Consider the following 56,831-nt stretch of genomic DNA (forward strand, 5'->3'; position numbering starts at 1 on the left):
CTTGGCCGCGTCGAGATCGCTGGCGAAGACCCTGGCGCCCTCTTCGGCGAAACGGTCGGCGATCGCCTTGCCGATGCCCTGTCCTGCCGCCGTGACGACGGCGATCTTTCCCTCAAGCCTGCTGGGCATGAATGTCGCTCCTGATCTCCTCGAGCCGGCGCTTCTGACCGCCGTCGGCGTCGAAGTTTGCCGGATCGAGCCAGCGTTCCATCGCTTGTTTGGCCGCCGGCCATTCCCTGTCCAGCATGGAATACCATGCCGTGTCGCGATTGCCGTAGGGCTTGACCTCGTGCTGGCGGAACACGCCCTCGAAGGTGAAGCCGAACCGCCGCGCGGCGCGGTGCGAGGCCGCGTTGGCATTGTTGAGTTTCCACTCATAACGCCGGTAGCCCAGATCGTCGAAGACGCGGCGCGCCATCAGGTAATGCGCTTCGGTCGCTGCCGGCGAGCGCGCCATCGGCGTGCCGTGGGCGACGGCGCCCACCTCGCAGACGCCGTTCTTCTCGTCGATGCGCATATAGCTCGCCATGCCCATCACATCTTGGGTCTGCCGCTGCGTGAAGACGCAGGTGACGAAGCCGCCATGGTCGTTCAGCGCTTGGATGGTTGCGCCCAGATCGGCGGCGCTCTCCATGCGCGGCCAGCCGAAATGATAGAGCAGATCGTTGGTCGTCATGCCACCGAAGGCGGTCCAGAGCCTGTCCTGATGGGCGGCGCGGTCGAACGCAACGATCTCGACATGGCGGCCGGCCATCGGCCTGTTCGTCGGCCGTTCGCGCGGGGTCCAGTCCGTCAGGTCGGTGATCATGGGCGGCGTGTCCGGGCTTGCTTGACTTGCAATGCGCGGCACCTCATGCCGGGCGCTGGAGGAAGCCATGCACGACATCAATCCCTTCTTCAACCGGATGGGCGAGGAAAACGCCTTTGCCGTTCTGGCGCGGGCGACACAGCTTGCCGCCGAGGGCCGCGACATCATCAATCTGGGCATCGGCCAGCCCGATTTCGCGACGCCGGCGCACATTGTCGAGGCGGCGGTCAAGGCGCTGCGCGACGGCGCGCACGGCTATACGCCGGCCAACGGCCTGCTTGCGACGCGCGAGGCGGTGAGCCGGCGCATCCACGCGCTGACCGGCGCCGACGTGTCGCCGGAAAGCATCATGATCACGCCGGGCGGCAAGCCGGCCATGTTCGCCGCCATCCTGATGTTCGGCGCGCCGGGCGCCGAGATCCTCTATCCCGATCCGGGCTTTCCGATCTATCGCTCGATGATCGAGGCGACCGGCGCGACGCCGGTGCCGGTGCCGATGCGCGCCGAGAACGGGTTCGCTGTCAGTGCCGACGAAGTGGCATCGCTGATCACGGATCGAACGCGGCTTTTGATCGTCAATTCGCCGGGCAACCCGACCGGCGGGGTGACGCCGCCCGCCGAGATCGAAAAGCTCGCCGCGCTGCTGGACCGGCACCCGGACATCGCGATCCTGTCGGACGAAATCTACGATGTGATGACCTATGATGGCGAAGCGCACACATCGCTGCTGGAATTTGACGGCCTGCGCGACCGGCTCATCGTGCTCAATGGCTGGTCGAAGACCTGGGCGATGACCGGCTGGCGGCTGGGCTGGTCGGTCTGGCCCGAACCGCTCTACAACGCGGTGCGCAAGCTGGCGGTCAATTGCTGGTCCTGCGTCAACGCGGCGGCGCAGCATGCCGGGATCGCGGCGATCGACGGGCCGCAGGACGATGTGGCGGCGATGATGGCCGCCTTCGACGCGCGGCGGCGTTTCGTGGTCGAGCGGCTGAACGCGATGGAGGGCGTCACCTGTGCGACGCCCAAGGGCGCGTTCTACGCCTTCCCGGACATTTCGGCGACCGGCTGGCAGGCCAAACAGCTTGCCAGCGGGCTTCTGGAGGAGGCGGGCGTCGCGCTGATCGGCGGGCCGGATTTCGGCATCCTCGGCGAGGGGTTCGTGCGCGTCTCCTACGCCAATTCGCTGGCCAACATCGAAGCCGCGCTCGACCGGATGGAGGCGTTTCTCAGCCGATGAAGGCAGGGCCGAGCGCGAAGGCGGGCACGGCGTGAACGGCGCGGCCGGCGGCGATGTGGGCGACGCGCGGCGCGAACGGGCTTGCCAGAAGGGTCAGTCAGCCGGGAATCGCCGGGTTTGATGCGGTGGAAAAGAGCGTGTCGAGCGGGATGGATGGCCCTTTCTTGCCAATGTCAAGATGGAGGGCGGCACGCATATTGCCGGCTTCAAGACAACGTTTTGACACTGTCCAGATCGTCGCCTAGACTAGGGTCAGGACCCATTAATGTGATTGAAATGGCGGTCGAGATGGCAAGCAATACAAGAAAAAGCACGAAGAGCGGGGTCCGTCCCCCGGTCGAGAGCTTTGACGCGGTAGGGCGCGGCCATATCGACCGTCCTTCGGATCGGGCGGATTTGCACGGCCTGCCGTGTCGCAAGCCCTTGAAAGTCGGAAGACTTCCTGCGGCCTTGCTCCGTGCATCCGCACAAATTCGCCACGACCAATTCAACCAGATTAATGGGTCCTGNCGCTGCTGGCCGCGGCCGAAATGGAGTTGACCGAGAAGGGCGAGGACGGGTTCTCGCTGCGCTCGACGGCCAAGCGCGCGGGCGTCAGCCATGCCGCGCCGGCGCACCATTTCAAGGATGTCACGGCGTTGCTGCAGGGCCTGGCGCAGCGCGGCTTCGAACGGCTGACGGCGACGATGAAGGAAGAGCAGGCCGAGGCGGGCGACGATCCCGAAGCGCTCTATGTGGCGGCGGGTGTCGGCTATATCCGCTTTGCGGCCGAAAACCCGGCCCTGTTCCAGCTCATGTTCGGCGGGCGGTCACACCATGGCGTGCCGACGGAATTCGCCAAGGCGGCCGATGCGAGCTTCTCGGTGCTGGTCAACGCGGTCGCACGTCTGCGCGGCGCGGACGCTCTGAAGGCCGAGGAAGGCTGGCGCGATGTCGCGGCGGCCTGGATGATGCTGCACGGCTATGCGCATCTGGCGATCGGGGGCAAGCTGGGCTGGCTGACCGGCCAGCCCTTCGACCGGCAACGGCCGGTGATCGCGGACCTGGCGCGGCGGGCGCTGCGGCTTTGACCGGAGGGATTGGGATCAAAAAAGCGGGCGACGGATCCTCTTGGATCGATCGCCCGTTTTCCGCAGGGCCGGGGTGGGAGGAGGAACCCGACCTGCTTTATGCCCATGTATCATGATGGACCCGATGCGTTAACGAATGGTTAACGCGTGCAGCGGCCCGGTTTGCACGCAATGCGACAGAAGGCTGGCATGGCCCGTCCGGCCATGCAGCACGATGGGATTGTGCCCGCTACGCGGTCGCGCCGGCGATCGTCGCCTCGATGTGATCGACCAGCGGATCCGGCAGCTGCAGGCGGCCCGCGAGCATGTCCAGATAGCCGCGCTCGGCGCGGGTCCTGGGTTCGATGGCGAGCCTTGAAGCGGTGTAGAGTTCGACGCGCTGCGCCTCGGTCCGGGCGGCTCCGACGATCGAATCGAGATCGACGGGCTTGGCGAGTTCGGCGCGCACGAAGCTCTGCTCGTCATCGTCGATGCCGCTGACCGCCAGCTTGTCGATGATGCGGGCGCGTTCTTCATCGTCGATATGGCCGTCGGCGCGGGCGGCGGCGATCATGGCGCGCACCAGGGCGAGCGGGAACTCGCCGTCCTGGCTGTCGGCCTCGATGTCGAATTCCGAGCCCTGGGGCGGCGGCAGCACCTCGGGCTCGGCGGAGCCGGCCTGTTCGACGGCGCGGCCTTCCTTGTAGTTCTTCCAGGCGGTGTAGGCGAGACCGCCGACGGCGGCCGCCGCGCCCAGCTTGACCGCCGAGCCGGTCAGCTCCCGCCCGACGCCGGTGCCCAGAAGGACCGCCGCGATGGCGCCGGTCGCCAGCGGATTGTCTTTCGCCATCTGCCCGGCCTGCCCCGCCCGCTCACGCACGGTTCCGCCGGCGCCGGGTATCCGGCTTCCCAGAAAATCGTTGAGCAGCTTTTTGGGGTCGAGCATGGGTTCCTCCTTTGGCCGGACCGGGTCGTCGTGCAGGTGGGTATTGGGGAGCGATATGGCAAGGCGATGACGGCCGCGGAAGCGCCGCTGGCAGGACGGACAGGCGGGTGACGGGCCGGAAAAACTCTGAAATCATGGCCCGTGCCTTCGGGAGGCTGGCGGCGCGGTGGCCGCCGGAAAGGCAGGGCAGGGAGAAACCCATGGGTTGGATGAAGGACGAGACCGGGCTGGAAAAGCGGCCGGCCAATTTCGTGCCGCTGACGCCATTGTCGCATCTGAGGCGCGCGGCCACGGTGCATGCGAAACGCGAGGCGATCGTCTATGGCGATTTCCGCACCAGCTATGCGGAGTATCATGTGCGCGTGTCGAAGCTCGCCTCGGCGCTGGCGCGGCTCGGCATCGCGCCGGGCGATGTGGTGGCGACGGTCCTGCCCAACATTCCGGCCCATGTGGAGGCGCATTTCGGGGTGCCGGCCTGCGGCGGCGTTCTCAACGCCATCAACATCCGGCTCGACCAGCACACGATCAGCTACATTTTCGACCATGGCGAAGCGCGGGTGGTGCTCGTCGACACGCAGTTTCTCGGCGTCGTCGAGGCGGCGATCGCCGAGATGGAAAACGAGGCGCAGCCAACGATCATCGAGGTGCCGGACGAGCAGGCCGGGTTCCACGCATCGGGCCGGCACCTGACCTATGAGGCGCTGATCGCCGAGGGCGACCCGGACTTCGACTGGGTGATGCCCGCCGATGAATGGGAGAGCATCGCGCTCAACTATACGTCGGGCACGACGGGCCGGCCCAAGGGCGTGGTCTATCATCATCGCGGCGCCTATCTGATCACGCTGGGAACGCCCATCGCCTGGCGGATGACGCTCTATCCGCGCTATCTGACGATCGTTCCGCTGTTTCACTGCAACAATTGGTGCCATGTCTGGACGATGCCGGCGGTCGGCGGCACCACCGTGTGCTGCCGCGATATCACCGCCAGGGCGATCTACGACGCGATCGCCGACGAGGGGGTGACGCATTTCGGCGGCGCGCCGATCGTCCTGAACATGATCGTCAACGCCAGGGACGAGGAGCGGCGCAGCTTCGACCAGACGGTGAATGTGTTCACCGCCGGCGCCCCGCCGGCGGCGGCGACGCTGGCGGCGATCGAGCCGATGGGCTTCAACATCACCCAGGTCTACGGGCTGACCGAGGTCTATGGTCCTGCCACCGAATGCGTCTGGAAGGACGATGAATGGGCAGAACTCGCCCCCGACGAACGGGCGACAATCAAGGCGCGGCAGGGCGTCGCGTTCCCCAACATGGATCATGTGACGGTGGTCGACCCCGAGACCATGCGCCAGACGCCGATGGACGGCGCGGCGACGGGCGAGATCGTGATGCGCGGCAACGCGACGATGAAGGGCTACTACAAGAACCCGCGCGCAACCAACGAGGCGTTTCGCGGCGGCTATTTCCACAGCGGCGACATCGCCGTGCAGCATCCGGACGGCTACATCCAGATCACCGATCGGGCCAAGGACATCATCATATCGGGCGGCGAGAACATCTCTTCGGTCGAGGTGGAAAGCGCGCTGATGCACCATGCGTCGGTGCTTCTGTGCGCGGTGGTCGCCAAGCCCGACGAAAAATGGGGCGAGGTGCCGTGCGCCTTTGTCGAACTGAAGGACGACGGGTCGGCGACCGAGGAGGAGCTGATCGCCTTTGCGCGCCAGAGGCTGGCCGGCTTCAAGGCTCCCAAACGGATCGTGTTCGGCGAACTGCCCAAGACCTCGACCGGCAAGGTGCAGAAATACGAACTACGCGAGCGGGCGGCGGCGCTGTGATGGCGTTGCCCGTGCTGCGCTGAGGGGCGTCCGGTCGAAAAAAAGCGCCGGGGCGTGCCCCGGCGTTCCGGTTGGTGTCCAGCGCGCCTACTGGTCGGTCGGCGGCGGCGTGGCGTTCAGGTCGAGCGGTGGCAGGCCGAAGGCGGGCGCCGGCGCCTCGCTGTCGCCGCCGGAGGCCGCGCCGTCATCGCCGCCCAACGATGGCGGGCCGCCCAGCGGGGTGAGTTGAAGGCCGGGCAGGCCCGAGCCGCCCTCATTGCCGAAGTTCGGTGCCGACGGCATGCCGCTGCCGCCAATGCCGGGCAGGCCGACCGCATTGCCCTCGGCGTCCTGCCCGCCAAGCGAGGGCAGTTCGATCGTCACGTTGTCGATATCGATCACCGGTGCGTCGTCATTGTAGTGGGTGACGATGCGTGGGAAGAAGATGACCACCATGATGGCGACGAACTGGATGGCGATATAGGGGATGACGCCCCGGTAGATCTGCATCGTTTCGATGCCCTTGATCCGCTCGCCGGTGACCTCGTCGTCCCAGTCCTGCCTTGGCGCGATCGATCGCAGGTAGAAGAGCGCGAAGCCGAACGGCGGCGTCAGGAACGAGGTCTGCAGGTTGATGCCCAGAATGATGCCGAGCCAGATCAGGTCGATGCCGAGCGTTTCGGCGGGGCCGACCAGCAGGGGCACGACCACGAAGGCGATCTCGAAGAAGTCGAGGAAACAGCCCAGGATGAAGACGATCACCGTGACGACGACCAGGAAGCCGGTCTCGCCGCCGGGCAGCGACAGCAGCAGTTCCTCGACCCAGATCTTGCCGTTGATGCCGTAAAAGGTCAGCGCGAACACGCGCGCGCCGATCAGGATGAACATGACGAAGGCGGTCAGTTTGGTCGTCGAGTCGAGCGCTTCCTTGAGTGTCTTGAGGTTGAGCCGGCCCTTGAGCAGCGCAAGCACCAGCGCACCGGTGGCGCCCATCGCGCCGCCCTCGGNTGATGACCTGTTCGGTCAGCCGCGAGACGAGGCCGAGCTTGAAACGCCGGTTGATCAGCGAGACGCCGAGCGCGAAGAGGGTGGCCGTCGTTGCCGAAGACACGAAGCGGTTCTCGTAGCTCATCCCGGCGTAGAGGAAATTCATGCCGGCATAATGGATGACAACCGAGATGGCGATGATCGCAAACAGCGACAGGATGCCGCCGCCGAGCGTCCGCGTCTCGGGCGGCAGTGCCGGGACCCATTTGGGTTGAACGAGTGTCAGCACGAAGATGTAGGCGCAGTACATGCCCATGATCATCAGCGCCGGATAGAGCGCGCCGACATACATGTCGCCCACCGAGCGGCCGAGCTGGTCGGACATGACGATCAGCACGAGCGACGGCGGGACGATCTGCGCCAGCGTTCCGGCGGCGGCGATCGTGCCGGTGGCGACCGGGCGGTTGTAGCCGTAGCGCATCATGATCGGCAGCGAGATCAGGCCCATGGCGATCACCGAGGCCGCGACGACGCCGGTTGTCGCGCCCAGAAGACCGCCGACGATGATCACCGCAAAGGCGAGGCCGCCGCGCAGGGGGCCGAAAAGCTGGCCGATCGTGTCGAGAAGGTCTTCCGCCATGCGCGAGCGCTCGAGGATGAGCCCCATGAAGGTGAAGAAGGGGATCGCCAGCAACACCTCGTTGCGCATGATGTCGAAGGTGCGATTTGCATGCAGGCCTAGAAAAGTCGGTGACAGGGTGATTTCGCCGGGCGCGAAAATCGACAGTTCGACGGCAAGGAAAAAGAAGATCAGACCGCCGGCGGCAAGCGTGAAGCCGACCGGATAACCGATGAGCAGCATCGCCATGACGGTGATGAACATGACCGGCGCGAGGTTGTGGGCGATGATCTCGATCATTTGTTCTTCATCCGCTCTTCGAGGTCCGCACCGGATTCCATCTCCTCGATCATCGGCGGCAGTTCATGCTCGGCGGTGGGATCTTCGATGAGCCCCCGGATCACCGCGATGCGCTTGATGATTTCGGAGATGCCCTGGAAGCTGAGGAGCACGAAACCGGCCAGAACGAGGAACTTGGCCGGCCACAGGATGAGGCCCGACGCGTTGACCGAGATCTCCTTCGAGGCGAACGAGACCCAGAAGAAGGGCCAGGAGATCCAGACCATGATCAGGCAGAACGGCATCAGGAAGAAGATGTGTCCGAGCAGGTCGATCCAGTCGCGGGTGCGTTTGGAAAAGCCGGAGGTGGCCACGTCGATACGCACATGTTCGTTGCGCAGCAGTGTGTAGGAGGCGGCCAGCATGAAGACGGCGCCGTACAGATACCACTGCAGCTCGAGCCAGGCGTTGGACGAATTGTCGAAGATCTTGCGGATGGTCGCATTGCCGGCGCTGACCAGCACGGCGACCAGGATCAGCCACGACACCGACCGGCCGATGAACGTGTTGACGGCGTCGATGCCGGCCGAGACTCTCAATAAAGCAGCCATACTCCTCCCCTGAGCTTGCCGCGGGCCCGCGTTCATGGTTGCAAGGCCATGGCCGCCGGTCGCCGCACCTTGTTGGTCCGCGACGGGAAAATCAAGGCGCGCCTCCACCGCGACGCGAACCGGGCAGGGTCGGCAGCTAGCACCTCTTGGGGCGAATGGCAATGAATGGTAAAGATTATTAACCAGTGAAGCGTCCGATGGGTGACGCCCGGGCGCCGATTGACGTCGCTGTCCGTTTGGCGTTGATGAACCGTTGGGGCGCAGTCGAGGGCGGATCGTATATGGACATGCATGTGGCGCGCGGGGCCGGCGACCCGCTTTTTTCCGTTGAGGGAAAGGTTTGCCTGGTGACCGGGGCCTCGACCGGGCTGGGTGCGGGATTTGCGCGGCATCTGCTGGCGCGCGGGGCGCTGGTGGTCAATCTGAGCGACACCGCGCCGGACTGGGATCCGGGCGAACTGGCCAACCGTTTCGCGGACATGCGCGGCGATGTGCGCGATGATGAAGATGTGCGCGGTGCGATCGGCACGGCAACCGATGCGTTCGGCGGCTTCGATGTTCTGGTCAACAATGCCGCCGGGTTCTGCGTCGAAAAGGCGGCGCGGCAGGACGCGGGCGGGTTCGGCGCGCTCATGGATCTGAACGTGACGGCGGTGGCCAATCTGTGCCGCAGGGCGCATGAGGTCATGCGCGGCAATGGCGGCGGCGCCATCGTCAACGTCACCAGCATTCTGGGCAGGCGGCCGATGCGCGGGCTTTCGGCCTATGCAACCAGCAAGGCGGCGCTGGAACAGTTGACACGGGCGCTGGCGCTGGAATGGGCGGCCGACGGGGTGCGGGTCAACGCGCTGGCACCGGGCTGGTATCCCACCGCCATGACGCGCGGCCATCTCGATGCCGGGCTGGCACCCATCCTGAAGAACTCCATCCCCATGGGCCGTCTGGGCGTGCCGGACGATCTGGCGGGCGCCCTGCTGCTGCTGGCGTCCGATGCCTCGCGCTACATGACGGGCACGACGATCACGGTCGATGGCGGCTACGACGTGCGAAGCTGAGCGAGCGTAAGCGCGGACTGACCCCCAAAATATTGGGGGGCTCCGCCGCTCCCCGTGTCAGCGCCTGAATTATTTCGGTATATAGTATAAACTCGCCGATTTCCACCGTGGTTTGACCGAATTAACGAATTCTTCATGGACTATATTCTAGTTTCGCTGCGTCACCTCGGCCCGATGTCATGGGCCGCTCCGGTGAAAAGGCCCGGACGGACGGGCCATACTGTCCCGATTCAAGAGCCTTACACCGTTCATTAACGGCGTCGGTCGTATCGTCCTGCCGAAAGGGCAGGCAATGACACGACTGGATCGATCGCCGCACGGCGATGAAGCCGAGATCGACATCTATCTGAACTTTGTCGACAGCCTGTTCGCTGACCGGCGCAGCATGCTGATGGGCGTGACGCTGCAGATCGGCATTGCCTTGTGCGTCTATATCGAGAGCGGCATGACCTCGATGGGCGTGTGGCCTGGCATTTTCCTGCTGACGGCGGCCTACCGCTATTTCCACATCGTTTGCTACGGGCGTCAATCGGCTGCGGCTGCATCGATGGATCGTGAAACGCGCCTGGCCTGGGCCAAGGACTGGGAACGCCGCTACATTCTGTCGTCCGGGCTGGCCGGCCTCGCAGTCGGCATGTTCGCCTGGTTCAGCCTGGAGTTTGTCGGCACCGAGTTTGCCATCATCGCGTCGCTGTCGACGGTCTTTGCCGCCCTGCCGACGATTGTCGGGCGCCTTTACGGCTCTGTGCGCTTGGCGGCGCTGATGACCGTCAGCGTGCTGATCTGGCCGGCGCTCAGCCTGCTGATGGCGGGCAACCTTGCAAGCATGATCGCTGTGCTCTTGTTTCTGCCCTATGTCGGTTTGGTCATGTCGATGGTGCGCCGGGTGCGATCGACCGTCGTTTCGGCGGTGCGCGGGCGGCTTGAAAAGACCGAAATCGCCGAGCGATTCAACCTGGCGCTGACCAACATGTCGCACGGCGTGATCATGTTCGATCGCCACCAGCGGGTCGTCGTCATTAACCGCCGCGCCCGGCTGATCCTGCAGATTCCCCATCATGTGAACGCCGAAGGGCGCAGCTTTTCCGTCCTGATGCGCTATGCGCGCCGGTTCAACCTGGTGCCGTCCGACCACGCCGGCTCTTTCCAGGACGTGGTGTCGAGCCTTCTGGTCACCGACGGAAGGAAGGCCGAAATACGGCTGACGAACGGGGTGCATGTCGAGTTTTCCGGCACGCAAAGGCCGGAAGGCGGGTCGGTGCTGATCCTTGAGGACGTGACCGAGCGGGCGCGGGCGCAGGAGCGCATCAAGGCGATGGCACGGTTCGACAGCCTGACCGAATTGCCCAACCGGACGCATTTCGGCGAAGAGGCCGTTCGCCGCGCGGACGAAGCCGATCCGGAATCGCGGTGTCTGCTGATCGCTTTCGATGTCGATGACTTCAAGCGCGTCAACGATTCGATCGGACACGCCCAAGGCGACGCGCTGCTGCGGGCCATCGCCCGCCGGCTGCGCCGCGACTATGGCGATTGCGCGGCCATTTCCCGGCTCGGCGGCGACGAGTTCATGATGTTCGTCGACCGGCTGCCGGCCGACTTCGAGATCGACGCCTTCGCCGACGGGCTGCGTGACTGTCTGCGGCGTTCGTTCCGCATCGGACCTGAAAAGGTGTTCGTCACACAGTTGTTCGGCATCACATACGGCAAGGCCGGCGATTTCGATCTCAAGCGGGCGATGGTCGAAGCCGATCTGGCGTTGTACCATTCCAAGGCGATGGGCAAGGGCGTATGGTCACTGTTCGAGCGCGACATGAACGACCGCTATCTGCGGCGGCAACTGCTCAAGGGCGAACTGGCCAAGGCGATCGAGCTGGGCACGCTGTCGGTGCGCTACCAGCCGATCGTCGAAGCGGCGACCGGACGCATCGTCGGCTGCGAGGCGCTGTCGCGCTGGCATCATCCCGAGCATGGCAACGTCTCGCCGGCCGAATACATTCCGCTGGCCGAAGAGATGGGCATCATCACGAAGCTGACCGAAAGCGTCATTCGCACAGCGACACGGGAGTGCGCGCGCTGGCCGGATCATGTGACCGTGTCGGTCAATCTGTCATCGATCGATTTCCAGCGTGACGGCATCGGCCAGATCATCCAGAACGCACTGGAGACGGCAGGACTGCCGGCCAATCGGCTGATCGTCGAAATCACGGAGACGGCGGTGATCAGCAACGAGGCCGACATGATCGATCGCCTGACCCGCATTCGCAGAACGGGCGTCGGGATCGCGCTGGACGATTTCGGCACCGGCTATTCCTCGCTGAGCTATCTGCACCGGTTGCCGCTCGATCGCGTCAAGATCGACCGGTCGTTCGTCGCCGGCATCGAAACCGGCGACACGCCGCTGGCTCTGCTGCACGGCATCACCGATCTGTGTCATGGGCTGGGCCTGAAGATCACGGTCGAGGGTGTCGAGACCGCCAGCCAGCTTGCCATCGTGCGCGGATCGGGCAAGATCGACAAGGTACAGGGTTATCTGTTCGGCCCGGCGCTTCCGGCGACCGCGATCGCCGAGATGGCGACGCGCATGCCGGCCGAAAATGCCGCTGCGGACGCGCCCGCCGCCGTTGCGCAACCGGGAACGGCCGCTACCGGCTGACAGGCGTTCCGCCCGCTCCTCAATTCTCCGCATGTTCTGTCTGTATCAGGATAACACAAGTCTGACCGCAAATCGGCCGTTCATTAACAGTTAACCTTAACAGCCGATTACTATTTCTTGGGAATTTACGCGCATTTTCGTAAAAGATAACCTTGCGGCAGGTCAACCTACCAAGGGGACGACGCCGTGGATCGCAGCGCGACAAAAGCACCAACCCGCCAACGCAGCGACGCCGTGGCCGATCGCCTTCTGTCGGTGATGGAGGCAATCGAGTATCGCCGCATCACCACGCCGGAAGATTTTGAAGATGTGGGTGCACTGCGTCTCAAAGCGTTCAACGCCAAGGACGTCTACGAACGCAAATTCGACTCGCCGCTCGTCGAGGCGCTGGACTTCGAGCCGGACACCTATGTGTTCGGCCTTTATCATGCCGACCAGCTCGTTGCGTCGATGCGGCTGAACATGCTGTCGGCGAACACGCCGCCGACACCGGCGATGGAGCTTTTTTCCGAGACGCTTTCGCCGCTGCTGGCGCAGGGCATGGTGTTCGTCGATCCGAGCCGTTTTGCCATCGATGCCGAAGCGTCGAAAATCCAGCCCGCGTTGCCGCTTCTCACGCACCGCCTGTCGACCATGATGACGCTGCACAAGCGCGCCGACTACTGCCTTTGCGCGGTCAAGCTCGAGCATGAGGCCTATTACCGGCGCGTGTTCGGGGCGACGCGCCTTGCCGGCCCCTTCGAGCCGGAGGGTATGTGCGTCCAGGCCGTGCTGCTCGGCATTTCGCGCAACAATGTCGACTACATCATGAGCCGAAATCCGCTGTTTCACTACACCGAGACCGAAGCGCGGCTCCTGTTCGACCGGCTCGAGGATGCGCTGCCGCCGCTGTGCGTGCGGCCGACCGCCCGCTACGCGCTCAACGCCGCCTGAGCGTCGGCGGCTGCCGTCTCGCATGCGCCATTGATGTGCGGCGCAGTTTTCGCTATGCGCACGGCAGCATCCAACACGACGAGCGGAGACCGCCATGGGCGAGCAGACCGAGACCAACCACGACGCCGGCGCGGCAATGGACTATCCGGAACATGAAAAAACGTTCAACCTGTTCCTCGCGCTGACCAAGTGGGGCACGGTCGCGACCGCCGCGCTGCTGATCGCCATGGCGTTCGGCTTCTTCGCCGGCGGCGGCCTGTTAGGCGGCATCATCGTTTTCGTCCTGCTGATGATCGTTTCGCGGTTCGTGCTTTGACACGAAACGTCGCCGGGCGCATTGACATTGCGCGCGTCCGGTCCAGTTAGCTGCGGCGGGGGAGACCGGTTTTGCCACTGACATTATTCGTTGCCAAGGAATCGCAGGCCGGCGAGCCGCGCGTCGCCGCCTCGCCCGACACGGTCAAGCGGCTGGTCAAGGCCGGCCACACCGTGACCGTCGAAAAGGGCGCGGGCATTTTGTCGCGCATTCCCGATGCGGATTTCGAGGGTGCCGGCGCGTCGATCGTCACGGCCGCCGCCGGTTCCGGCAAGGCCGATGTGGTGCTCAAGGTGCGCCGTCCAACATCGCCCGAACTGAAAAAGTACAAGAAGGGCGCGGCGGTCATCGCCGTCATGGACCCCTATGATGCCGAAAAGGCGCTCGGCGAGATGGCCAAGGCCGGTCTTTCGGCGTTCGCGATGGAGCTCATGCCGCGCATCACCCGCGCGCAATCGATGGATGTTCTGTCGTCGCAGGCGAACCTGGCCGGCTATCAGGCGGTGATCGAGGCGGCGGCGGCCTATGACAGGGCCATGCCGATGATGATGACCGCGGCCGGCACGGTGCCGGCAGCCAAGGTGTTCGTGATGGGGGCGGGCGTTGCCGGCCTTCAGGCGATCGCCACTGCGCGGCGCCTCGGCGCCGTCGTCACCGCCACCGACGTGCGGCCGGCGGCCAAGGAACAGGTGGCCTCGCTCGGCGGCAAGTTCATCGCGGTCGAGGACGAGGAATTCAAGGCGGCCGAGACGGCGGGCGGCTACGCCAAGGAAATGTCCAAGGAATACCAGGCCAAGCAGGCCGAGCTGGTCGCCGAGCACATCGCCAAGCAGGACATCGTCATCACGACGGCGCTGATCCCCGGCCGGCCGGCGCCGAAGCTGGTTTCCAAAAAGATGCTCGATGCGATGAAGCCCGGCTCGGTGCTGGTCGATCTGGCCGTCGAGCGCGGCGGCAATGTCGAGGGCGCCAAAGCCAACGAGACGGTGACCACCAGGAACGACGTCAAGGTGATCGGCATTGCCAACATGCCCGGACAGGTGGCGGCGTCCGCATCGCTGCTCTACGCCAAGAACGTGCTGGCGTTTCTCGAGACGCTGGTCGACGGCGAGAGCGGGGCGCTCAACATCAATCGCGACGACGAACTGGTGGCCGCGACGCTTCTGACACATGACGGCGCGCTGGTGCATCCGCGCTTTGGCGGCGAGTCGCCGGCTGCCGCTGACAAGGGGGAAAAGGCCGATGGCTGACGACAGCGTATCCCGGGCGCTCGACGCGCTGGACAGCGCCGTTCAGGGCGTGCGCGAGGCGGTTGCCGATGCGCCACCCGCGGTGGCCGCCGCTGCCGATGCGGTGCAGACCGGCGGCGTCAGCGAGTTCGTCTTCCTGTTCTCGATCTTCGTTCTGGCGATCTTCGTCGGCTACTACGTCGTCTGGTCGGTGACGCCGGCGCTGCACACGCCTTTGATGAGCGTGACCAACGCGATCTCCTCGGTGATCGTGGTCGGCGCGCTGCTGGCTGTCGGCATTTCCGAAAGCGGGCTTGCGACGGGCTTCGGCTTCGTCGCCCTGGTGCTGGCCTCGGTCAACATCTTCGGCGGCTTCCTCGTCACCCAACGCATGCTCGCCATGTACAAGAAAAAAGACAAGTGAGGCGCTAGATGTCCGTCAATATCGCCTCCTTCCTCTATCTCGTTTCCGGGATCCTGTTCATTCTCGCGCTGCGCGGGCTGAGCCATCCGACCACCTCCCGTCAGGGCAACATGTACGGCATGATCGGCATGGCCATCGCGGTCGTGACGACGCTGCTGGTGGCCGCCCCGGGCATTGGCGGCGGGTTCATGATCCTCGCCGGCATCGCCATTGGCGGGTCGGTCGGCGCCTATGTGGCGCGCAACATCGCCATGACCGCGATGCCCCAGCTCGTTGCCGGCTTTCACTCGCTCGTCGGCCTCGCCGCCGTTCTGGTCGCCTCCGCCGCGCTCTACTCGCCGGCCTCGTTCGGCATTGGCGATGTCGGCTCGATCAAGGCCGTGGCGCTGGTCGAAATGTCGATCGGCGTCGCCATCGGCGCGATCACGTTTACCGGCTCGATCATCGCGTTCCTGAAACTGGACGGGCGCATGTCGGGCAAGCCGATCCTCCTGCCGGCCCGGCACATCATCAATGCCGGCATCGGCATCGCGATCATCGTCCTGATCGCGGTTCTGGTTGGCACGGAAAGCCACACCGTCTTCTGGCTGATCGTCATCCTGTCGCTTCTGATCGGCGTCCTGATCATCATCCCGATCGGCGGCGCGGACATGCCGGTTGTGGTCTCGATGCTCAACTCCTATTCGGGCTGGGCGGCGGCGGGCATCGGCTTCACCGTCGAGAATCTGGCGCTGATCATCACCGGTGCGCTGGTCGGCTCGTCGGGCGCGATCCTCAGCTACATCATGTGCAAGGGCATGAACCGCTCCTTCATCTCGGTGATTCTGGGCGGCTTTGGCGGCGAGGCGGTTGCCGCCGGCGGCGATGACGGCATCGACCGCACCGTCAAGCAGGGCTCGGCGGACGACGCCGCCTTCCTGATGAAGAACGCGTCGAAGGTGATCATCGTACCGGGCTACGGCATGGCCGTCGCCCAGGCCCAGCACGCGCTGCGCGAACTTGCCGACACGCTGAAGGCCGAGGGCGTCGATGTGTCCTATGCGATCCACCCGGTGGCGGGCCGTATGCCCGGCCACATGAACGTGTTGCTCGCCGAGGCCAACGTGCCCTATGACGAGGTGTTCGAGCTCGAAGACATCAATGCCGAGTTCGCCCAGGCCGATGTCGCCTACGTCATCGGCGCCAACGACGTCACCAACCCGGCGGCGCGCGACGATCCGTCCTCGCCGATCTACGGCATGCCGATCCTCGATGTCGACAAGGCCAAGACCTGCCTGTTCGTCAAACGCTCGCTCGGCTCGGGCTATGCGGGCATCGACAACACCTTGTTCTACAAGGACGGCACGATGATGCTCCTGGGCGATGCCAAGAAGATGACCGAGGACATCGTCAAGGCGATGGACGACTGACGTCAGCCAAATCCGGCGCTTTTCGAAAAACCGCGGCACTTGCCGCGGTTTTTTTGTCGGCAATGTCGATCGGACCCGTGTCCGTTCGTCACCCCATTGAGAGCGATGGTGCTCTCGGTGACGAAAGGACAATCATCATGACGCTTCTTCAAATCCTCGCAGCATCGGGCGCCGCGGTCGCCGTTCTGGCGGCATCGACCCTTTTGCTTCCGAGGCAGGTCCATGTCGAGCGGCAGGCGCTGATCGACGCCGACGCCCGGGCCGTCTTGGCGCTTGCGGCCTCCGGGGAAGGCTATCAGCGCTTCAATCCCTACAGGTCCACCGATCCCGACCTGTCGATCACGCTGTTCGGGCCGGCATCGGGTGTCGGGTCGGGCTTCCACTTCGCCGGCAAGGACGGCAAGGGCAGCCAGACCGTCGCGGCGATCACGGGCGATGCCGTGCACTACCAGATCGATCTGGGCCCGATGGGCAAGCCGCTGCAGACCATCCGCGCCGAGCCGAAAGACGGCGGCGCTCATGTCACATGGTCGATGCAGGCCGATATGGGGTTCAATCCGATCGGCCGGGTCATGGGCCTGTTCATGGACCGCATGGTCGGCCCGACCTTCGAGCGCGGCCTTGCCAATCTTCAAACCGCAGCCTAACCGCATCCAACAGGAGACACACCGATGCGCTACACCTTTCTTCTCTACTCCGACCCCGCCGACTTCGCCGACATGACCCAGGAGGACTGGGCCGCCATGCAGGAGGTCTATGGCGCCTATATCGGCGCGCTCAAGGAGGCTGGCGTCTTCGTCGACACGGACTGGCTGCAGCCGGTCGAGACCGCGACGACGCTGAGCCTTAAGACCGGCAGCAGGACGGTGCAGGACGGCCCGTTCGCCGACACCAAGGAGACGCTGGGCGGCTATTTCGTCATCGACGTGCCCGATCTGGACGTCGCCATGGCCTGGGCAGAAAAATGCCCCGCCGCCAAGGCCGGCAAGGTCGAGATCCGCGCCTCCGCCATGGGCGGCGCATGAGTGAGGCGGCCCGCGCCGCCGAAAGCGCGGCGCGGGCATCCTACGGAAAGCTGATCGCCATCCTCGCCAAGCGCAGCGGCGACATTGCCGGCGCCGAGGACGCGCTGGCCGATGCCTTCGCCAAGGCCCTGAAACGCTGGCCGGAAACCGGCGTGCCGGACAACCCCGAAGCCTGGCTTCTGACCGCGGCGCGCAACCGGATGACGGACACGCAACGACGGCGCGCGCGCTTTCCCGAAACGGACGCGATCCCCGACATGGCAGACAGCGCGACGACAGCCGAAACGATGCCCGACGAGCGGCTTTCGCTGATGATGGTCTGCGCCCATCCGGCGCTGCCGGAGGACCTGCACACGCCGCTGATGCTGCAGACCGTGCTCGGCGTCGAGGCGGCCGACATCGCCCGCGCCTTCGTCGTCACGCCGTCGGCCATGGCGCAGCGCCTGGTGCGCGCCAAGCGCAAGATCAGGGATGCGCGCATCCCCTTTCAGATGCCGGACGAAACCGATCTGCCCGAGCGGCTGGGCGCGGTGCGCGAGGCCATCTATGCCGCCCATGCGCTGGACTGGCTGGCACCGAGCGATGCGCTGGGCCAGGAGGCGCTCTATCTCGCCGACCTGTTGCGTCATCTGGCGCCGGACGACGCCGAGGCGCACGGGCTTGCCGCGCTGATCGCCTTCGGCCACGCGCGGCGCCAGGCGCGCATCAGGGACGGTATGCTGGTGCCGCTCGACGAGCAGGACGCAACGCTGTGGGACGGGCGTCTGATCGTCTACGGCCAGACGGCGCTCGCAGCGGCCCATGCACGCGCCGCGCCCGGCCGGTTCCAGATCGAGGCGGCGATTCAGGGCCTGCATCTGGACCGCGCCAAGACCGGCAGGATCGACTGGCTGGCGCTGGACAAGCTCTATTTCGGCCTTGGCCGGATCGCGCCCTCGCTCGGCGCGGCGGTCGCCCACGCCATCGTCATCGCTGAACGGCACGGGCCGCCGGCCGGGCTCGACGCATTGTCGCGGCTCGACGAAAAGGCGACGCGCGCCTTCCAGCCCTTCTGGGCCGCGCGCGGCGCGCTTCTGGCCGACCTGGGCGATATTGCCGGCGCCATCGAAGCCTATGAGAAAGCCGTTTCGCTGTCCGTCGAACCGCCGCTCAGGCGGCATCTGGACGGGAGGATCGAGAGCCTGCGGGCCGGCGGCCGGCCCGCGGCGAAAACGGGGGATGCACGACCGGAGTAGACGCGCAAGGCATGGCCGGGCGGCTCCGGCGGGGGGCGTCAGAGCAGATCCCATGCGGTGATGTTCTGGCGCATATGGCCGACCGATGTCGTGCCCGGAATGGCGATGATATTGGGCGACCTTTCGAGCAGCCATGCCAGCGCCTCGCGCGGCGCCAGTTTCGCGCCGTGCTGCATCGGGTTGGCGCCCAGCGGTCCGTAGGGGATGAAGGCGATGCTTCTTGCCGCCGTGTAGTCGACCAGGCCGTCGTCGCCCGTTTCATCCATGTTGAAGCGGTTCTGGACGCTGGCGATCGGCGCGACCGCGAGCGCCCGGTCCAGCTCGTCCCGCGTAACGTTCGACAGGCCGATATGGGCGATGCGGCCGTCTGCCCGCGCTTCCGCGAGCGCCGCGACGGAGACCTCGACGGGCGTTTCGGGATCGACCCGGTGAAGCTGGAACAGGTCGATCCGGTCGCGCCGCAGATTGACCAGCGCCTCGTCGACCTGCCGCAGCAGCGTGTCGCGCGATCCGTCGATCGTGATCCGGCCGGGTTCGGGCTTGTCGACGCCGCCCTTGGTGGCGAGCGCCACGTCGCGGTCCGCCAGCGCCTCGCCGACGATCCGGTCGGCGGTCAGCGGGCCGTAGGACCGGGCGCTGTCGAAGAAGGTCACGCCGTCATCGGCCGCTGCCCGCAGCAACGAGATGCCGCCTTCCCAGTCCTCATAAGGGCCGAAATTGCCGGGCTGGCCCGTCAGGCGCATGGCGCCAAATCCGATCCGGTTGACCTCGATGTCGCCGCCGATGCGATAGGTCCGGTTGGGTGTGTCTGTCATCTCGCTCTCCATTGTGGCGGCCAGATCCGCCAGTGCCCGCAAACCTATCGATACGCCGGCCTCGTCGGTAGACGAGTGCAAAGAGCTATTGTTATACACTTAACGTATGACTCGATCACTCGACCGCCTGACGCTTTTGGAAACCTTCGTGCGGATTGCCGAGCGCGGCTCGATCAGCGCGGCGGCCCGCGATCTGGGCCTGTCGCAAGCCTCGGCGAGCCGGCAACTGGCCGATCTCGAAGAACGCCTGGGCGCGCAACTGATCGTTCGCTCGACGCATCACCTGAGCCTGACCAAGGCCGGCGAGCGGTGCCTCGCCGATGCACGGCTGCTGCTGGCCGAATGGGAAGGGTTCGCCGAGGACTTTGCCGGCGACGCCGACCGCATCGCGGGGCCGCTGAAGATCGTCGTGCCCGTTGCGCTCGGCCAGACGGTCGCGCTCGACTGCGCCGTGGCGTTTCAGGCGGCCCATCCCGAAATCGTCCTGGACTGGATCCTCGATGACGCGCCGAACCGCTTTTCGGAGGTCGGCTGCGATCTGTGGCTGCGCGTCGGCGCCGTTCCCGATGAAACGCTGATCGTACAGCCGCTGGCAGAGGTGGAACGCATCGTCGTGGCCGCTCCGGGTTTGGTGGGGCCGGCTGACGGCGATCCACAAGCGCTGGCGAACGTGCCGTGCGCGGCGCTGCACCCGTTCGAGGGCGGGCGATGGCCGCTGACCGGACCCTTGGGAGAGACGGCCGATCTCGATGCCCGCGTGACGTTCGCCAGCAACAACATCGCGACCACGAAACGCGTCGCCGTGGCCGGCGGCGGCTATGCCATAATGCCGCGCTGGCTGGTGGCGGCGGAACTCGAAGCCGGCACGCTGGTCGAGCCGTTGCCGGGGTGGCGTGCCGCGTCGCTGACGATCAACGCCGCTTTCGCGCCGGCGCGGCGTCAGACCCGGCGGCTGCGCCTGTTCATCGATGCCATGAAGGACGGGCTGGCCGGCTTGGCATAGCCATTGCCGAGGCGCGCGCCAATCGCGATCAGCTCACCCGGCTCATCGCCGAGCGGGCGATCGAGAAATCGGGGTCGAGCTGAAGCGCCCGGCGGAAGGAGCGCTTGGCGCGCTCGCGCTCGCCGCGCTGTTCGTAGACGAGGCCCTGACTGGTCCAGCTCTCGGCGCTGCGATCGTCCAGTTCGATGGCGAAGTTGGCATCGGCGAACGCATTGTCGAGCTGGTTCAGCGCAAGGTAGGAGATGGCGCGGGCATTGTAGGGCTCGGGCGCATCGGGCTGCAGCGAGATCGCCGTCGAGAAATCGTCGATGGCGAACTGGTGCTGGCTGCGGCCCTGATAGATCAGGCCGCGCCGGTGATAGGCGCGCGGATCGGTGGTGTCGAGCTGAATGGCGCGCTCGAAATCGCGGAACGCCTCGTCCGTGCGGCCGGCGCGGCGGTAGAGTTCGCCGCGGCCGACAAAGGCCTTGTCATAGCGCGGATTGATCTGCAGCGCGGCATTGTAGTCGTTGGCCGCGCTCGTCTGGTCGCCGAGCAGGCGGTGGATCAGCGCCCGGTTGGCATAGGCCTCGAAGAAGCGCGGATTGAGGGCGATGGCCTGGTTGAAGTCCTCGAGCGCCTCGCGATAGCGGCCGCCGCGGCCGAAGGCCGAGCCGCGCACATTGTAGGCTTCGGCGTCGCGCGGATTGGCGCGGATGACTTCGGTGAGCGAGGCAATGTTCTGGGCGCTGCCCTGTTCGGCCTCGATGCGCACGGCTTCGCCCTGCAGCGCCGATGTCTGGCAGGCGCCGAGCGCCAGCCCGGTCGCGCAGACCAGCGCAAAGCGCGTCAGACGCGCCGCGCCGGCCGTGCCGCGTCTGGCTGAACCCTGATCGCCCATCGTCACTTCCCCTCTCGACCCCATGCACCTTCGCACAAAAATGGCGTGGCCATTGTCAGGTCACGCCATGCTTGCATGTCAATCTGGACAATATCGCGGCGATGCCGTCGGCACCGGCGCCGCGGGGCCTCAGCGGCCCTTGCGGCCGCCCAGAAGGCCTTCGCGCTGGGCGCGCTTGCGGGCCAGCTTGCGCGTGCGGCGCACGGCTTCGGCCTTTTCGCGGGCGCGCTTTTCGGACGGCTTTTCGTAATGGCCGCGGAGTTTCATCTCGCGGAACACGCCTTCGCGCTGCATCTTCTTCTTCAGGACGCGCAGCGCCTGGTCGACATTGTTGTCACGGACAAGTACTTGCAATTTGATCCCGTTCCTTCGGTGTTCGAGGCTGGTTTGGCCGGTTTTCGCGTCTGCGAGGCTGCCGAAACACGGAACGCAAAAATCGGTTCGCAGAGCCGCCGGCCAGACGATTGCCTGCGGCATATCAGCTTCGGCACCACAAGTCCAGTCTGCCCGATGCAGATGACAGGCCTTTGTCGGCGTTGGGAAAAGCGGTCTGTGGCAAGGCTGTGCGCGTCCTTTGCCGTCGCAATCCGGCTGGAAGTCGCCTGCGCGCTATGCTTTTGTGCCGGCCAGTTTGGCATCAACGGTGAGGGCCGATGCGCCGATTTTCCGGATTTGCCGTGGCGCGCGAGGCGATGCGCGCACACAAGGGCTGGGGCCGCCAGTGGGACAGCCCCGAACCGCGTTCGTCCTATGACGTGATCATCGTCGGGGCAGGCGGGCACGGGCTGGCGACCGCCTATTACCTGGCCAAGGAACACGGCATCACCAATGTCGCGGTTCTCGAAAAGGGCTGGCTGGGCGGCGGCAACACCGGGCGCAACACGACGATCATCCGCTCGAACTATCTCTATGACGAATCGGCCGGGCTCTACGACCATGCGGTGAAGCTGTGGGAGGGTCTGAGCCAGGATCTCAACTACAATGTCATGTACTCGCCGCGCGGCGTGATGATGCTGGCGCACAATGTGCATGACGAGCAGGTGCTCAAGCGGCACATCCATGCCAACCGGCTCAACGGCGTCGACAATGAATGGCTGACGCCCGAACAGGCGGGCGAGTATTGCCCGCCGCTGAACATCTCCAAGGGCGCGCGCTACCCGGTGACGGGCGCGGCGCTGCAGCGGCGCGGCGGCACGGCGCGGCACGACGCGGTGGCCTGGGGCTATGCGCGCGCGGCGTCGGCGCGCGGCGTGCATGTGATCGAAAATTGCGCCGTTACCGGCATTCGCCGGTCGGGCAACGGGCAGGTGACCGGCGTCGAGACGACGCGCGGCTTCATCGGCGCCAAGAAGGTGGGCGTTGTCGCCGCCGGGCACACATCGGTCTTGATGGAGATGGCCGATGTGCGCATGCCGCTCGAGAGTTTTCCCTTGCAGGCGCTGGTTTCCGAGCCGGTCAAGCCGTGCTTTCCGTGCGTGGTCATGTCCAACTCGGTGCACGCCTACATCTCCCAGTCCGACAAGGGCGAACTGGTGATCGGCGCGGGCACCGACCAGTACACCTCCTATTCGCAGACCGGCGGCCTTCACATCCTCAAGGACACGCTCGAAGCGATCTGCGAGATGTTCCCCGTCTTCACGCGCATGAAGATGCTGCGCTCGTGGGGCGGCATCGTCGATGTGACGCCCGACCGGTCGCCGATCATCGCCAGGACGCCGGTGCCTGGCCTTTACGTCAATTGCGGCTGGGGCACTGGCGGGTTCAAGGCGACGCCCGGTTCGGGCCATGTGTTCGCGCACACGATCGCCAACGACAATCCGCATCCGATCAATGAGGGCTTCACGCTCGAGCGGTTCACCACCGGCCGGCTGATCGACGAAGCGGCCGCCGCGGCGGTGGCGCACTGAGATGGTCGGCCTGGCGGCGATGACACTGGCCGCGGGCATGGCCGCCACGCCGGTCGCCGAGCCGGGCGAGCGGAACATCTTCCGCATCCCGCGCGCCGGCGATGTGCGCATGCAGACGCTGACGCGGGCGGGCGGCGAGACGGGCTGGCCCTTCACCGTCGATGAAGGGCTCTTGATGTGCGTGTTCGTGGCCGGCCGGCCGACCGTCTATTTCGCTGTCGTCGAAGAGCATGACGAATGGCACGAGGACCCGCCGGTGCGGATGGTGATCGTGTCGACCGATCCGTTCGACGCGACGCTCGCCAACATGGCCGTCAACGACCTGATCGTCGAGACCGGCGGGCCTGCGGAGCGCATGGCGCTGTTCGCGCCGTTCGAGCGAATGGGACGGCGGCTGTGCGACCAGCCGCGCGGCACCGAGATGGGCCCCGGAGAACTGTAGGAAAGCCGATGCTGTTGATCCATTGCCCCTATTGCGAGGAAGCGCGCCCGGAGATCGAGTTCCGCCATGCCGGCGAAGCCCATATCGCCCGGCCTGCCGACATCGCCTCGCTGACCGACGAGGAGTTTTCGCGCTTCTTCTTCTACCGCGACAACCCCAAGGGCATCACGTTCGAGCGCTGGCGGCACTTGCATGGCTGCGCGCGTTTCTTCAACGCCGCGCGCGACACGGTGACCGACAAGTTCCTCGTCACCTACCCGGCGGGCGAAGCGAAGCCGGACCTGGTCGAGGCGGCCAACGAGAATGCGAAGGGGGCGACATGACCGCGTCCACCGCCACACAGCCCAACCGCGTCGACGGTGCCGGGCGTCTGACGCCGGCCAATCCGGTCCGGTTCAGCTTCGACGGCGACACCTATCACGGGCTCGCCGGCGACACGCTGGCCTCGGCGCTGCTGGCCAACGACATTCACCTTGTCGGCCGGTCGTTCAAATATCACCGGCCGCGCGGCATCCTGACCGCCGGGCCCGAGGAGCCCAACGCGCTGGTCGGCATTGCGCGTGGCGCCGCCCGCCGGCAGCCCAATGTGCGCGCCACGGTGCAGGAAATCCATGACGGGCTCGACGCGACCAGCCAGAACCGCTGGCCGTCGCTGACCGCCGATGTCGGCGAAGTGAACGACTGGATGTCGCCGGTGTTCGCGGCGGGCTTTTACTACAAGACCTTCATGTGGCCGAAAAAGGCCTGGGACACGGTCTATGAGCCGATCATCCGGCGCGCGGCGGGCCTTGGCGTCGCGCCCGATCAGCCGGACCCGGACCGCTATGCGGCGCGTTACGCCCATTGCGACGTTCTGGTCTGCGGCGGCGGGGCTGCGGGGCTGAGCGCGGCGCTGGCGGCGGCCGAAAGCGGCGCTTCGGTAATCGTCTGCGACGAGCGGGCGGCGCCCGGCGGCGCGCTGGCGTTCGAGACCGATGCGCGGATCGACGGCCAGGACGGCCATCGGTGGGCGACCGAAACGGCGGCGAAGCTGGCGGCGATGGACAATGTCCGCGTGCTGCCGCGGACGACCGCGTTCGGCTATTATGCGCAGAACTTCGTCGCGCTCGCCGAACGGCTGACCGACCATCTGGACGAGCCCGCCCCCTCCATGGCGCGTGAGCGGCTTTGGCAGGTGCGGGCCAAGCGCGTGGTCATCGCTACCGGCGCCATCGAGCGGCACATGGTGTTCGCCAACAATGACCGGCCGGGCATCATGCTGGCTTCGGCGGCGCGGCATTATCTGAACCATTACGGCGTTTTGATCGGCCGGACGGTCGGCGTCTACACGGCCAACGATTCTGCCTATGCGGCGGCGTTCGATCTCAAGCGCGCCGGCGCCGACATCGCCGTGATCGCCGATATTCGCGACACGGTCGATCCGGCGCTGCTCGAAGAGGCGGGCCGGCTCGGCATCCGCGTTCTCACCCATCACGCGGTGGTCGCCGCCGGCGGTAAGCTGCGGGTCTCGTCCATCGTCGTCCGGCCGTGCCGGGGCGGCAGCCGTCAGGTAATCCCGGTCGATGCGCTGATCATGTCGGCGGGCTGGACGCCGTCGGTGCACCTGTTCTCGCAATCGCGGGGCAAGCTGCGGTTCGACGAGGACGGCCGGCGCTTTCTGCCCGGTGAATATGCGCAGGACTGCGCGTCGGCGGGGGCCTGCAACGGCGCCGCAAACCTGGCCGCAACGGTGGAAGAGGGCCTTGCGGCGGGCGAAGCGGCGGCCAAAGCCGCCCGACCCAAGGCCACGGCAAAACCACTCTCGATCAAGGCCGAGTCCGGCGGCTCGTGGGACGGGCTGATGCTCGGCGCCGGGCCGAACCCGGAAGCGGGCAAGGTGGTCAAGGCGTTCGTCGATTTCCAGAACGATGTCACCGAAAAGGACATTCGGCTGGCGGTGCGCGAGGGCTTCCATTCCATCGAGCATGTCAAGCGCTTCACCACCAACGGCATGGCGACCGACCAGGGCAAACTGTCCAACATGCACGGGCTGGCGATTGCCGCCGAGGCGCTCGACCGGCCAATACCCGAAGTGGGGCTGACGACCTTTCGCGCGCCCTATACGCCGGTGACCTTCGGCACGATCGTCGGCCACGGGCGCGGCGCGCTGTTCGATCCGACGCGCCGCACGCCGATGCATGAGAGCCACGAACGGGCGGGCGCGGTGTTCGAGGATGTCGGCCAGTGGAAGCGGCCCTGGTACTATCCGCGCGCCGGCGAGGACATGGCGGCGGCGGTCAACCGCGAATGCGTCACGGTTCGCAAAAGCGTCGGCATGTTCGATGCCTCCACGCTCGGCAAGATCGAAGTGGTCGGCCCGGACGCGGCGGCGTTCCTGCACCTGATCTACACCAACCCGTTCATGAAGCTCGGCGTCGGCCGGCTGCGCTACGGCATCATGTGCCGCGAGGACGGCTTCATCTATGACGATGGCGTGGTCGGGCGGATCGCCGAGGACCGTTTCCATGTGACGACGACGACCGGCGGCGCGCCGCGCGTCCTCAATCACATGGAGGACTATCTGCAGACCGAATTCCCGGAGATGAAGGTCTGGCTGACCTCGACATCGGAACAATGGGCGGTGATCGCGCTGCAGGGTCCGAAAGCGGCGGAAGTGCTCGCGCCGTTCGTCGGCGGCTTGGATCTGTCGAAGGAGGCGCTGCCCTTCATGAGCGTTGCCGAAGGCACGTTCGCCGGCGTGCCGATGCGTCTTTTCCGCATGTCGTTTGCCGGCGAGGACGGCTTCGAGATCAATGTGCCGGGCGATTATGGCCGGGCGGCATGGGACGCGCTGCACGACAAGGTCGCCGAGGCCGGCGGCTGCGCCTACGGCACCGAGACGATGCATGTGCTGCGCGCCGAAAAGGGCTACATCATCGTCGGGCAGGACACGGACGGCACGGTGACGCCGCACGATGCGGGCCTTTCCTGGGCCGTCGGCAAGGCAAAGGACGATTTCGTCGGCATTCGCGGTCTCAAGCGGCCCGATCTGGCCGGCGGGGGGCGGCGGCAGCTTGTCGGCCTGAGATCGAAGGACGGCAGCACCGTGCTCGACGAAGGCGCGCAGATCGTCGCCGATCCGAACCAGCCGCCGCCGATGGACATGATCGGCTGGGTGTCGTCCTCCTACTGGTCGGACAATTGCGGCGGGCCGATCGCCATGGCGCTGGTCGAGGGCGGGTTCGACCGGATGGGCGAGACGCTTTACGTGCCGATGCCGGACGGCGTCGTCGAGGTCGAAGTGCGCGACACCAATTTCTGGAACCCGGACGCGGAGTCAGACAATGGCTGAGGCGATGACGATCGAACGGCGCCACCCGCTGGCGGGCCATGTGTTCGCCGGAACGGGCGTGGCGCTGACGCCGGCGCATGCGGCGTTCCGCACCAGCCTGCGCTGCCCGTCCGCATCGGTTCCGGGCTTGTCGGATGCGCTCGGCGTCGCGCTGCCGCGCACGCCCAAGACATCAGTCACCGAAAAAGGCCGGTCGGCGCTGTGGCTCGGCCCGGACGAATGGCTGCTGATCGACGAAAAGACCGATCCGATGGCCGACCTTGGCGGGATCGATGCGCTGCATGCCGCCGTCGATATCTCCCATCGCAATACGGCGATTTTGGTGTCCGGACCAGGCGCGGCGGATGTCATCAATGCAGGCTGTCCGCAGGATCTGTCGATGGAGGCGTTCGGCACCGGCGCCTGTTCGCGCACCATCTTCGGCAAGGCCGAGATCGTCCTGTGGCGGGTCAAGCCGTCGGTGTTCCGGATCGAGGTCTGGCGGTCGTTTTCGGACTATGTGTTCGGCTATCTGGCCGAGGCCGCGCGCGACGGCGGCTGATCAGCTTTTCGGCCGGACGATCATCAGCGTCAGCCATTTGGCGGTCATCGCCGGCTTGGTGCTGTTTTCGATTTCCAGCGTCACGTCATAGGTGAACAGGATGCGGCCGGACGGCCTTATGTCCGCATCGGCGAGACCGAAGATCGCCCGCAATCGCGCGCCCGCCCTGACGGCAGCATGGAAGCGCACTTCGTCGAACCCGTAATTGACGCCCATGCGCACATCGCCGTCCAGATCGGGCAGCGCCTCATAAGCAAGGGTCGACAGGAGCGACAGGGTCAGAAAGCCGTGCGCGATCGTGCCGCCATAGGGCGTTTCGCGGGCGGCGCGCTCGGGATCGACATGGATCCACTGGTGATCGTCGGTTGCGTCGGCGAACCCGTCGATCATCGCCTGCGTGACGGTGCGCCAGCTCGAGGTGCCGACGGTGGTGCCGACAAGGCCGGGAATTTCGTCGATGGCGATAAGGGTCTTGGGAGACGCGGTCATGGGCTCGCCTTGCGGTGTCGGTACGGAGTTGAAAAGGGGCGCGGCGGTCTTGGACCAGCGGGGTGGCGCGAGTCAACGCGCAGTTGCGCCGATCAGCGCGATGCACTCTCCCTGCAGGGCACCGGGTAGGTGGTGCGGAACACGCCGTCATCGACGGGGCGCTCTGGATCGAAGCAGGTGACGCGTCCGACGCCATCGGCCCAGAACAAATGCGGGTCCTGGGGTGCCACGATTCTGCGGCCGCGCGTGCGGTGCACTTCGAAATGCAGGTGCGAGATCGCCGCGGCGAGGATGCCCGTGCGGCCCATCGTGCCGATCTGCTGGCCGCGCGCGACCTGCATGCCAGGCTGCACGCGGCGGCTGTCGAGATGCATGTAGACGGTGCGCGTCCGGCGTCCGGTGGCGTCGACGCCGTGATCGATCACCACCCGGTTGCCGTACATGGGCTCCATGAAAGAGTCCGTGACGCGGCCCGGAGCGGCGGCGATCACGGGCGTGCCGACGCGGGCGATGATGTCGATCCCCTCATGGAAGGAGGACGGGTTGCTGCGGCCGCCGCGATTGCCTGCGACGCGGAACTGCTGGGAGATCGACGGCGCGTTGGCCGGCATGATCACGCGGATCTCGTCTTCGACCAGCGGGCTGTAGATGGCCGCCGTGCCGTAACCGTCGCCGGTGCAGGCTGACAGGGCCAAAAGCGCCACAAGGGAAGATGCGGCGCACGCGAAGCGGTGAATGCGGTTCATCGGCGTCCCCCCGGGCGTTCCGCCGGCGCCGCTCACGTTCCTTGCCGAGGGAAACAGATGGTGGGCGATACTGGGATTGAACCAGTGACCCCTTCGATGTCAACGAAGTGCTCTCCCGCTGAGCTAATCGCCCATCCGTGTGGGGCGGCATACACCATGAACCGCCTTGACGGTCAAGTGGGGTCGTTTCGCATTGTGGGCAAGCGGCAAGGGCGCGTTCAGGCGGCCTGGATCAGCTTTTCGACCTCGTTGACCAGATCGCGCAGATGGAAGGGTTTGGACAGGACCTTGGCATCCTTGGGCGCCTGGCTGTCGGGGTTCAGGGCGACGGCGGCAAAGCCGGTGATGAACATTACCTTGAGGTCCGGATCGAGCTCGGTGGCGCGGCGCGCCAGTTCGATGCCGTCCATCTCCGGCATCACGATGTCGGTCAGAAGCAGGGTGAAGGGCTCCTCGCGCAGCCGCTCATAGGCGCTCGCGCCATTGTCGAAATCGGTGACCTCGTAGCCCGCCTTTTCCAGCGCCTTGACCAGAAAGCGGCGCATGTCGTTATCGTCTTCTGCCAGCAATATCCGTTGCATGTGATGTGCTTCTCTCACTCGATGCGGGGCGCCGCGCGCGCGGCTGTCGCACAGACATTACAGATCATGGTAAAAATGCGGTATATGCGCCGGCGGGTCAATCGGGCGCGGCTTGTTCGGCGCCACGCTCTGGACAATGGGTGCCGCCCCTGTCAACACTGGTCGCCACCGAAACCGCGCCGCAGGGGAGGCGCCTCCGACGATGCTGATCGCGCCGGACTTCTGCCATCATCCCGCCTTCGAGGTGCGGGTTCCCAAGCGCCAGACCACGCCGTTCGTGTTCAACTCTCCGCACAGCGGGCGCCATTATCCGCGCCGCTTTCTGGACATGACGCGGCTCGATGCGCTGGCCGTCAGACGGTCGGAGGATTTCTTCGTAGACGAGCTGTTCCACGGGGCCACCGAGCTTGGCGCGCCGATGCTGCTGGCACATTTCCCGCGCGCCTATCTGGACGTCAACCGCGAACCCTATGAGCTCGATCCGCGCATGTTCTCGGACCGGCTGCCCTCCTTCACCAACCGCCAGTCGATCCGTGTCGCCGGCGGCCTCGGTACGGTGCCGCGCGTCGTCTCGGAAGGCCAGCACATCTATGCCCGGCGGATCGGCTTTGAGGAGGCGCGCCAGCGCATCGAGGGCATCTACAAGCCCTATCATTCCACGCTGCGCGGCCTTCTGGCGCAGACGCACCGGCAGTTCGGGCAAGCCGTTCTGGTCGACTGCCATTCCATGCCTGCCTCGATCCGCATCGGCGCGGAGGGCGTGCGGCCGGACTTCGTCGTCGGCGACCGGTTCGGCACCAGCGCCAGCGCCGGGATCACCGAGGCGGCCATCAACATTTTGCGGGCGATGGGCTATATGGTCGCCGCCAACAAGCCCTATGCGGGCGGATTCATCACCGAGCATTACGGACGGCCGGCCAAGGGGCTGCATGCGGTGCAGATCGAGATCAATCGCGGTCTTTATGTCGACGAGCAGACCTTGCAGCGCAAGCCGGGCTTCGACGCGCTGCGCGAGGACCTTTTCCAGTTCATGGCAACGCTGGTCGACTTGCCCCAGAGCGCCTTTGCGGACTATTCCATCGCCGCCGAATAGGCGTTTCCCGACAGGTTTCGCGCAAAAAAAGACCGCACTCGAACGAATGCGGTCAAAGTCTAGGGAGGAAACGCCCAGGAGGGCGTGACAGGCAAGCCTGTCGATGATCAAGGTATGCTGCAACGCACAAAAGTCAAGAGTTGCGGGCGCAAATCTTTCGCAATTGCGAAATAGCAGGTGATCCACATGACAATGACGCTGCCCGACCGGGCATTTCTCGAACAACTTGCGCGGGCGGCGGCGGCCGAGACCCTGCCGCGTTTTCGCATGGCCGGCGCGGTCGCCAACAAGCTGGGCGAGGGGTTCGACCCGGTGACCGAGGCGGACCGGGCCGCGGAAGCGGCGATCCGGGCGCTGATCGGCGCACATCATCCCGATCACGGCATCATCGGCGAGGAATATGGCAGCGAGGGCGAGGACCGAAGCCATGTCTGGGTGATCGACCCGATCGATGGCACGCGGGCCTACATTTCCGGCCTGCCGGTCTGGGGCACGCTTGTCGGACTGACGGTCGATGGCGTTGCGCGGAGCGGCTTCATGCATCAGCCCTTCACGGATGAATTGTTCGTTGCCGACGGAAGCGGGACCTTTCTGCTGCGCGGCGGCGCCGATCCGCAGGCGCTGGAGACGCGCAAAGGAAAATCGCCTGGCGATGCGACGCTCTTCACCACCACGCCGGCCCTCTATGAGGGCGCCGGGCGCGAGGCCTATGACCGTCTCGAAGCGGCAGTCCGCCTGCCGCGCTATGGCTGCGACTGCTACGGCTTTGCCATGGTGGCCGCGGGCCATGCGGACATCGCCATCGAACCCGGCCTTGCGCCCTACGACATCTGCGCGCTGATCCCGCTGATCGAGCAGGCCGGCGGCGTCGTCACGCGCTGGGACGGCGGCCGCGCCGAACAGGGGGGCGACGTGATCGCCGCCGGCTCGGCCGAACTGCATGAAGCCGCGCTGGAGCTGCTCGACGCCTGACGATCAGGCGCCGCCGCCGGGGACGAACGCGTCGAAGGCGGCGAAGAACTGGTCGCGGTAGCGGTCCGCCTCCTGCATGAGTTCGTGGCGGGCGCCGGCGATGGTGATCAGCGATCCGGCGCGGATGCGGCGCGCATAGGCTTCGGCGGCGGTCGACGAAACGACGCGTTCGGCGCCGGCGGCCACCAGCAGCACCGGTATGCGGATGGACGCCATGTGGGCCGGGTCGTGTACGGCGGCAATCGCCCTTGCCGCCGCGCGCAGCCACCCGGCGGTGATCGCGCCGAGACCCAGCCCCCTGTCGGGGTCGAGAATGGCCTTGTTGCGCGCAAAGCGCGCCGCGTCGCTGGTCAGCTTGTTGGTCTCCAGCCGCAGCGCCGTGATGCCGCGCGGGCCGGCGCCGATATAGGTGCGGCCGAGGCCGCAATAGCACATCGCACCGGCCGCGGCCGACAGAAAGCCGGGCGGCGGGCCTTCCTCGGACAGGCCCAGAAAGGGTGCGGACATGACCATGCGCTCGATGCGGTTGGCCATCATCGGCGCCGTCAGCAGCGCGATCAGCGCGCCCATCGAATGGGCGAGCGTGAAGAAGGGCGGGCGCGTCTCGGGCAGGATCGCGGTCGAGAACACCTGGTCGAGATCGGTCGCGTATTGCGAGAAATCGTCGACATAGCCTCGCCTGGCATCGCGGAAGAAGCGCGTCGAACGGCCTTGGCCGCGCCAGTCGAAGGTGCCCACGTCGAAGCCCCGGCCGACAAGGCCGGCGATCGTCTCGGCATATTTCTCGATGCATTCATTGCGCCCGTGCAGCAGCACGATCGTGCCCTTGCATGGCGCGATGTCCGTGCGAAAGACGGCAAAGCGCAGGTCGAAGCCGTCATCGGTGCGCGTAAAACCCTGCCGGTAGGGTTCGGGGCAGGGATTGCCATCGAAGGGGACCAGTACGTTCACATCCGACCGCGGGTTTGGCTGCAGATTGGCGATGCGCCCCTGATATGGTCCGGTCCGGACAAGGTCAAAGAAAATCCGGAGGCGCCGGGCTGGCGCCTCCGGTGTCGAACCGGGCAGGAAGGGACGTTGCAGCCCGGCCGATCGGTGTCTTCGGGATCAGTTGAAGCCGAAGGAAAAAGTCACGCCGCCGCGTTGCTGATGCTGAAAGGGCTGGCGATGGCGAGGCGCGTGATAGACGGGCTGAAGCAGCCGGCGGCGAACGATGTGGCCGTTGCGCGGGTCGATCTTCAGGGCGACCACGCCGCGGCGGCCGAGCGCACGGGCGCGCCAATAGCCGTTGCGGAAGTGGACCCGGTGCACGTCGCGATAGCCGCGCCGGTAAAGGCTGCGGACGACCGCGCGGCGCGGCATGGCATGGCGCTCGCCATAGTGCCGGCGGTGGCCGACCGTCTGGATGTCGATCTGCGCGGACGCGGCCGGCGGCGCGTGGATCGGCCGCGCCTCTGCGGGTGCGGTGGCGCCAAGCGCGGTGGCGGCGATGATGCCGGCGGCAAGAAGGGGGGCTTTCATGATGCCGGTCTCCTTTCTGGTTTGGACCATGATGGGCACTGTTGTGCTTTTCTTCGTTGTGTCTCCCGGTACAACTTGCGCCCACCATGCATCGGCACGGCTGAACGCACGCGGAAGCGCCCGTTCATCTGCCGTTCATGTCCGGTTAACCTTGGGAAGAGGTGCGGCGGGCGGCGCCACTGGGCACAGCCCTTGAAGCGGAAATTCCCGCTCACCATATTCGGGGAGCAGGCGCCAGAAGGGCCTGCCGGCCATCAGCCAGACACGCCGATCCGGGTGTTTGCGGCCGCATATCGTTCAATGTTGCTCACTGGAGGACAGAACCCATGCGACACGTCGACTTTTCCCCCCTTTACCGCTCCACCGTCGGTTTCGACCGGCTGTTCACGATGCTCGATTCGCTCGGTCAGCCCGAAAACGGCCAGACCTATCCCCCCTACAATATTGAGCGGACCGGCGAGAACGCCTACCGCATCACCATGGCGGTGGCCGGCTTTGCCGAAGACGATCTGACGATCGAAGCCAAGGCCAATGTCCTGAAAGTGGCCGGCGCCAAGGCCGAGGACACGCAGGACGACAGCCGTGAAGTGCTGCATCGCGGCATTGCCTCGCGCGCCTTCGAGCGCCGCTTCCAGCTTGCCGACTATGTGGAAGTGAAGGGCGCCGAACTGGAAAACGGCCTTCTGCACATCGATCTGGAGCGCGAAATCCCCGATTCCATGAAGCCGCGCAAGATCGAGATCGCCAAGGGCAACGGTTCGGCCCGGCAGATCGAGGCCAAGGCCCACAACTAAGGCCTTTCAATCAGTCCGCATCGGACCTTACGCGCGGGCCTCGCACCCCGCGCGCACGGTTCGCCAGACCGCCGGCGGCCTCCCTCGCCGGCGGTTTTTTCATGTCTGAAATCAGCGGAAACGCTTGGCCAACAAATGGTCGAGCGACAATTTGCCCGGTCCCCTGACGACGATCAGAGCCAGGATGAACACCCACATCAGGCGCTGGTCGAAGACGATCGCGTCCGGCAGCCTGTCGAACATGGACCCGACGAACCGGCCCTCAAGGCCGTGGAAGGCGATGTCCACATAGCTCTGGACGATCACGAAAAAGATCATGCCGAGCGCGGCGATGCGGCTGAACAGGCCGATGACGATCATGATCGGCAAGAGTATCTCGGTCCACGTGCCCAAGAGCACGATCAGATGCCATGGAAAGAAGGGGATGGCGGAGATATCGCCGCCATACTGGTCCATGATCGGCGGCAGGATCGATGCGTAGGCGCCGAGCGACGGGCTGAGAAAACCGAAGATGCCGTCGCCGAGCTTCTGCCAGCCCGAATTGAGGTAGTAGAGCAGCAGCACGCTGGCGAAGGCGAAGCGCGCGGCAAAGCCGGTGAACCAGCCCGCCGTGGCGCGTTCGACGGCGGAAAAGACGCCATGATGCAGCCGCACGATCAGGCCGATCACGCCGCCTCCGGTTGAAGGCGTGGGCGCGCGGGCGTCCTCATTGGCAAAATCGGTCATCATCCCCTCCATTGTCCGGTGCCGCGACGGCGGCGAACGCGCCGGCCGACAAGAGCGCCGTCAGGGCGCCGTTCAGGTCGAAAGCCGGGTCGGTTTCAAGCGCAAGGCCGGCGGCCTCGCCTAGCGTCGATCCGCCGGCGAGCGCGTCCGCGAACCGCGCCGCGGCCGGCGTCAGATGCGTCACGGTCACCTTGTCGGCGGGCCGGGTGACGAGGATCGCCTCGGCTTCGGACATGTCGACGGGCGCAAGATCCATAAGGTCGCGGTTCATCGAAACGATTCGGAACACGGGGAAAGGCGAGGCGATGACGGCGAACGCCGGATGGGCGGCAAAGCGCGCGTCGGCGATCCTTTCCGGCGGGATCGCGGCGAGCCTTGCCGGTTCGAGCGGATCGGCATCGGCGGCGTGATAGGCGGTCAGCCAGGCGCGTTCGGCGCGGGCGACGTCAGCCAGATAGGGCAGCGGCCGCGCGGGATCGAAGGCGGCGATGAAACCTGGAAAATCCTCGCCGTACCGGAACAGGAGCGGCGATGTGGGCGGGCTGGCGCGGACATGCTCGCGGGCCATGGCGCGGAAGAAGTTTTCCCCGGTCAGCTTGAGAACGGCGGGAAAGATGTCGGCGAGCGCGTCGATCAGGCTGACGGTGACATTGTTGCGGTAGACATTGTAGCGCTTGACCGCGCTCTTGCCGTGCGGGCCCGCAACATGGGGCGGCGCCGCGCGCTCGGGGTCGAGCAGGCCGGCCGAAAAGGCCGCGGTGTCGATGGCGGGTTCAGGCAGGGGCGGCATGACGCACCTTCGGTGCCGACCGGGCATGGCGGCGCAGGATGGCGTTGGCGCTTTCGGCCTCGGCGCGCAGCACCGGCCATTCGGGCAGATCGCTGTCCCATTCGACCAGCGTCGGGATCGGCCCGGTCCCGGCGATCACCTCTTCATAGAGCGTCCAGACCGGATCGGCGACGGGGCGGTCGTGGCTGTCGATCAGAAGCAGCGCGCCTTCATCGTCCTCCTGCTCGGTGTGGCCGGCGAGATGGATTTCGCCGACATGGGTCAGCGGGAAGGCGGCCAGATAGTCGCGCGCCGAATAGCCGTGATTGGTGGCCGAGACGAAAACGTTGTTGACGTCGAGCAGAAGGCCGCATCCGGTGCGCGCGACAATGGCGGCAAGGAAATCGGTCTCGCTCATCGTCGAATTGTCGAACAGCACGTAGGTCGCCGGGTTTTCCAGCAGCATGCGCCGGCCGGTGACCTCCTGCATGCGGTCGACATGGTCGCACACATGGTCGAGCGTTGCGGCGGTGTAGGGCAGCGGCAGAAGATCGTTGAGGAACATGTCCTCGTGCGTCGACCAGGCCAGATGTTCGGAGATCAGGCCGGGCTCGTAGCGGTCGCACAGCGCCGCAAAGCGGGCGAGATGGTCTTCGTCGAGCGGCCTGGGGCCGCCGATCGACATGCACACGCCGTGCAGCGACAGGGGGAAGTCGCGGCGGACGCGCTCGAGGGTCCGGTGCGGCGGGCCGCCATCGCCCATGTAGTTTTCCGCATGGACTTCCAGAAAGCCGACCGAGCCGGGATCGTCGAGGATCGCGATAAGATGGCCGGGCTTGAAGCCGACGCCGGCCGAGGCCGGAACAGCGCCTTTAATGGCGGCGGGTGAGTCTGCCGCGAACCGGTCCGAAGGCGCATGGCGGTGCGTCTTCGAGGCGGCGCCCTGAGGCGCGAGGGGTCTGGCGTTCGTCATGACGGCGCTTTCCGGTTCGCGGCAGATCGGTTGCGTTCGGCTTATGCCGGCAGGTCGCGGTCGAGCGCTTCCAGCGAGCCCATGCGGTCGCCCGGCAGTTCCATCGAGGCGCAGGTGCCCTCGGGGACATAGGTCCAGGCATTGCCCTGATAGTCGACGGTGGAGGTGCCCTGGCAGGTGGTGCCGGGGCCGGCGGCGCAGTCGTTCTCGCCGGCCAGCGAAACGCCGTAGCACTTCTCGTTGGCGGCATGGGCGTCGGAAACGCCGGCCAGGTTGACGCCGGCAACGGCGGCGGCGACGGCACCGGCCAGAACGGCGCCCGAAAGAACGGTCTTTGTTGCTTTGGACATGGATATCTCCCTTGAGGAACCAGATGACCGGCACAGCGCCGGACGGCCCGACGCTCACAGAAGCGCCGATCAATGGGAAATCAACGGGCCGTTATCCAGGCTCACTTCGCTGTGAGGCGACCGTGAGCGCGGTGGCCCTAACCGGCAAGCGCGACGTCCAGCGCGGCCACGTCCGCGTCGGTGGTGGCAAACGACGCGACAAGGCGGATCATCGCCTCGTCTTCGCCGACCAGATGGCGCTCTGCGCGCGGCGGTTGCCAGTGGCTGAATTGCGCGCCTTTTTCCGCCAGCGCATCGACGGCCTCTTTGGGGCCGACCGCGAACACTTCGTTGCCCTGCGGCTGCCAGGCGAGCCGGAACCGGTTGCGCGCGGCGATGATGCCGGCGACCCGCGCGCCCATCCGGTTGGCGTGGGCGGCCATCTCCAGCCACAGACCGTCGGCGAAATAGGCCTCGAACTGCGCCGACACGAAGCGCGCCTTGGAGGCAATATGGCCGGCGCGTTTGCGCAGATAGTCCATCTGGCGGCCATGGTCGGGATTGAAGACCAGCACCGCCTCGGCGCACCAGCAGCCATTCTTGGTGCCGCCGAAGGAGACGATGTCCACGCCGCGTTTCCAACTCATCTCGGCCGGCGTGCAGCCGAGCGCGACGACCGCATTGGCAAAGCGCGCGCCGTCCATGTGCAGCGGCACGCCGTGGCCGTGGGCGACATCGGCGATGGCGCCGATCGTATCGAGATCGTAGGCGGTGCCGGCCTCGGTCAGCTGGCTGACGGATACCGCCTGCACCTGCCCGGCATTGAGCCCGCCATCCTCGATCAGGCCGATTGCCGTTTCCAGCGAGGCGGCGTCGAAGCGCCCCAGTTCACCGTCAACGCTCTCAAGACGGGTGCCGGCGGCGAAGAACTCCGGCGCGCCGCATTCGTCGACGCGGATGTGCGCCTCCGAATGGCACAGGACGACGCCGCCGGGCCGTGCGACGGCGGAGAGGCCCAGCGCATTGGCCGCCGTGCCGGTGCCGACATAATGGACCGCGACATCGGTCTCGAAAATGTCGCGGAATGTCTGTTCCACCTGGAGATCGAAATCGCTGCCGCCATTGGCCTTGACGAAACCGCCATTGCGGCGGGCCAGATTGTCGGCGATGGCGGGATGGGCGCCGGCCCAGTTGTCGGAGGCAAAGTGCATGGTGGCGGCGGGTCCTGAGGCGGGTTGCGTGTGGCGTTTCATCGCGCAGAACCGCTCTGGCTGCAATTGTTGCCGCGCGACCTTGTGAAATGTGGCGAAATCTGCCATAAATTAGGGCAGCAATGCTGTCCTATTATGGCCTGCATCCCGGCAAGCCGCCGGTCGCGGGCCGAAAACGTGCCCGGACGAATGCCGGGCCCTGTCCGAAATGGCGATGGAGCTGATCGCGCTACCGGCCTGATCCGGTGACGGAAACGCCCGACGCCGCTCTCGGCGGACCGAACCGGACAACATCTGCCGCAGATTGATGCGCGTAATGCGGACCATCGCAGACGCGAACCGGAGGGATGAAGATGACGAAGATGACGCCATCGCGCGATTTCGACCGGTCGGTGCCGGCTCGCAAGATCGATGCCCGCCGGACAGCGAACACCGACACCAAGACGCCAAAACCCCGTTCGGGCCTGCCCGCCGCGCAGGGCCTTTACGATCCGCGCAACGAGCATGATGCGTGCGGCGTCGGCTTCGTCGCCCACATGAAGGGCGAAAAGTCGCATGCCATCGTCGCCGACGGTCTGGCGATGCTGGAAAACCTCACCCACCGGGGCGCCGTCGGCGCCGATCCGCTGATGGGCGACGGCGCCGGCATGCTGGTGCAGATCCCCGACGCATTCTTCCGCGCCGTTCTGGCCGAACAGGGCACCGACCTGCCGAAGACGGGCGATTACGCGGTGGCGCATGTGTTCATGCCGCAGGACGATGCGCTGCGCGCCCATTGTGTGAACATCATCCGCGAGGCTGCCGCCGCCGAAGGCGTCGAGGTCATCGCGCTGCGCGACGTTCCGGTCGACAATGCATCGCTGTCGAAAGACCCCGACATCGCCGCCAGCGAACCGGTCCATGTGCAGGTCTTTTTCGCCCGGCCCGAAGGCCTTGACGAGGACACGTTCGAGCGGCGGCTTTTCATCCTGCGCAAGGTGATGTCGAACCGCGTCTATGGCGAGACCGACGGCCGCGACAACGGGTTCTACATCGTGTCGCTGTCGTCGCGGACGATCGTCTACAAGGGCATGTTCCTGGCCTATCAGCTCGGCGCCTATTACGACGATCTGCGCGATCCTCGCTTCGAGAGCGCGGTGGCGCTCGTCCATCAGCGCTTTTCCACCAACACCTTCCCGTCCTGGAAGCTGTCGCACCCCTACCGGATGGTCGCGCACAATGGCGAGATCAACACGCTGCGCGGCAACGTCAACTGGATGGCCGCGCGCCAGGCGTCGGTCGCCTCGCCGCTGTTCGGCGATGAGATCGAAAAGATCTGGCCGATCTCCTATGAGGGCCAGTCCGACACGGCGTGCTTCGACAACGCGCTCGAATTCCTGGTGCAGGGCGGATATTCGATGGCCCATGCGGTGATGATGCTGATCCCGGAAGCCTGGGCCGGCAACACGCTGATGAGCGACGAGCGCAAGGCGTTCTACGAATATCATGCCTGCCTGATGGAGCCCTGGGACGGGCCGGCGGCGGTCGCCTTCACCGACGGACGGCAGATCGGCGCGACGCTCGACCGCAACGGGCTGCGTCCCGCGCGCTACATCGTCACCGACGACGACCGGGTGATCATGGCGTCGGAAGCGGGCGTCATCACCGTCCCGGAAGAAAACGTCGTCACCAAATGGCGGCTGCAGCCGGGCAAGATGCTGCTGATCGACATGGACAAGGGCCGGATCGTCTCCGATGAGGAGATCAAGCACGAGATGGCGTCCATGCACCCCTATCGCGGCTGGGTGGAAAGCACGCAGATCATCCTCGAAGACCTCGATCCGGTGCCGGTGCGGCCGATGCGCGACGATGTCACGCTGCTCGATAAGCAGCAGGCGTTCGGCTACACCCAGGAAGACACCAAGATCCTGATGGCGCCGATGGCAACCACCGGCCAGGAAGCGATCGGTTCGATGGGCACCGACACGCCGATCTCGGCGATGAGCGACAAGTCGAAGCTGCTCTACACCTATTTCAAGCAGAACTTCGCCCAGGTCACCAACCCGCCGATCGACCCGATCCGCGAGGAACTGGTGATGAGCCTGGTCTCGTTCATCGGTCCGCGCCCGAACATCTTCGATCTGGAAGGCAATGCGGCGCGCAAGCGGCTTGAGGTGCGCCAGCCGATCCTGACCAATGTCGATCTCGAAAAGGTGCGCTCGATCGGCCATTCCGAGGATTTGTTCGACACCAAGACGCTGGATACGACCTATCCGGTCGAACAGGGCGCGGCAGGCATGAAGGCGGCGCTCGAACGGCTGTGCGAGCGCGCCGAAAAAGTCGTCCATATGGGCTACAACATCATCATCCTGTCGGACCGCCGGGTCGGGCCGGACCGGATCGCGATTCCGGCGCTCCTGGCAACGGCGGCCGTGCATCATTCGCTGATCCGCAAGGGCCTGCGGACATCGGTGGGCCTCGTCGTCGAATCGGGCGAGCCGCGCGAGGTGCACCATTTCTGCTGCCTGGCCGGCTATGGCGCCGAGGCGATCAACCCCTATCTGGCCTTCGACACGCTGGCCGAGATGCATGCTCGCGGCGAGTTTCCGCCCGAGGTCGACCAGTATGAGGTGGTCGGGCGCTACATCAAGTCGATCGGCAAGGGAATCTTGAAGGTCATGTCCAAGATGGGCATCTCGACCTATCAGTCCTATTGCGGCGCGCAGATCTTCGACGCGGTCGGCCTGTCGACGGCGTTCGTGAACGAATACTTCTTCGGCACGGCAACGACGATCGAGGGCGTCGGCCTTGGCGAGATCGCCGCCGAGACGGTCAAGCGCCATGCGCGCGCCTTTTCCGACGACCCGGTGCTGCGCACCGCGCTCGATGTGGGCGGCGAATACATGTACCGCGTCCGCGGCGAGGAGCATGTCTGGACGCCGGACGCGGTTGCATCGCTGCAGCACGCCGTGCGCAAGGATTCGCGCGAGGAATACCGCGAATTCGCCGCCTCGGTGAACGATGAGAGCGCGCGGGCCAAGACCATTCGCGGCCTGTTCAAAATCCGCACGGCCGACGATCTGGGGATCGACGCGGTGCCGCTGGACGAGGTCGAGCCGGCCAGCGAGATCGTCAAGCGCTTTTCGACGGGCGCGATGAGCTTCGGTTCGATCAGCCGGGAAGCGCACACCACGCTCGCCAGGGCGATGAACGCGATCGGCGGAAAGTCGAACACGGGCGAGGGCGGCGAAGAGCCGGACCGGTTCCTGCCGCTGCCCGACGGCACCAGGAACCCCGAGCGCTCGGCGATCAAGCAGGTCGCTTCGGGCCGGTTCGGCGTGACGACGGAATATCTGGTCAATTCCGACATGATCCAGATCAAGGTCGCCCAGGGCGCCAAGCCCGGCGAGGGCGGCCAGTTGCCCGGCCACAAGGTAGACGCGACGATCGCCAAGACGCGGCATTCGACGCCCGGGGTCGGCCTGATCTCGCCGCCGCCGCACCATGACATCTATTCGATCGAGGATCTGGCGCAGCTCATCTACGATCTGAAGAACGTCAACGAGCGGGCGGACATCTCCGTCAAGCTGGTCTCGGAAGTGGGCGTCGGCACGGTCGCTGCGGGCGTCGCCAAGGCGCGCGCCGACCACATCACCATCTCCGGCTATGATGGCGGCACCGGCGCGTCGCCGCTGACCTCGCTCAAGCATGCGGGATCGCCGTGGGAGATGGGCCTTGCCGAAACGCACCAGACGCTGGTGCTGAACGGGCTGCGCTCGCGCATCGCCCTGCAGGTCGATGGCGGGTTGAAGACCGGCCGTGACGTCGTCATCGGCGCGCTTCTTGGCGCCGACGAGTTCGGCTTTTCGACCGCGCCCCTGATCGCGGCGGGCTGCATCATGATGCGCAAGTGCCACCTCAACACCTGCCCGGTGGGCGTTGCGACGCAGGACCCGGTTCTGCGCAAGCGCTTCAAGGGCACGCCCGAGCATGTGATCAACTATTTCTTCTACGTCGCCGAGGAAGTGCGCGAACTGATGGCGGCGATGGGCGTGCGCACGCTGAACGAACTGATCGGCCAGACAGACCGGCTCGAACAGAAGCCATTGGTCGATCACTGGAAGGCGCACGGGCTCGATTTCTCCGGCATCTTCCACAAGCCCGAGGCGCCGAAAGAAGCCATCCATTGGACGCAGCGGCAGAACCATCCGATCCAGGACATTCTGGACCGCAAGCTTATCGAAGACGCGGAAATGGCGCTGCAGAGCCGTCAGCCGGTCCAAATTGCCGAGCAGATTCGCAACACCGACCGGTCGACCGGCGCGATGCTGTCGGGCGAGGTCGCCAAGCGCTTCGGCCACAAGGGGCTGCGCGAGGACACGATCGCTGTGACCTTCACCGGCACGGCCGGCCAGTCCTTCGGCGCGTTCCTGGCGGCCGGCATCAGCTTCGACCTGATCGGCGACGGCAACGACTATGTCGGCAAGGGCCTTTGCGGCGGCCGCATCGTTGTGCGTCCGCCCGACAACACGCGCATCACGCCGGAAGACTCGATCATCGTCGGCAACACGGTTCTCTATGGCGCGATCCAGGGCGAAGCCTATTTCCGCGGCGTTGCCGGGGAGCGCTTCGCGGTGCGCAATTCGGGCGCGGTCGCGGTGGTCGAGGGCGTCGGCGACCATGGCTGCGAATACATGACCGGCGGCGTCGTCGTCGTCATCGGCCAGACGGGCCGCAATTTCGCGGCCGGCATGAGCGGCGGGGTCGCCTATGTGCTCGACGAGGACGGCACGTTCGAGACGCGCTGCAACATGGCGATGGTCGAGCTGGAGCCGGTGCCGGAGGAGGACGACATCCTCGAAAAGCTGCACCATCATGGCGGCGATCTGGCCCACAAGGGCCGCGTCGATGTGACGGGCGACATGACCCGGCACGACGAGGAGCGCCTGTTCCAGCTGATCAGCAACCACAAGCGCCACACCGGATCGACGCGGGCGGCGGAGATCATCGACAACTGGGAGGCCTTCCGGCCGAAGTTCCGCAAGGTGATGCCGGTCGAATACCGCCGCGCGCTCGAAGAGATGGAACGCATGCGCATGAACGTTGCGGCGGAGTGAGACGATGATCATCAGCACGACCAACACGATCGAGGGCCGGCAGGTGGCCGCCTACAAGGGTGTCGTCACGGGCGAAGCCATTTTGGGCGCCAATGTGTTCCGCGATTTTCTCGCCGGCATTCGCGACATTGTCGGCGGCCGGTCGGGCGCCTACGAGAAATCGCTGCGCGAGGCGCGCGAGATCGCGTTCGGCGAACTGACCCAGGAGGCCGAGCGGCTGGGCGCGAACGCCGTGATCGGCGTCGATATCGACTATGAGAACATCACCGCCGGCTCGGGCACCATGCTGATGGTGTCGGTGTCTGGCACGGCTGTGGTTCTGGGGTGATGCTGTTGGATGGTCGTTCTGACATATGCTATGATATATGCCAGAATGAGGTGCGGGCGATGAACGAACATGTCAAAAGCGCTGATGAACGCTTGGCAAGGCTGTTCCGCAACGGCCGGAGCCAGGCTGTTCGGATCCCGAAGGAGTTTGAGTTTGCGGGCGATGAGCTCATCTTGACGCGTCAGCCGGACGGATCACTCTTGCTTCGGCAAGCGCAAACCGCAGGTCTGTTGGATTATCTGCGTACCGCCGAGCCTTGGCACGGGGACGACTTTCTTGCAGGCATCGACGATATGCCGCCGCTCGATGACGTCGAGCTCTAGAGCGTTTTTAGGCACCGGTTTTGGCATATCTACTCGATACCAACGTGATCTCCGCGCTTGTTCGGAACCCGCAAGGTGCCGTCGCCCAAAAAATCGCAGACGTCGGCGAGGATCGCGTTTTCACGAGCTCGATTGTGTCGAGCGAGGTCTATTTCGGCGTCGACAAGAATGGCAATGACGAGCTTCGAGGCAAGGTCAACCGGATCATGGCGCGTTTGTATATCGCCGCATTTCAGCCGCCTGCCGACAGCTGCTATGCGAAGCTTCGGGCAAGCATGGAGCGTGCGGGACGCAGCGTGACGCCCAATGACTACTTCATTGCGGCGCACGCCGTGTCGCTCGACGCGGTGCTTGTCTCCGGCGATCGCGCATTCGCGCATGTGCCGGATCTGAAACTTGAAAACTGGCTCGACTGACGAGCGCAAACGACTGGAACGACAATGGGCAAGGTAACGGGTTTTCTGGAGATCGACCGGCAGGTGGCCAAATATGAGCCTGCCTCGGACCGGATTCGCCATTTCAAGGAATTCACGATCCCGCTGGAGGATGCCGAGGTCGTCAAGCAGGCCGCGCGCTGCATGGATTGCGGCATTCCCTATTGCCACGGGCCGCAGGGCTGCCCGATCCACAACCAGATCCCGGACTGGAACGATCTGGTCTATAACAACAATTGGGAAGAGGCGATCCGCAACCTGCACTCGACCAACAACTTCCCCGAATTCACCGGGCGCATCTGTCCGGCGCCGTGCGAGGAAGCCTGCACGCTGAACCTCGAGGACGTGCCCGTGGCGATCAAGACGATCGAGCAGGCGCTCGCCGACAAGGCCTACGAGATGGGCTATGTGCGGCCCTATCCCCCGTCCGAGAAGACCGGCAAGCGCGTCGCGGTGATCGGATCGGGGCCTGCCGGAATGGCCGCCGCCCAGCAGCTTGGCCGGGCCGGACACGATGTCCATGTCTTCGAGCGCGAGGCGAAGATCGGCGGGCTGATGCGCTACGGCATTCCCGACTTCAAGATGGAAAAGCACTTCATCGACCGGCGCGTCGAACAGATGGAAGGCGAAGGCGTGACGTTCCATACGGGCGTCAATGTCGGAGTCGACAAGACCGTCGCCGATCTCAAGGCCCAGTTCGATGCGGTGATCTATTGCGGCGGTTCGGAACGGCCGCGCGATGCGGGCATTCCCGGCGACGACCTTGAGGGCGTGCATCCGGCGATGAACTATCTGGTCCAGCAGAACAAGCGGGTCGGCAAGGAGCAGAGCATCGATTCGGTTGCCTGGCCGTCGGAACCGGTTGTGGCCGGCGGCAAGCATGTCGTCGTCGTCGGCGGCGGCGACACGGCGTCTGACTGTATCGGCACCGCCTTCCGCCAGGGCGCGGTCAAGGTCACCCAGCTCGATATCCGGCCCGAGCCGCCGGAGAAGGAAGACAAGCTGACCGTCTGGCCGTTCTGGGCGACCAAGATGCGCACCTCCTCGTCGCAGGCCGAAGGCGCCGAGCGCGAGTTCCAGATCGCAACGCTCGAATTCGTCGGCGAGGACGGCAGGCTGACCCACGTCAAATGCTGCGAGGTGGACGAAAAGCGCCAGCCGGTCGCCGGCACGGAATTCTTCATCCGCGCCGATCTCGCCTTCATCGCCATCGGCTTTGCCGGTCCGTTGGAGCATACCGGTGTGGTCGCCGAACTGGGCGATGCGCTGGCGATGGACACCGACCGCCGTGGCGGCCGCTCGGTGCATGCCAACGATCGCGACTACCGCACGAGCGTCGACGATCTTTATGTCGCGGGCGACGCGCGGCGGGGCCAGTCGCTTGTCGTCTGGGCGATCCGCGAGGGCCGGCAGGCGGCCCGCGCCGTCGACGAGGCGCTGATGGGATCGAGCGTGCTGCCGCGCTGATTGGCTGGCGCCAGGGTCCTGACCCCAAGTCCTTTGGCTGAAATCGAAAGAGCCGTTGCTTTAGATCAATGAAGCGGCTCCGGCGGCACACGACATTGCCGCCGACCGATCGCGCCACAGGAGAGGTGTCATGTTCTCGCTCAGGTTCGCAGCCTATCTGCTCATCGCGCCGGTGCTCGCCGGCAGCTTCATCGTCGCCTTGTTGACCGTTGACATGTTCGAAGCCTCCTACATTTCGATTGCCGCCATTGCCGGAGCCGTGCTCGGCATTCCCGCCGCATGGTGGCTGGCCAACAAGCTCGACAAGCTGATCCAGCCCAGAGCCTGACCGCCGCGCGGACGCCGCGCGCCAGCATGTTGTGAACAAGGCCCTGTCCGGTTGACGCTTCCTGCGGGATGCGGCAATCGGACGGGGCTTTTGTCTGTGATGGAGTGCTGAGGCATGTCGGACGTCCATGGTGTCGCGCGCGATCATTTGCGCGCCTTCGTCGAGCGCATCGAACGGCTCGAGGAGGAGAAGAAGACGATCGCCGACGACATCAAGGACGTCTATGCGGAAGCCAAGGCGAACGGCTTCGACACCAAGGCTCTGCGCAAGATCGTCGCCATCCGCAAGCAGGACCAGAACGAGCGGCTCGAGCAGGAAGCGGTTCTGGACACCTACATGGCCGCTCTCGGCATGCTGAACACGCCGGACGAATAGCCGCGCAAATGCGTCAGTTGGTGGCCGGGATCTGCAGTTGCAGGGGCCGACCGTCGCCGCCGCTCTGGCCGCCATCGAAGCGCGCCACGGCGAGGAACGTCACCGCATTGCCCGTCAGCCGGCTCGGATCGGGCGGCGGTGCCTTCGAAAAGCCGGCGGTGTAGACCGCATCGGGCGCGTCCCGCGTGGCGTTTCTGAGAAATTCCGGACGCTCGGTGGGCCGGCCTTCGGCAGTGACCGAAGCGACCGAAACCGTCCAGTCGCCGAACCGGGCCGGATCGATCCGGTCGGCGGGCACCACAGGCACGGTGGGCGGCTGCACCGATACGGCATCGCGTGCCGAGGGGCGCGCCGATTTGGCCGTCGTCGTAACGCCCGTGTCGAGCGCTGCGGCAAGGATGGCATCTTCGTCCGCACGATCGGGGCGCGGCGCGGGGATCGCGATGCGGCCGCCGCGTCCGGTCGTGTCTTCGCTGTCGTCGCTTGCCGACACTGCGGCCGGCGCAGGCGCGGTCGGCGGGACCATCGGCTCGACGGGCGCATAGGCGGCCAGTTGGGTGAGCGGATCGGCCGCTTGCGAGGCGTCTGCCGGGCGCGGTGCGGGGGCCGGCAATGCGGCCAGCAATGTCGGGGCTTCGCCCGCCACCGGTGCGGGTGCGGTCCCGGCCTCCGCTGCTGCCAGCAGGGCCACGGCCTGGTCGCCGGCGGGTCTGGCGGCGATGGCAGGCCGGTCGCGCGGGACGGGCGGGGTCAGCGAGGCAAGAAGGGTTGCCGGTCCATCGGGTTCGGCGGGCGCGGGCGCTGGCGGCGGTGCCGCGGGCGCAACAACCGGCGCTGGCGCGGATGCCGCTGCGGCAGGTGGCTGTGCCGGCTGCGGATCGCCGACCCGGACACCGGGGATCAGCGCGCGCGGTACAGGAAGGCGCAGGCCGACCGTGCTGGTCGCCGCGGGCGGCGTCTCGGGCGCCTGCGGTGCGGCTGCGATCGTTGCGGGCGCAACTGCGGCGGGTGCAACGGGCTGCGGCACGGCGCGCGGAGCTGCGGCGGGACGCGGCAGATCGCGTCCGGAAAGCGCGGCCAGCGCGGTTCCCGGTGTCTCCGGTGCCGCCTGGCGGCGCGACGGCGCGGAAGGCTGCGACGCGCCGGCCGAGGCGCCGTCGTCATTGTCGCGGCCAAACAGATTGGCCAGCAGGTTGCCGCCGCCACCGCTGCTGCCGCGCTCGCTGTCGCCGCCACCGCTGCGGCGCGTGCGGCCGAAGGTGGGCGGCTGGCCCGAGCGTTCGCGGGCATTGTAGGCGGCGAGCGCCTGCTGATAGCCGGGCAGGCGCCGGCCGTCGGGCGGCAGGTGCAGCGTCTTGCCGTCGGGGAACAGGCGCGTGAGTTCCGATCTGCTCATGCGCGGCCAGGCCCGGACACTGCCCGTGTCCAGATGCACGAACGGCGTTGCCGATTTCGGGTAGTAGCCGACGCCGCCTCCCTGCAGCTTGAAGCCCAGTTCGCGCAGCTTGCGGGTGGGCACGCCGGGAATGAAGAAGTCCATCGCCTTGCCGAGCGTATGCTGGCTCTTGCGGGCCTGGCCGCCGCGCGTGCGGCGCAGCATCGAATTGGTCGCCGGCGACCGGTAGGCGGAGACGACGTGGATGTAATCGCGCGCGCCCGACGCCTGATAGACCTCCCAGACGAGGTCGAACAGTTCGGGATCCATGTTGGTCGGCTCGTTGCGCCGGTGGTCGCGCAGGAAGCGGTTGAGCTTGTTGAGCCCGCTGCGCACATAGCTTCCGTTGCGCTTGAAGGTGATCTCGGCGCGTTCGCCGGTGTGGGTGAAATAGAGTTTGAGCGTGCGCGTTTCGGCGGCGGCCTGGGCCGGCGCGAGCACGGCGCCGGCGGCGACAATGAACATGAGCGCAAGCGCCACGGATCGAAGCTCGCGCAGCCTGTCAGCCCGGTTTGCCCGCCATTGTCGTCCGGTGAGGCTCAAAGCGCACCAATCCGTCTTGTCCCGGCGCCCGGACATCCGCCCGTGACGCGTCCCTGGACGCTACCCGCAACGTGGTTAACCGCTCCTTATCGTCTCCTGCCATCTTGCCGGACGCAAATCAACGCCCTGACCGATGGGAGAGCCGGCCGGAACGGAAGGCGCGGGCTTCCCCGGGCGGTTATGTCCGACCCAAATGCGGTGGAAGCGTGGCAAAACGGCCATAGCGGCCCGGTTCGGGCCGGCTTGGTTACCGATGCGTTAAGGCATGGTTCGGCCCGGCCGCGTCGCGATCAGTGGCGCGGTTCGCCGATCCCGTATTCGCGGAGCTTGCGATAGAGCGTCGACCGGCCGATGCCCAGACGCCGGGCGATCTCGCTCATCTGGCCGTCATAATGGCCGAGCGCATGGGCGATCACATCGGCCTCGATGTCGCTGAGCGCGCGGGCGTGATTGTCGGCATCGAGGAGCGGCAGCCGATGCGGGTCCGTATCGGGCTGCCATTGCCGGTCAGCGCCGTTGCCCGTGTCCGGCGCGGCGGGCACCGCATCGTTCGGCGCGGGAACCAGCAGCCTGTTCGGTGCGGTCTGGCGCGGCGCCGCCGCCTGGCGCACCGGATCGACCTGGGCCGCGATGTGGGCGAAATCGGCGGCATCGAGCATGCCGCTGTCGCTGAGGACGATCGCGCGGAACAGTTCGTTCTCCAGCTGGCGCACATTGCCCGGCCAGTCATAGCTGCGCAGAACGTCCATCGCCGCGTCGGTGATGACGGGCTCCTGGGCGCGCCCGGCGCGGTGCGCCTGGCGGGCGGCAATATGGGCGACGAGCGCCGGCAGATCGTCGGCGCGCGCGCGCAGCGACGGCGTCAGGATCGGAAACACGTTCAGCCGGTAATAGAGATCCTCGCGGAAGCGACCCTCCCGGACGGCGGCGATCAGGTCGCGGTTGGTGGCCGAAATCAGCCGCACATCGACCGTGCGCCCGGCGCGGGCGCCGACCGGCTCGACATGGCCGTCCTGGATGGCGCGCAGCAGCTTGACCTGTGCGGCCAGCGGCAATTCGCCGATCTCGTCGAGGAACAGCGTGCCGCCATCGGCCTCGACGAACTTTCCGGTGTGTTTTTCGGTGGCGCCGGTGAAGGCGCCCTTTTCGTGGCCGAACAGGATGGATTCGACCAGATTGTCGGGGATGGCGCCGCAATTGACGATCACCAGAGGCCGTCCGGCGCGCGGGCCCTTGGCCGCGATCGCGCGGGCGACCAGTTCCTTGCCGGTCCCCGATTCACCCTCGATCAGAACGGGAATGTCGCTCGACGACGCCTTCTTGATCAGCCGGCGGACCCGTTCCATCTCGCGGCCGTCGCCGACCAGTTCCACCGGCACCGGCTTGAGGCGGGCCCTTCCGCGTGCGGCCGTTTCGGCTGGCGCCAGATTGGTGCGGGCGACCTTGACCGCGTCGCGCACGGTCTTGGCGAGCCGTTCCGGGGCGACCGGCTTGACCAGGAAATCGAAGGCGCCCGCACGCATCGCGCTGATCGCCACGTCGATGCTGCCCTGGGCCGTCTGGACGATGACCGGGACATCCGCGCCGCGCTCGCGCAGCGATTTGAGCACCGCGATGCCGTCCATGTCGGGCATCACCAGATCGAGCACCATCGCATCGACCGGTTCGGCATCGGCGCCGGCCAGCCGGTCGAGCGCCGAGGGCCCGTCGCCATAGGCCGCCACCGACAGGCCGTCACGCGTCAGCGCGGCCTCGGCGAGGCGGCGCTGGACCGGATCGTCGTCGACGATGACAATGGTGGATGTCATGGCTTGCACTGTCGGTTTGGCGGCCTAGAGTCCCGCCCGATGATGATGGTTCGCAATGCGCCAAGCTGACACAGCGCCGTTGCGATAGCGCTAAGACAGACCGGCGCATTTGATGCAAATTGGAAGAGGACACGCAATGGCCGTATCAGGCTTGATCGGACGGGAACGCCAAAACGCGGCACCGGAGCAGAGCGTCGAACAAGGCCGCGATGCCGATCTGGGCGATCTGCCCACATGGCGTCTGTCGGACCTTTATGCGGCGATGGACAGCGCCGAGCTCCACGCCGATCTGGACCGGTCGGCAAGCGAGGCGAAGGCGTTTTCGGAGCGCTGGAAGGGCAGGCTGGAAGACGCGGCTCGCGCCGGAACGCTCGGTGAGGCGATCGAGGCATTCGAGGCGCTCGAAGACCTTCTGGGACGCATCGCCTCCTATGCGGGGCTGCTTTACGCCACCGACACGTCCGACGAGGCGCGGGCCAAGTTCTATGGCGACATCCAGCAGCATCTGACCGAGGTATCGACGCATCTTCTGTTCTTCTCGCTGGAGATGAACCGGATCGATGAGGCGGTGCTGGACGCGGCCTACGCGAAGAGCGACACGCTCGCCCGCTACAAGCCCTGGATCGACGATCTGCGGCTGGAAAAGCCCTACCAGCTCGAGGACAGGATCGAGCAGCTCTTCCTTGAAAAATCGGTCACGTCGTCGGCCGCCTTCCAGCGCCTTTTCGACGAGACGATGACCGGGTTGCGCTTTGACGTGGGAGGCGAGGAACTGCCGCTCGAACCGGTGCTGACGAAGATGCAGGATGCCGACCGCAGCGTGCGCCGGCAGGCGTTCGAGGCGCTCGCGCAGACCTTTGGCGGCCATGCGCGCACCTTCACTCTGATCACCAACACGCTGGCCAAGGACAAGGACATTTCGGACCGCTGGCGCGGCTTTGAGGATGTCGCCGATGCGCGCCATCTGGCCAACCGGGTCGAACGCGAGGTGGTCGATGCGCTGGTCGCCTCGGTGCGCGACAGTTTCCCGCGCATCTCGCACCGCTACTACGCCATGAAGGCGCGGTGGCTGGGCACCGACATGATGGATGCCTGGGACCGCAACGCGCCCTTGCCCGACACGCCGCAGGCGGTGATCGGCTGGAACCGCGCGCGGCAGATCGTGCTCGATGCCTATGCCGGGTTCTCGCCGGACATGGCCGGCATCGCGCAGCGCTTCTTCGACGAGGGCTGGATCGATGCGCCGACCACGCCCGGCAAGTCGCCCGGCGCCTTTGCCCATCCCACCGTGCCGTCGGCGCACCCTTACGTGCTGCTCAACTATCAGGGCAAGCCGCGCGACGTGATGACGCTGGCGCACGAACTGGGCCATGGCGTGCACCAGGTGCTGGCCGCCGGGCAGGGCGCGCTGATGGCGCAGACGCCGCTGACGCTGGCCGAGACCGCCTCGGTCTTCGGCGAGATGCTGACCTTCCGGTCCATGCTCGACGCGACCGACGATCCCGTCGAGCGCAAGGCGATGCTGGCGCAGAAGGCCGAGGACATGATCAACACGGTGATCCGGCAGATCGCCTTCTACATGTTCGAGCGCAAGGTGCACGAGGCGCGGCGCGCGGGCGAACTGACCACCGCGCAGATCGGCCAGTTCTGGCTCGAGGTGCAGGGCGAGAGCCTGGGCCCGGCGATCCGGCTCAATGAGGGGTACGAGCTGTTCTGGACCTATGTCCCGCACTTCATCCGCTCGCCCTTCTACGTCTATGCCTATGCGTTCGGCGATTGCCTCGTCAATTCGCTCTATGCGGTCTACCAGAACGCGCAGAGCGGCTTTCAGGAGGCCTATTTCGACATGCTGCGGGCCGGCGGCTCCAAGCGGCATGGCGAATTGCTGGCGCCGTTCGGGCTCGATGCGTCCGATCCGGGGTTCTGGGCCAAGGGGCTCGGCGTGATCGAGGGCATCATCGACGAGTTGGAGGCGATGGACCGGTGAGCGCGCCGCCCCGCGCCGGCACGTTTGCGCGCAACGGTTATGCCGAGGCGTTCACCATCGGGCTCAGACCGCTGACCGATCCCGCCGCCTGGCTCGCGCCGGACACGCGCCTTGCCGCCAATCTGGCCGAAAAGGACGCGCTGATCGCGGCGCGGCGCGGCGATGTGTTCCGGGCGCGCGACAACACGCTGGCCGCCCAGACCGAGGCGCTGCGCCTTCTCGCCGGTCACCTGCCGGCCGCCTTCCCCGACGTCTATCGGCGGGACGGGGCGGATATCGCGATCGGCGGTACGGACAAGGCCGTGCGGATCGACGAACACGATCCGGCACCGCTTTTGACCGCCTCGCGGCTTGTCGCCGACGATCTGGTCTTGATGCGCAAGCATGACGATGGCTGGCGGCTGGTTGCGGCCAGCCTGTGCTTTCCGTCCTACTGGTCCCTCGCCGAGAAATTCGACCGGCCGCTGGCGGCGATTCACGCGCCGGTGCCCGGTTTCGCCGCCGGCACGCGCAACGCGGCGCTGATCGAGCGCATGTTCGACAATCTCAAGCCGGGCACCGTCGTCGGACGGTCCAACTGGTCGGTGCACGACAATGGCGGCCTGTTTCGCCCGCAGCCGCACCCGTCGCACCTGTTCGCCGGCGAGGACGACATGGCGACGTTGGCGAAAATGCATCTGCGCAGCGAGGACCAGACGCTGCGCAAGCTGCCGGAGACGGGCGACATGCTGTTCACGATCCGCGTCGCGACCGATCCGATGGCCGGCATTTTCGACCATGAAGGGCTGGCCGCGTCGCTCGCCGCGCGCTTGCGGGCGCTGGGCGCCGCCGAGCGCGACTATAAGGGGCTGCAGTCCGGGCGCGATCTTCTGGCCGATTGGCTGGAGCGCGGCGGTCCATAAAGCGGGTTCCGTCTTCTCCGCCATTGTCATAAGTTGGCACAGACGGGGCAAGAATGGAGAGTTGGCCATGGGTTCAACTGTGATGAGGGCGCGCGGGTCCGGTCCGGCCCGGGCGCTGAGGTTTCTGGCGGTGGCAGCAGGCGCGGTGGCGTTGGCCGGCTGCACGATTGCAGCGCCCGGCGGCGGCGGCAGCGTGCGGGCGCCGTCAAGCGCCGGCATCATCGATGGCGCATGGGGCGATACGGGCGGCGTCGCAACGGCAAGCCTGACAAACGGGCGCTTCGTCAGCGTCGCCAACGACACCGGCAACCGTGTCGCGGAAGGCACCTATGTCTACACCAGCCGCGAATCGGTCGCGCTCGACTATTTCTCGCTTCTGCGGCAGACGCGCATCCGCGCCAACTGCGTGCTTGCGAACCCGACGACGCTGAACTGCACCAACGACAGCGGCCAGCAGTTCCAGCTCGTTCGCAGCGCCGCCGTTTCCTGAGGCGCGCGCCGGCCCGCATTCAGGCTGCGCAATCGGGTTCGTTTTGGTTCGGCATCGGCGCCGAAAGCCGTTGACGCGCCCGTCAAATGGCTGTCACATAGCTTTCGGACAAGCCGTGGCGGTGCGCCTCGGCGCGGTAGTATGCAGACGGGAGGACCCCATGAAAAAGACGGCGATGCTGATGGCGCTGAGCGTATCGGCGGTGGCTTTGAACACCGGCAGCGCGGCGGCGGATTACACGCTCGACATCCTTCACATCAACGATCTGCACTCGCGCATCGAGCCGATCAACCGTTTCGATTCCACCTGCAGCGCCGATGACGAAGCCGAAGGCAAGTGCTTTGGCGGGGTCGCGCGGGTGAAAGCCAAGATCGACGAGCGCCGTGCCGCGCTGACCGACGAGGGCGGCAACGTGCTGGTGCTCGACGCGGGCGACCAGTTCCAGGGCTCGCTGTTCTACACCACCTACAAGGGTGAGGCGGCTGTCGAGTTCATGAACGGCATCGGGTTCGATGCGATGGCCGTCGGCAATCACGAGTTCGACGACGGGCCCGAGGCGCTCAAGACGTTCATCGAAGCGGCCGAGTTCCCGGTGATCTCCGGCAACACGCTCGCCGGCGCGAGTTCGCCGCTCGCCGACATGATCGACGGCTACATCATCAAGGAAGTCGGCGGCGAGAAGATCGGCATCGTCTCGGTGCTGGCCACCGATACCGACGAGACATCGTCACCCGGCCCGACGATCCTTTTGATCGAGGAAACGGGCTATCTTGAGGGCGCGGTCGCCGAACTGGAGGCCGAAGGCGTCAACAAGATCATCCTTCTGTCCCATGTCGGCCTGCCGCGCGACAAGGAGATCGCCGCGGCGGTCGACGGGATCGACGTGATCGTCGGCGGGCATTCGCACACGCTCCTGTCGAACACGGACGAGAATGCGGCCGACACCTATCCGGTGATGGTGCAGAACCCGTCCGGTCAGGATGTGCCGATCGTCCAGGCCTATGCCTATTCGAAGTATCTGGGCGAGTTGCGCGTCGTCTTCGACGACGAGGGCAATGTGGTTTCCGCCGAGGGCGAGCCGCATCTGCTCGATGCCTCGGTGACCCCGGACGAAGCGTTCGCCGCGCGTGTCGCCGAACTGGGCGGCCCGATCGAGGAGCTCAAGGCCCGTCCGGTCGGCGAAACGACCGATGCGATCGAGGGCAGCCGCGAAGTCTGCCGCGCGATGGAATGCGCGATGGGCAATCTGGTGGCCGACGCGATGCTCGACCGGGTGCGCGACCAGGGCATCCAGATCGCCATACAGAATGGCGGCGGCCTGCGCGCGTCGATCGATTCGGGCGAAATCACGATGGGCGAGGTGCTCACCGTGCTGCCGTTCCAGAACACGCTTGCGACGTTCCAGCTTTCCGGCGCCGACATCATCGCCGCGCTCGAGAACGGCGTCGGCCAGATCGAGGAAGGCGCGGGACGGTTCCCGCAGGTTGCGGGCCTGAGCTATGTGTTCGACGTCAGTGCCGAGCCGGGCAGCCGCATCTCCGACGTGATGGTGATCGACGCGGACGGCAACGCGACGCCGCTCGACGAGGGCGCCACCTACGGCGTCGTCTCCAACAACTTCATGCGCAAGGGCGGCGACGGTTATGCCATGTTCGCCTCCAATGCGATGAACGCCTACGATTTCGGCCCCGGCCTCGAACAGGTGGTCGCCGACTATCTGGCCGAGAATGCGCCCTATTCGCCCTACACGGACGGCCGCATCATGGCCGCCGCCGATATGGGCGAGGCGATGGAAGGCGATGCGGAGGAAGCGCCGGCCGAGGAGATGGCCGCCGAGGAAACCGAAGTGGTGCCTCCCGAAACGGCGCTGGCCGCCGAAACGCTGTCGAGCGAAGGCCCGGTGATCGAGACCGAGGANGCCGAGGTGGTTCCGCCTGAAACGGCGCTCGCCGCCGAAACGCTGTCTTCGGAAGGGCCGATGATCGAGACCGAGGAGGCGCCCGCCGAGGAGATGGCTGCCGAGGAAATGGCTGCCGAGGAAGACGCCACCNTCCGCCGCCGACCGCGCTTTCGGCCGAAACGCTTTCAAGCGAAGGGCCGATGGTGGAAGCCGAGCAGGAGACCTACGTCATCCAGAGCGGCGACACGCTGTGGGAACTGGCCCGCGAGTTCTACGGCGATGCCGAGATGTGGCCAAAGCTTGCGGACGCCAATCCGGAACTGGTGGCCGAGGGCCTGGAGATCGGTACCGAGATCGTCGTCCCCGCGCCCTGATCCGTTTGGCGTCAGCGACGTAGACAATATGCCCGCCGCATTTGCGGCGGGCATCGTCTTTCTGGCCGTCCCTCTTGCTGCCGGCGGCCGCTTGGCCCAATTGCCGCATTGAATTCGCGTGCGCAGGGCTTAGTTTGTGATCCGATACGGGAACCTGCCATGAACATGAAGTCGACCGTCGATCGTGCCCTTGCCAAACAGGTCGGACCGCTGCCTGACGGGCATCCGTCGGTGCGGATCGGCAAGATCGGCGTGCTGCTGATCAATCTGGGGACACCCGACGGCACGGATTTCCGCTCGATGCGCCGCTATCTACAGGAATTCCTGACCGACAGCCGCGTGATCGAATGGCCCAAGGCGCTGTGGTATCCGATCCTTTACGGCATTGTCCTGAACACGCGCCCTGGCCGTGTCGGCAAGGCCTATCAGGAAATCTGGAACAAGGACAGGGACGAGAGCTATCTGCGGACCTACACGCGGTCGCAGGCCGAAAAGCTCGCCGAGGCCTTGAAGGCGAACGACAATGTCGTCGTCGACTGGGGCATGCGCTACGGCAATCCGTCGATCGCATCGCGCATCGAGGCGCTGCGCGCCGAAGGGTGCGACCGGATCGTTGCCTTCCCGCTTTACCCGCAGTTTTCCGCGACGACGACGGCCACCGTGAACGACAAGGTGTTCGAGGCGCTGTCCAAGACGCGTTTCATGCCGGCGCTCAGGACCGTTCCGGCCTATCACGACGAGCCGGTCTATATCGAGGCGCTGGCGCGGTCGATCGAGGCGCATCTTTCGACGCTCGATTTCGAACCGCAGCGCGTGATCGCCTCCTATCACGGCATCCCGCAGAGCTATTTCAAGCGCGGCGACCCCTATCATTGCCACTGCCACAAGACCTCGCGGCTGCTCGAACAGCGGCTGGGATGGGATAAGGGCCGGCTGATGACCTGCTTCCAGTCGCGATTCGGGCCTGAGGAATGGCTCCAGCCCTACACCGACAAGACGCTCGAAGCGCTGCCCGCCGAAGGTATCACCAGGGTCGCCACCTTCAATCCGGGTTTTGTTTCCGATTGCCTTGAAACGCTGGAAGAGATCGCCGGCGAAGGCGCCGAGATCTTCGAGGAAGCGGGCGGCACCCACTACACCCACATTCCGTGCCTCAACGACAGCCCCGAAGGGATGAGCGTCATCGAGACGCTGGTGCGCCGGGAGCTGCAGGGCTGGGTGTGACGGTTTCGGCGGGCCTCAGGCCACGCCGAGCCGCAACAGATCGTGCAGGTGGACGATGCCGACGG

General features: G+C 66.0%; 54 protein-coding genes, 1 tRNA gene and 2 pseudogenes (2 of these 57 only partly in view). 34 read left to right on the forward strand and 23 right to left on the reverse strand.

Annotated features, from left to right (window positions below):
• Positions 1-129, reverse strand: the 5' end (the start) of a protein-coding gene (locus DEM25_RS08640; RefSeq protein ID WP_109768577.1) for an SDR family oxidoreductase. It extends 630 nt beyond the left edge of the window; the window shows 129 of its 759 coding nt (coding positions 1-129); it begins with the start codon at positions 127-129; its stop codon lies off the left edge, out of view.
• Positions 113-805, reverse strand: a complete 693-nt coding sequence (locus DEM25_RS08645) for a GNAT family N-acetyltransferase (protein ID WP_439650668.1) — start codon at positions 803-805, stop codon at positions 113-115. Before DEM25_RS08645 ends, DEM25_RS08640 begins: the two co-directional genes overlap by 17 nt.
• A 70-nt stretch (positions 806-875) precedes the next feature.
• Here DEM25_RS08645 and DEM25_RS08650 point away from each other — a divergent pair, with 70 nt between their 5' ends.
• Positions 876-2,045 (forward strand): pyridoxal phosphate-dependent aminotransferase, encoded by a 1,170-nt coding sequence (locus tag DEM25_RS08650; protein ID WP_109768622.1) that lies wholly within the window; start codon positions 876-878, stop codon positions 2,043-2,045.
• Positions 2,046-2,560: 515 nt separating this feature from the next.
• A complete protein-coding gene (locus tag DEM25_RS08655) occupies positions 2,561-3,115 on the forward strand; it encodes a TetR/AcrR family transcriptional regulator (RefSeq protein ID WP_281004533.1) in 555 nt (184 codons plus the stop codon).
• Positions 3,116-3,344: 229 nt separating this feature from the next.
• Here DEM25_RS08655 and DEM25_RS08660 read toward each other — a convergent pair whose 3' ends face one another.
• On the reverse strand, positions 3,345-4,040 hold the full coding sequence (locus tag DEM25_RS08660; RefSeq protein ID WP_109768580.1) for a tellurite resistance TerB family protein: 696 nt from the start codon (positions 4,038-4,040) through the stop codon (positions 3,345-3,347).
• A gap of 200 nt (positions 4,041-4,240) precedes the next feature.
• Here DEM25_RS08660 and DEM25_RS08665 point away from each other — a divergent pair, with 200 nt between their 5' ends.
• The gene (locus tag DEM25_RS08665; protein ID WP_109768623.1) at positions 4,241-5,875 is read left to right on the forward strand and encodes an AMP-binding protein; all 1,635 of its coding nucleotides are present in this window, start codon (positions 4,241-4,243) and stop codon (positions 5,873-5,875) included.
• 87 nt (positions 5,876-5,962) lie between these two features.
• On the opposite strand, the gene DEM25_RS18365 is transcribed toward DEM25_RS08665, so the two are convergent.
• The 3 genes and pseudogenes from DEM25_RS18365 to DEM25_RS08675 form a co-directional block, all read right to left on the reverse strand.
• Positions 5,963-6,847, reverse strand: a complete 885-nt coding sequence (locus DEM25_RS18365; protein ID WP_342633468.1) for a TRAP transporter large permease subunit — start codon at positions 6,845-6,847, stop codon at positions 5,963-5,965.
• Between the two features lie 94 nt (positions 6,848-6,941).
• Positions 6,942-7,760 (reverse strand): annotated as a pseudogene (locus DEM25_RS18370) (TRAP transporter large permease subunit); the annotation flags it as partial.
• Positions 7,757-8,350: a TRAP transporter small permease subunit gene (locus DEM25_RS08675; protein ID WP_109768624.1), complete on the reverse strand. Its 594-nt coding sequence runs from the start codon at positions 8,348-8,350 to the stop codon at positions 7,757-7,759. The pseudogene DEM25_RS18370 and the gene DEM25_RS08675, both read right to left, overlap by 4 nt.
• 347 nt (positions 8,351-8,697) lie before the next feature.
• Between DEM25_RS08675 and DEM25_RS08680 the strand changes: the two genes are divergently transcribed.
• From DEM25_RS08680 to DEM25_RS08725, 10 genes are all read left to right on the forward strand, one after another.
• Positions 8,698-9,405, forward strand: a complete 708-nt coding sequence (locus DEM25_RS08680) for an SDR family NAD(P)-dependent oxidoreductase (RefSeq protein WP_158585216.1) — start codon at positions 8,698-8,700, stop codon at positions 9,403-9,405.
• A 292-nt stretch (positions 9,406-9,697) separates the two neighbouring features.
• On the forward strand, positions 9,698-12,058 hold the full coding sequence (locus DEM25_RS08685; RefSeq protein ID WP_109768583.1) for a putative bifunctional diguanylate cyclase/phosphodiesterase: 2,361 nt from the start codon (positions 9,698-9,700) through the stop codon (positions 12,056-12,058).
• Between the two features lie 234 nt (positions 12,059-12,292).
• Positions 12,293-12,991, forward strand: coding sequence for an N-acyl amino acid synthase FeeM domain-containing protein (locus tag DEM25_RS08690; RefSeq protein ID WP_120222683.1), 699 nt, complete (start codon positions 12,293-12,295; stop codon positions 12,989-12,991).
• A gap of 94 nt (positions 12,992-13,085) precedes the next feature.
• Positions 13,086-13,307: an aa3-type cytochrome c oxidase subunit IV gene (locus DEM25_RS08695; RefSeq protein WP_109768585.1), complete on the forward strand. Its 222-nt coding sequence runs from the start codon at positions 13,086-13,088 to the stop codon at positions 13,305-13,307.
• Between the two features lie 71 nt (positions 13,308-13,378).
• Positions 13,379-14,557, forward strand: coding sequence for a Re/Si-specific NAD(P)(+) transhydrogenase subunit alpha (locus DEM25_RS08700; protein ID WP_109768586.1), 1,179 nt, complete (start codon positions 13,379-13,381; stop codon positions 14,555-14,557).
• Complete coding sequence (locus tag DEM25_RS08705; RefSeq protein ID WP_109768587.1) at positions 14,550-14,960, forward strand: proton-translocating transhydrogenase family protein; 411 nt, start codon at positions 14,550-14,552, stop codon at positions 14,958-14,960. Before DEM25_RS08700 ends, DEM25_RS08705 begins: the two co-directional genes overlap by 8 nt.
• Before the next feature lie 8 nt (positions 14,961-14,968).
• Entirely contained in the window at positions 14,969-16,369 is a 1,401-nt protein-coding gene (locus DEM25_RS08710) for an NAD(P)(+) transhydrogenase (Re/Si-specific) subunit beta (protein WP_109768588.1), read from the forward strand.
• Positions 16,370-16,506: 137 nt separating this feature from the next.
• Positions 16,507-17,016 carry an SRPBCC family protein gene (locus DEM25_RS08715; protein ID WP_109768589.1) on the forward strand — a complete coding sequence of 170 codons (510 nt, stop codon included), beginning with the start codon at positions 16,507-16,509 and terminating at the stop codon, positions 17,014-17,016.
• A gap of 24 nt (positions 17,017-17,040) precedes the next feature.
• Complete coding sequence (locus DEM25_RS08720) at positions 17,041-17,394, forward strand: YciI family protein (protein ID WP_109768590.1); 354 nt, start codon at positions 17,041-17,043, stop codon at positions 17,392-17,394.
• The gene (locus DEM25_RS08725) at positions 17,391-18,629 is read left to right on the forward strand and encodes an RNA polymerase sigma factor (RefSeq protein ID WP_109768591.1); all 1,239 of its coding nucleotides are present in this window, start codon (positions 17,391-17,393) and stop codon (positions 18,627-18,629) included. Before DEM25_RS08720 ends, DEM25_RS08725 begins: the two co-directional genes overlap by 4 nt.
• Before the next feature lie 38 nt (positions 18,630-18,667).
• On the opposite strand, the gene DEM25_RS08730 is transcribed toward DEM25_RS08725, so the two are convergent.
• Positions 18,668-19,444, reverse strand: a complete 777-nt coding sequence (locus DEM25_RS08730; protein WP_109768625.1) for an aldo/keto reductase — start codon at positions 19,442-19,444, stop codon at positions 18,668-18,670.
• A gap of 106 nt (positions 19,445-19,550) precedes the next feature.
• On the opposite strand from DEM25_RS08730, the gene DEM25_RS08735 reads away from it, so the two are divergent.
• Complete coding sequence (locus DEM25_RS08735; RefSeq protein WP_109768592.1) at positions 19,551-20,447, forward strand: LysR family transcriptional regulator; 897 nt, start codon at positions 19,551-19,553, stop codon at positions 20,445-20,447.
• Positions 20,448-20,475: 28 nt separating this feature from the next.
• Here DEM25_RS08735 and DEM25_RS08740 read toward each other — a convergent pair whose 3' ends face one another.
• A complete protein-coding gene (locus DEM25_RS08740; RefSeq protein ID WP_109768593.1) occupies positions 20,476-21,327 on the reverse strand; it encodes a tetratricopeptide repeat protein in 852 nt (283 codons plus the stop codon).
• A 129-nt stretch (positions 21,328-21,456) separates the two neighbouring features.
• A complete protein-coding gene (gene rpsU / locus DEM25_RS08745) occupies positions 21,457-21,681 on the reverse strand; it encodes a 30S ribosomal protein S21 (RefSeq protein ID WP_109768626.1) in 225 nt (74 codons plus the stop codon).
• A gap of 299 nt (positions 21,682-21,980) precedes the next feature.
• Here rpsU and DEM25_RS08750 point away from each other — a divergent pair, with 299 nt between their 5' ends.
• From DEM25_RS08750 to DEM25_RS08770, 5 genes are read left to right on the forward strand one after another with little or no spacing between them, the layout of a single operon-like run.
• A complete protein-coding gene (locus DEM25_RS08750; RefSeq protein WP_109768594.1) occupies positions 21,981-23,234 on the forward strand; it encodes a sarcosine oxidase subunit beta family protein in 1,254 nt (417 codons plus the stop codon).
• Between the two features lies 1 nt (position 23,235).
• Entirely contained in the window at positions 23,236-23,676 is a 441-nt protein-coding gene (locus tag DEM25_RS08755) for a hypothetical protein (RefSeq protein ID WP_109768595.1), read from the forward strand.
• 8 nt (positions 23,677-23,684) lie between these two features.
• Positions 23,685-23,999: a sarcosine oxidase subunit delta gene (locus DEM25_RS08760; RefSeq protein WP_109768596.1), complete on the forward strand. Its 315-nt coding sequence runs from the start codon at positions 23,685-23,687 to the stop codon at positions 23,997-23,999.
• Positions 23,996-27,007: a sarcosine oxidase subunit alpha family protein gene (locus DEM25_RS08765; protein WP_109768597.1), complete on the forward strand. Its 3,012-nt coding sequence runs from the start codon at positions 23,996-23,998 to the stop codon at positions 27,005-27,007. The genes DEM25_RS08760 and DEM25_RS08765 overlap by 4 nt, the downstream gene beginning before the upstream one ends.
• Positions 27,000-27,548 (forward strand): sarcosine oxidase subunit gamma, encoded by a 549-nt coding sequence (locus DEM25_RS08770; RefSeq protein ID WP_109768598.1) that lies wholly within the window; start codon positions 27,000-27,002, stop codon positions 27,546-27,548. The genes DEM25_RS08765 and DEM25_RS08770 overlap by 8 nt, the downstream gene beginning before the upstream one ends.
• Here DEM25_RS08770 and DEM25_RS08775 read toward each other — a convergent pair whose 3' ends face one another.
• The 4 genes from DEM25_RS08775 to cpdR all read right to left on the reverse strand — a co-directional run bounded on the left by DEM25_RS08775 (position 27,549) and on the right by cpdR (position 29,364).
• A complete protein-coding gene (locus tag DEM25_RS08775; protein ID WP_109768599.1) occupies positions 27,549-28,037 on the reverse strand; it encodes a MaoC family dehydratase in 489 nt (162 codons plus the stop codon).
• Between the two features lie 92 nt (positions 28,038-28,129).
• The gene (locus tag DEM25_RS08780; RefSeq protein WP_120222685.1) at positions 28,130-28,783 is read right to left on the reverse strand and encodes a M23 family metallopeptidase; all 654 of its coding nucleotides are present in this window, start codon (positions 28,781-28,783) and stop codon (positions 28,130-28,132) included.
• Positions 28,784-28,841: 58 nt separating this feature from the next.
• A tRNA-Val gene (locus DEM25_RS08785) sits at positions 28,842-28,916 on the reverse strand.
• 85 nt (positions 28,917-29,001) lie between these two features.
• The gene (gene cpdR / locus DEM25_RS08790; protein WP_109768601.1) at positions 29,002-29,364 is read right to left on the reverse strand and encodes a cell cycle two-component system response regulator CpdR; all 363 of its coding nucleotides are present in this window, start codon (positions 29,362-29,364) and stop codon (positions 29,002-29,004) included.
• Positions 29,365-29,566: 202 nt separating this feature from the next.
• Here cpdR and DEM25_RS08795 point away from each other — a divergent pair, with 202 nt between their 5' ends.
• Together DEM25_RS08795 and hisN are read left to right on the forward strand one after the other, a co-directional pair.
• Positions 29,567-30,457 carry an N-formylglutamate amidohydrolase gene (locus tag DEM25_RS08795; protein ID WP_109768627.1) on the forward strand — a complete coding sequence of 297 codons (891 nt, stop codon included), beginning with the start codon at positions 29,567-29,569 and terminating at the stop codon, positions 30,455-30,457.
• A gap of 192 nt (positions 30,458-30,649) precedes the next feature.
• Entirely contained in the window at positions 30,650-31,429 is a 780-nt protein-coding gene (gene hisN / locus DEM25_RS08800; protein ID WP_375567792.1) for a histidinol-phosphatase, read from the forward strand.
• A 3-nt stretch (positions 31,430-31,432) separates the two neighbouring features.
• On the opposite strand, the gene DEM25_RS08805 is transcribed toward hisN, so the two are convergent.
• Positions 31,433-32,380, reverse strand: coding sequence for an alpha/beta fold hydrolase (locus DEM25_RS08805; RefSeq protein ID WP_245412816.1), 948 nt, complete (start codon positions 32,378-32,380; stop codon positions 31,433-31,435).
• A gap of 156 nt (positions 32,381-32,536) precedes the next feature.
• Positions 32,537-32,950, reverse strand: a complete 414-nt coding sequence (locus tag DEM25_RS08810) for a hypothetical protein (protein WP_147393293.1) — start codon at positions 32,948-32,950, stop codon at positions 32,537-32,539.
• Positions 32,951-33,276: 326 nt separating this feature from the next.
• Between DEM25_RS08810 and DEM25_RS08815 the strand changes: the two genes are divergently transcribed.
• Positions 33,277-33,744 carry an Hsp20 family protein gene (locus DEM25_RS08815; RefSeq protein ID WP_109768604.1) on the forward strand — a complete coding sequence of 156 codons (468 nt, stop codon included), beginning with the start codon at positions 33,277-33,279 and terminating at the stop codon, positions 33,742-33,744.
• Between the two features lie 111 nt (positions 33,745-33,855).
• On the opposite strand, the gene DEM25_RS08820 is transcribed toward DEM25_RS08815, so the two are convergent.
• The 5 genes from DEM25_RS08820 to DEM25_RS08840 form a co-directional block, all read right to left on the reverse strand.
• Positions 33,856-34,470: a DoxX family protein gene (locus DEM25_RS08820; protein WP_196780308.1), complete on the reverse strand. Its 615-nt coding sequence runs from the start codon at positions 34,468-34,470 to the stop codon at positions 33,856-33,858.
• A complete protein-coding gene (locus DEM25_RS08825; RefSeq protein ID WP_109768605.1) occupies positions 34,451-35,260 on the reverse strand; it encodes an HvfC/BufC N-terminal domain-containing protein in 810 nt (269 codons plus the stop codon). Before DEM25_RS08825 ends, DEM25_RS08820 begins: the two co-directional genes overlap by 20 nt.
• Entirely contained in the window at positions 35,244-36,212 is a 969-nt protein-coding gene (bufB, locus tag DEM25_RS08830) for an MNIO family bufferin maturase (RefSeq protein ID WP_109768606.1), read from the reverse strand. Before bufB ends, DEM25_RS08825 begins: the two co-directional genes overlap by 17 nt.
• A 41-nt stretch (positions 36,213-36,253) precedes the next feature.
• Positions 36,254-36,562 (reverse strand): BufA1 family periplasmic bufferin-type metallophore, encoded by a 309-nt coding sequence (locus tag DEM25_RS08835; protein ID WP_109768607.1) that lies wholly within the window; start codon positions 36,560-36,562, stop codon positions 36,254-36,256.
• 137 nt (positions 36,563-36,699) lie between these two features.
• The gene (locus tag DEM25_RS08840; protein WP_109768630.1) at positions 36,700-37,752 is read right to left on the reverse strand and encodes a threonine aldolase family protein; all 1,053 of its coding nucleotides are present in this window, start codon (positions 37,750-37,752) and stop codon (positions 36,700-36,702) included.
• A 353-nt stretch (positions 37,753-38,105) separates the two neighbouring features.
• Between DEM25_RS08840 and gltB the strand changes: the two genes are divergently transcribed.
• From gltB to DEM25_RS08875, 7 genes are all read left to right on the forward strand, one after another.
• Positions 38,106-42,848 carry a glutamate synthase large subunit gene (gene gltB, locus DEM25_RS08845; protein WP_109768631.1) on the forward strand — a complete coding sequence of 1,581 codons (4,743 nt, stop codon included), beginning with the start codon at positions 38,106-38,108 and terminating at the stop codon, positions 42,846-42,848.
• A 4-nt stretch (positions 42,849-42,852) separates the two neighbouring features.
• Entirely contained in the window at positions 42,853-43,176 is a 324-nt protein-coding gene (locus tag DEM25_RS08850) for a heavy metal-binding domain-containing protein (protein WP_109768608.1), read from the forward strand.
• A gap of 59 nt (positions 43,177-43,235) precedes the next feature.
• Entirely contained in the window at positions 43,236-43,499 is a 264-nt protein-coding gene (locus DEM25_RS08855) for an antitoxin (protein ID WP_109768609.1), read from the forward strand.
• Between the two features lie 20 nt (positions 43,500-43,519).
• Complete coding sequence (locus DEM25_RS08860; protein WP_109768610.1) at positions 43,520-43,915, forward strand: type II toxin-antitoxin system VapC family toxin; 396 nt, start codon at positions 43,520-43,522, stop codon at positions 43,913-43,915.
• 24 nt (positions 43,916-43,939) lie between these two features.
• Positions 43,940-45,400: a glutamate synthase subunit beta gene (locus tag DEM25_RS08865; RefSeq protein WP_109768611.1), complete on the forward strand. Its 1,461-nt coding sequence runs from the start codon at positions 43,940-43,942 to the stop codon at positions 45,398-45,400.
• A 130-nt stretch (positions 45,401-45,530) separates the two neighbouring features.
• Positions 45,531-45,728, forward strand: a complete 198-nt coding sequence (locus tag DEM25_RS08870) for a CTP synthetase (RefSeq protein WP_109768612.1) — start codon at positions 45,531-45,533, stop codon at positions 45,726-45,728.
• 114 nt (positions 45,729-45,842) lie between these two features.
• Entirely contained in the window at positions 45,843-46,103 is a 261-nt protein-coding gene (locus DEM25_RS08875; RefSeq protein ID WP_109768613.1) for a DUF2312 domain-containing protein, read from the forward strand.
• 13 nt (positions 46,104-46,116) lie between these two features.
• On the opposite strand, the gene DEM25_RS08880 is transcribed toward DEM25_RS08875, so the two are convergent.
• Both DEM25_RS08880 and DEM25_RS08885 read right to left on the reverse strand, forming a co-directional pair.
• Positions 46,117-48,003 (reverse strand): peptidoglycan L,D-endopeptidase MepK, encoded by a 1,887-nt coding sequence (locus DEM25_RS08880; protein ID WP_109768632.1) that lies wholly within the window; start codon positions 48,001-48,003, stop codon positions 46,117-46,119.
• A gap of 368 nt (positions 48,004-48,371) precedes the next feature.
• Complete coding sequence (locus tag DEM25_RS08885; RefSeq protein ID WP_109768614.1) at positions 48,372-49,889, reverse strand: sigma-54-dependent transcriptional regulator; 1,518 nt, start codon at positions 49,887-49,889, stop codon at positions 48,372-48,374.
• A gap of 136 nt (positions 49,890-50,025) precedes the next feature.
• Here DEM25_RS08885 and DEM25_RS08890 point away from each other — a divergent pair, with 136 nt between their 5' ends.
• The 5 genes and pseudogenes from DEM25_RS08890 to hemH all read left to right on the forward strand — a co-directional run bounded on the left by DEM25_RS08890 (position 50,026) and on the right by hemH (position 56,766).
• Entirely contained in the window at positions 50,026-51,876 is a 1,851-nt protein-coding gene (locus DEM25_RS08890; RefSeq protein WP_109768615.1) for a M3 family oligoendopeptidase, read from the forward strand.
• A complete protein-coding gene (locus DEM25_RS08895) occupies positions 51,873-52,778 on the forward strand; it encodes a heme-dependent oxidative N-demethylase family protein (protein WP_109768616.1) in 906 nt (301 codons plus the stop codon). Before DEM25_RS08890 ends, DEM25_RS08895 begins: the two co-directional genes overlap by 4 nt.
• A 67-nt stretch (positions 52,779-52,845) precedes the next feature.
• Positions 52,846-53,268 carry an Omp10 family outer membrane lipoprotein gene (locus DEM25_RS08900; RefSeq protein WP_147393294.1) on the forward strand — a complete coding sequence of 141 codons (423 nt, stop codon included), beginning with the start codon at positions 52,846-52,848 and terminating at the stop codon, positions 53,266-53,268.
• A gap of 160 nt (positions 53,269-53,428) precedes the next feature.
• Positions 53,429-55,542 (forward strand): annotated as a pseudogene (locus tag DEM25_RS08905) (5'-nucleotidase C-terminal domain-containing protein).
• Positions 55,543-55,701: 159 nt separating this feature from the next.
• Positions 55,702-56,766 carry a ferrochelatase gene (hemH, locus tag DEM25_RS08910; protein ID WP_109769514.1) on the forward strand — a complete coding sequence of 355 codons (1,065 nt, stop codon included), beginning with the start codon at positions 55,702-55,704 and terminating at the stop codon, positions 56,764-56,766.
• 15 nt (positions 56,767-56,781) lie between these two features.
• Here the strand turns inward: hemH and DEM25_RS08915 are convergent, their stop codons facing one another.
• Positions 56,782-56,831: the end of a KpsF/GutQ family sugar-phosphate isomerase gene (locus DEM25_RS08915; protein WP_109769513.1), read on the reverse strand. 925 nt of this gene lie beyond the right edge of the window; only the last 50 of its 975 coding nucleotides appear in the window; its start codon lies beyond the right edge, outside the window; its stop codon occupies positions 56,782-56,784.

It is taken from the genome of Oceaniradius stylonematis (genome assembly GCF_003149475.2).
Classification (GTDB): Bacteria; Pseudomonadota; Alphaproteobacteria; order Rhizobiales; family Rhizobiaceae; genus Roseitalea; species Roseitalea stylonematis.

Coding starts and splice junctions, on each gene's coding strand:
- DEM25_RS08650 (WP_109768622.1), top strand. CDS start 876: ATGCACGACATCAATCCCTTCTTCAACCGGATGGGCGAGGAAAACGCC.
- DEM25_RS08660 (WP_109768580.1), bottom strand. CDS start 4,040: ATGCTCGACCCCAAAAAGCTGCTCAACGATTTTCTGGGAAGCCGGATA.
- DEM25_RS08665 (WP_109768623.1), top strand. CDS start 4,241: ATGGGTTGGATGAAGGACGAGACCGGGCTGGAAAAGCGGCCGGCCAAT.
- DEM25_RS18365 (WP_342633468.1), bottom strand. CDS start 6,847: ATGGGCGCCACCGGTGCGCTGGTGCTTGCGCTGCTCAAGGGCCGGCTC.
- DEM25_RS08675 (WP_109768624.1), bottom strand. CDS start 8,350: ATGGCTGCTTTATTGAGAGTCTCGGCCGGCATCGACGCCGTCAACACG.
- DEM25_RS08685 (WP_109768583.1), top strand. CDS start 9,698: ATGACACGACTGGATCGATCGCCGCACGGCGATGAAGCCGAGATCGAC.
- DEM25_RS08695 (WP_109768585.1), top strand. CDS start 13,086: ATGGGCGAGCAGACCGAGACCAACCACGACGCCGGCGCGGCAATGGAC.
- DEM25_RS08705 (WP_109768587.1), top strand. CDS start 14,550: ATGGCTGACGACAGCGTATCCCGGGCGCTCGACGCGCTGGACAGCGCC.
- DEM25_RS08710 (WP_109768588.1), top strand. CDS start 14,969: ATGTCCGTCAATATCGCCTCCTTCCTCTATCTCGTTTCCGGGATCCTG.
- DEM25_RS08715 (WP_109768589.1), top strand. CDS start 16,507: ATGACGCTTCTTCAAATCCTCGCAGCATCGGGCGCCGCGGTCGCCGTT.
- DEM25_RS08720 (WP_109768590.1), top strand. CDS start 17,041: ATGCGCTACACCTTTCTTCTCTACTCCGACCCCGCCGACTTCGCCGAC.
- DEM25_RS08725 (WP_109768591.1), top strand. CDS start 17,391: ATGAGTGAGGCGGCCCGCGCCGCCGAAAGCGCGGCGCGGGCATCCTAC.
- DEM25_RS08730 (WP_109768625.1), bottom strand. CDS start 19,444: ATGACAGACACACCCAACCGGACCTATCGCATCGGCGGCGACATCGAG.
- DEM25_RS08735 (WP_109768592.1), top strand. CDS start 19,551: ATGACTCGATCACTCGACCGCCTGACGCTTTTGGAAACCTTCGTGCGG.
- DEM25_RS08740 (WP_109768593.1), bottom strand. CDS start 21,327: ATGGGCGATCAGGGTTCAGCCAGACGCGGCACGGCCGGCGCGGCGCGT.
- DEM25_RS08750 (WP_109768594.1), top strand. CDS start 21,981: ATGCGCCGATTTTCCGGATTTGCCGTGGCGCGCGAGGCGATGCGCGCA.
- DEM25_RS08755 (WP_109768595.1), top strand. CDS start 23,236: ATGGTCGGCCTGGCGGCGATGACACTGGCCGCGGGCATGGCCGCCACG.
- DEM25_RS08760 (WP_109768596.1), top strand. CDS start 23,685: ATGCTGTTGATCCATTGCCCCTATTGCGAGGAAGCGCGCCCGGAGATC.
- DEM25_RS08765 (WP_109768597.1), top strand. CDS start 23,996: ATGACCGCGTCCACCGCCACACAGCCCAACCGCGTCGACGGTGCCGGG.
- DEM25_RS08770 (WP_109768598.1), top strand. CDS start 27,000: ATGGCTGAGGCGATGACGATCGAACGGCGCCACCCGCTGGCGGGCCAT.
- DEM25_RS08775 (WP_109768599.1), bottom strand. CDS start 28,037: ATGACCGCGTCTCCCAAGACCCTTATCGCCATCGACGAAATTCCCGGC.
- DEM25_RS08780 (WP_120222685.1), bottom strand. CDS start 28,783: ATGAACCGCATTCACCGCTTCGCGTGCGCCGCATCTTCCCTTGTGGCG.
- cpdR (WP_109768601.1), bottom strand. CDS start 29,364: ATGCAACGGATATTGCTGGCAGAAGACGATAACGACATGCGCCGCTTT.
- DEM25_RS08795 (WP_109768627.1), top strand. CDS start 29,567: ATGCTGATCGCGCCGGACTTCTGCCATCATCCCGCCTTCGAGGTGCGG.
- hisN (WP_375567792.1), top strand. CDS start 30,650: ATGACGCTGCCCGACCGGGCATTTCTCGAACAACTTGCGCGGGCGGCG.
- DEM25_RS08810 (WP_147393293.1), bottom strand. CDS start 32,950: ATGAAAGCCCCCCTTCTTGCCGCCGGCATCATCGCCGCCACCGCGCTT.
- DEM25_RS08815 (WP_109768604.1), top strand. CDS start 33,277: ATGCGACACGTCGACTTTTCCCCCCTTTACCGCTCCACCGTCGGTTTC.
- DEM25_RS08820 (WP_196780308.1), bottom strand. CDS start 34,470: ATGACCGATTTTGCCAATGAGGACGCCCGCGCGCCCACGCCTTCAACC.
- DEM25_RS08825 (WP_109768605.1), bottom strand. CDS start 35,260: ATGCCGCCCCTGCCTGAACCCGCCATCGACACCGCGGCCTTTTCGGCC.
- bufB (WP_109768606.1), bottom strand. CDS start 36,212: ATGACGAACGCCAGACCCCTCGCGCCTCAGGGCGCCGCCTCGAAGACG.
- DEM25_RS08835 (WP_109768607.1), bottom strand. CDS start 36,562: ATGTCCAAAGCAACAAAGACCGTTCTTTCGGGCGCCGTTCTGGCCGGT.
- DEM25_RS08840 (WP_109768630.1), bottom strand. CDS start 37,752: ATGCACTTTGCCTCCGACAACTGGGCCGGCGCCCATCCCGCCATCGCC.
- gltB (WP_109768631.1), top strand. CDS start 38,106: ATGACGAAGATGACGCCATCGCGCGATTTCGACCGGTCGGTGCCGGCT.
- DEM25_RS08850 (WP_109768608.1), top strand. CDS start 42,853: ATGATCATCAGCACGACCAACACGATCGAGGGCCGGCAGGTGGCCGCC.
- DEM25_RS08855 (WP_109768609.1), top strand. CDS start 43,236: ATGAACGAACATGTCAAAAGCGCTGATGAACGCTTGGCAAGGCTGTTC.
- DEM25_RS08865 (WP_109768611.1), top strand. CDS start 43,940: ATGGGCAAGGTAACGGGTTTTCTGGAGATCGACCGGCAGGTGGCCAAA.
- DEM25_RS08870 (WP_109768612.1), top strand. CDS start 45,531: ATGTTCTCGCTCAGGTTCGCAGCCTATCTGCTCATCGCGCCGGTGCTC.
- DEM25_RS08875 (WP_109768613.1), top strand. CDS start 45,843: ATGTCGGACGTCCATGGTGTCGCGCGCGATCATTTGCGCGCCTTCGTC.
- DEM25_RS08880 (WP_109768632.1), bottom strand. CDS start 48,003: ATGTTCATTGTCGCCGCCGGCGCCGTGCTCGCGCCGGCCCAGGCCGCC.
- DEM25_RS08885 (WP_109768614.1), bottom strand. CDS start 49,889: ATGACATCCACCATTGTCATCGTCGACGACGATCCGGTCCAGCGCCGC.
- DEM25_RS08890 (WP_109768615.1), top strand. CDS start 50,026: ATGGCCGTATCAGGCTTGATCGGACGGGAACGCCAAAACGCGGCACCG.
- DEM25_RS08900 (WP_147393294.1), top strand. CDS start 52,846: ATGGGTTCAACTGTGATGAGGGCGCGCGGGTCCGGTCCGGCCCGGGCG.
- hemH (WP_109769514.1), top strand. CDS start 55,702: ATGAACATGAAGTCGACCGTCGATCGTGCCCTTGCCAAACAGGTCGGA.